The organism is Pseudarthrobacter sp. CC4 (assembly GCF_048957775.1).
In the GTDB taxonomy this organism is placed as follows: domain Bacteria; phylum Actinomycetota; class Actinomycetes; order Actinomycetales; family Micrococcaceae; genus Arthrobacter.
Genome location: NZ_JARCCZ010000016.1, coordinates 1 through 57,671 on the forward strand (window position 1 = coordinate 1; position 57,671 = coordinate 57,671).

Below are 57,671 nucleotides of genomic sequence, written 5' to 3' on the forward strand. Positions count from 1 at the left end.
ACGGCTCCGAACCGCACCCGTCCGCCTCGGCAATGAGCACGGCAAGAGCGGCATTCATGTCCGCAAACGCCTTCGCCACCGCCGCTTTCCCCATACCAAAATCATCGCGGGAGGGTACGACATTTAACCGCGGGCCTCGACCTGAGGACGGGAGCCCAGGGGCAAATGTCGTACCCTCCCGCGAACGGTTAGCCGCGGAGGCGCTCCATGCCCGGGTCGAAGAGCGGTTCGGGGGTGACGGTGGCTGCGATGCGCTTGCCGAAGTACTCAATCTCCACCGAGTCGCCCTCGGATACCGACGCCGGCAGCCAAGCGTAGGCGATCGGCCTGCGGACGGTGTAGCCGTAGGCGGCGCTCGTGACGTAACCAACCGCAGCTCCGTCCGCGTACACCGGTTCCTTGCCCAGCACGATGGACGTGCCGTCGTCGACCGTCAGGCAGCGCAGCGCCCGCGTGGCGGGCTGCTCCTTGCGGGCGGCGAGAGCCTCACAACCCACGAAACCGGTCTTGTCCTTGGCCACCGAGAAGCCCAGGCCGGACTCGTAGGGGTGGTGTTCGGACGTCATGTCCGTGCCCCACAGCCGGTACCCCTTCTCCAGCCGCATGCTGTTGAAGGCGCCGCGGCCGGCGGCGATGATGCCGTGCTCCCGGCCCGCCTCGAACAGCAGGTCCCAGAGCTTCAGCCCGTACTCGGCGGTGGTGTAGAGTTCCCAGCCGAGTTCGCCCACGTAGGAGAGCCGCATGGCTGTCACCGGGATGCCGCCCACGGAGATTTCCTTGGTGCGGAAGTACTTCAGGCCGTCGTTGGTGAGGTCGTCCGAGCTGACCTTGCCGATCACTTCGCGCGCCAGCGGGCCCCACAGCCCGATGCAGCAGGTGCTGCCGGTGATGTCGGAGACATGCACCCACTGGCTTGGATCGGCAGCGGACTGCTTCCGGGCCTCCACCCGGAGGTAGTCGAAGTCCACGTTGCTGTTCACGCCCAGCTGGAAGTCCTCCTCCGCCAGCCGCGCGACGGTCACGTCACTGCGGATGCCGCCGTCGTGCTCCAGCAGCAGGCAGTACGTGACTGCGCCCGGTTTTTTGGCAATGTTGCCGGTGCTGAGCCGGTGCAGCAGCGCCTGCGCGCCCGGGCCCACCACGGACAGCCGCTTCAGCGGCGTCATGTCGAAAAGCGCGACGGCGGTACGCGTCTTCCACGCCTCGGCCGCCGAGATGGGGGATGAGAACATGGCGGACCAGGAGTCCCGCTCCGGCGCCTGCCACTCGGCCGGCAGCTCCTCGAGCAGGCCGCGGTTGGCCTCGAACCAGTGCGGCCGCTCCCAGCCAGCGGACTCCAGGAAGAACGCTCCCAGTTCCTTCTGGCGGACGTTGAACGGGCTCACGCGCAGGTCCCGCGGAGATTCCCTGGGCTGCAGCGGGTGCATCACGTCGTAGATCTCCACGAAGTTCTGCTGGGATGTCTCGCTGACGTACGCATCGGAGGTCTGGACCTTCTCGAAGCGGGTGAGTTCGCAGCCGTGCAGGTCCGTGCGGGACCGGCCTTCCACCAGCAGCTCCGCCATTGCCTTGGCCACGCCGGCCGAGTGCGTGACCCAGACGGCTTCGGCCACGAAGAAGCCGGAGAGCTCGGGCGCCTCGCCCATGAGCGGGCCGCCGTCCGGGGTGAAGGAGAAGATGCCGTTGAAGCCGTCCTGGATCGCTGAGCTGCGCAGCGCCGGCAGCAGGTCCTGGCTGTCCTCCCAGGCGGGCAGGAAGTCTTCCAGGGTGAACTCCAGGCGGGAGGGCATGCGGTGGTCCGACATTTCCTCTGCGGCGACCTTCGGCAGGGCGGACATGTCCACCGGCATGGGACGGTGGGCGTAGCTGCCGATGCCGATGCGATCGCCCCATTCCCGGTAGTACAGGTCCTTGTCCTGGTAGCGCAGGATGGGCTTGCCGGCGCCCTTGGGAAGCTCGTTGACGCCCTCGAGTTCGGGCAGCGGGGTGCTGATGGCGTACTGGTGGGCCAGCGGCAGCAGCGGGACTTCCAGGCCCACCATCTTGCCGAGTTCACGGCCCCAGAAACCTGCGCAGGACACCACGATGTCCGCCGGGATCAGTCCGTTGCCGGTTTCGACGCCGGTCACCTTGCCGCCCTCCCGGGCGATGCCGGTCACCGTAGTGGAGCCGAGGAAGGTCACGCCACGCTCGCTGGAGCGTTCGATCAGCAACTGCACCGCACGGGCGGCCAGTGCCAGGCCGTCGGTGGGGATGAGCAGGCCGCCCAGGACTTCGCGGCCGCCGGTGAGCTTGCCCGTGTTCAGGAGGGGGTAGATCTTTTCGCATTCGTCGGCGTCGACGATCCTGCTTTCGACGCCCCAGGAGGTCATCACGCCCATCTTGCGCTTGAGGTCGGCCAGGCGCTCGGGGGTGGTTGCCAGTTCCAGGCCGCCCACCTGGTTGAAGCAGGACTGGCCGTCCTTGCTCAGGGCCAGCAGCTTGTTCACCGTGTAGGTGGCGAATTCGGTCATGGTCCGTGACGGGTTGTTCTGGAACACCAGGCCCGGCGCGTGCGACGTGGAGCCGCCGGCAAGTTCCAGCGGGCCCTGTTCCACCACCGTGATGTTGGTCCAGCCGCGGGTGGCGAGTTCGTCGGCAAGGTTGGTTCCGACAATGCCGGCGCCGATGATGACAACGCGTGGTGATGCGCTCATGGGTCTTGTTTCTCCTGTTAGCTTGGCGGGCGTTGGCGTTAGCGGAAGACGACGGTGCGGGTGTTGTTGAGCAGGACCCGGTGCTGGCAGTGCCATTTGACGGCCCGGGCCAGCGCCTGTGTTTCGGCGTCGCGGCCCACGGTCACCAGGGCGTCCGCGTCGAGGCTGTGGTCCACCCGGAACACCTCCTGCTCGATGATGGGTCCCTCATCAAGGTCTGCCGTCACGTAGTGGGCGGTGGCTCCGACGAGCTTCACGCCGCGGTCATAGGCCTGGTGGTACGGCTTGGCGCCCTTGAAGCCGGGCAGGAAGGAGTGGTGGATGTTGATGGCGCGGCCACGGAGGCTTTCGCACAGATCGTTGGAAAGGACCTGCATGTAGCGGGCCAGGACCACCAGGTCCGCGTTGTACTCGGCCACCAGTTCCAGGAGCCGGGCCTCGGCCTCGGGTTTGGTGGCCGACGTCACCGGGACGTGGATGAAGGGCAGTCCGGCGGCTTCCGCCATGGGACGCAGGTCCTCATGGTTGGAAACCACGACGGCGATCTCCGCGCCAAGGCTCCCGGCCTGCCACCGGAAGATGAGGTCGTTAAGGCAGTGGCCGAACTTCGAGACCATCACCAGGAGCCGCTGCGGCCTTCCGTCGTTGATGGTGAAGTCCATGGCGAACTCAGCGGCGATGGGCGCAAAGGCCGAGCTGAGGCCTTCCACGTCCTGGTGGTTGAGCCCGTTCTCCTGGTGGATGTCGGAGCCAAGGGTGAAGGCCGTGCGGAGGTAGAGCTTGCCGCTGACATGGTCGTCGAACTGCTGGTGCTCCACGATGTCGAAGCCGCGGTCCGCCAGGAAGGCCGTGACTGCCCGGACGATGCCGGGCTGCTCCGGGCAGGACAGGGTAAGGACGAACTGGGCCTGGCGCGTGGTGGGGCCCGCCGTGGCTGCGGCGGCTGCGGCGGTGCTGCTGGCAGGGGCGCCGACAGCGGCGGTGCCTGACGGGATGTTCTCGATAACGATGGTCATGGTGTGCTCCTAAAGTGTGGGTGCCGGTTTGATGGCGTCAGCGGGTACACCGTTGGTGGTGCCCGCTTTCGGGGAATCGCTGCTGGCTGCATCACTGCCTGGACTGTCTCCCCGGCAGGTGCCGTCCGGGCAGCGTTCGCCGCATTCATGCTTGGTGACGAGGTCGAACTGGACGCCGCCATGCTGGTCAACGCCCGTACGGATGGCGCGCTCAACTACGGAGTCAGCCAGCCGCCGCCGCAGGGACAGCGGGTCCCGCCGCAGGTCCTTGACCAGGGCGACACAGAGCAGCAGCATGACCAGCACGAACGGCAGGGCGGCCACGATGGTGATGCGTTGCAGGCCGGACAGCGCCTCGGAGGGCTCATCACCGCCGGCCAGCATCATCACGGCGGCGACTGCGCCGGTGAGCAGGCCCCAGAAGATGACGAGCCCGCGCTTCGGGTCGGAGGATCCGTTGGAGCTCAGGGACGCCATGATGATCGACGCCGAGTCGGCACCGGTGATGAAGAAGATGGCCACCAGGACCATGGCGAGGACAATAACGGCTGCGGTCAGCCAGGCAGGCATGGACATGTTCCGGACCAGGTCGAAGAGGGCTCCGTCGAAGTCGATGGACGGTGAACCGCTGGCCATGGACACCAGGCCCGGGGTGCCGGCCTTGTCCGCGTCTTCCTGGACCTTGAAGGCCGTGCCGCCAAAGATCCCGAACCAGATGACGCTCACGATGCTGGGAACCAGCAGGACACCGGTGACGAACTGCCGGATGGTGCGTCCGCGGCTGATCCTGGCGATGAACATGCCCACGAACGGCGTCCAGGAAACCCACCAGGCCCAGTAGAAGATGGTCCAGCCGGACATCCAGGTGCGCAGCGCCTCGTCCCCCACTGCTTCGGTCCGCGAGGACATTTCGGCCAGGTCCCTGGCGTAGTCGCCTACTGCGGCCGGAATGAGGTTGAGGATGAACAGGGTGGGTCCGGCCACGAAGACGATCAGCGCCAGGATCACGGCGAGGACCATGTTGATGTTGGACAGCCACTGGATGCCGCGGCTGATGCCGGACACTGCCGAGGCGACGAAGCAGGCGGTCAGGATGGCAACGATGGCCACCAGTACAGGTGTGCCGATCTCGCCGATCCACCCGTTGGATGTCAGTCCGCTGCCGATCTGGAGTGCGCCGAGGCCCAGGGACGCGGCCGTGCCAAACAGCGTGGCAAAGATCGCCAGGATGTTGATGAACTTGCCCACCGGGCCTTCTACCGTCCTGATGCCGAACAGCGACGTGAACGCTGCCGAGATCAGCTGCCGGCGGCCCAGGCGGTATGTGCCGTAGGCCATGGCGATGCCGACGACGGCATACATCGCCCACGGGTGCAGCGTCCAGTGGAAGATGGAGGTGGCCATGGCCGTCTGGATGGCTGCGGGGGTCCGTCCGTCCACGGTGCCGGGTGGCGGCGCAATGTAGTGGTAGAGCGGTTCGGCAACGCCGTAGAACATCAGGCCGATACCCATGCCGGCAGCGAACATCATGGCGATCCATGAAACGGTGCGGAACTCGGGCTTTTCGCCGTCCTTGCCGAGGGGAATGTTGCCCCACTTGCCCAGGGCCAGCCAGAGGACGAACACAACGAACAACGAGGCCAGGACCATAAAGAGCCAGCCGGTGTACTCCATGACCCAGCCCAGGGCGAGTGTTGAGGTGGCGGCCAGGCTGTCCCGGCCCAGGAAGCCCCAGGCCACAAAGGCCAGGGCGAGGACACCGGTGATGCCGAAGGTGGCCTTGTCGAGGGTGAGCTTACGGTTCCGCCGTTCTGCCACAGCCTGTTCGGCCCTGGTCTGGCGGAGTTCCTGCATGATTTGTTCGGTGTCCTCCGCGTCGTGTGAGTCGTGGGCGGAAGGAGCGTGCTCCGGTGCGGGCACGGGTTTGGGCTCTTCCATCTCGAGAGGGGGTTGGGCATCCGGGCGGATGTCGCTGCTCAAAGCCATGTCAAGTCCTTTGGTTTGAATTCTCGGTTTTGACGCTGTACTCCGGCGTCCCCAAGCCGGGCGGAAGATCGGGGTCTTCCTGGCATTCGGTCATCAAGGTCAGCTTTGCTTCCATCGCGGCAGTTGTTCCGTAAAGATCAACACGTCTCGCGATAAGCAACAGAGTGGCCTGCGTAGCGGCCGCGTGTCAAGGTTTTTCTGAAGTCTTAAGCCCTATTTCAGGGGTTCCGGCCACGCCTTGACAGCGGGCCGGAACAGGGGGTCAGGCATCGATCACCAGGTCCGTCTGCGCGGTGGAGCAGCAGGGCAGGAACTTACCCGCAGAGATTTCCCGCGCCCGGATCCCGCCCTGGTGGTTCATCTCGATCTCCCCTGAAAGCTTGACGACCTTGCAGGAGCCGCACATGCCTTCCTTGCAGTTCGCGCCGATCCTGACGCCCGCACGCTGGGCCACCTCGAGGATGCGCTCGGTGGGGTCGATCCGCACATTGATGCCGGTACGCATGAAGGACATGGTGAGGCTGCCTGTTCCCACCGTGTCGAAGCTCGAGGCATCAGGGGAACCGGCTTCCGGCTCACCGCCCGGGCTGTCGGCGGAGGGGTCGGAGCCGGGCGTGTCCGGGTCCGCGATTTCCAGCGGCAGGCCCGAGGCCTGCAGAGTCCCGTCAGCGTCGTAGCCAGGCTCGTAAAGCCCGAACGCCGCGGGCTGGCTTTCAAAGTAGTCCTCGGCGGAATCGGCGATCTCCTCGGCGATTTCCTCCGCGACGTCGGCTGCAAGTGCTACCTCCGCCTGGTATTCAAGGAGCGTCTGGCGGTCTCCCGAGAAGAACTCCATGTAAATGGAAGTGTCGTCGACGCCGACCTTCTTGAGCAGCTCGGTGGCCGTGTTCAGGTAACCCTCGGGACCACATGCGTACACCTGGCGGCCGTTGGCGTCGGGGGCCACCTCCTCGAGCGTGGCCGCCGTCAGCCTTCCACTGAGCCCTTCCCACCCCTCCGGCACGCTGCGGTCACCCAGGGAGTAGTAGACCTTGACGCGCGAGTCCACGGAGGCGATATAGGCCAATTCCCGGTGGAAGGCAAAGCCTCCAGGATCCGAGCCGTGGTAGAGCACCACAACATCGGCGTGTCCGGGCAGGGAATGGATGGTCCGCACCATGGACATGATGGGCGTGATGCCTGCGCCGGCGGCAAGCAGGAGATACCGTGCACGTCGGTCGGCATCTGGGAGGTGGAATGCTCCCACCGGTCCCAGCATCTCAAGAACGGTGCCGGGTTTGACGTTCTCGTGCACCCAGGGCGAGACCAGTCCCGTGGGGTCGCACTTGACGGTGATGCTGAAGGTCCACGGCTCGGTGGGCGAGCTGGACAGCGAGTAGCTGCGGTCCACCGGCTCCTGGTCCTCGCCATTCACGGGAAATGCGACGTTCACGTACTGGCCGGCACGGAACGCCAAAGGCGCGCCGTCGCATCGGCGGAACACGAAGGTCATCATGGCGCCGGCCTCGGGAACGGTCTCGACGCATTCGGCCATGAACTCCTGCGGATGCCATGGACCCAGTGCACGGGCTGCCCGGGCGGGTGTCTCGGTGTTTCCCATCACCCTGTTCCACGGCATCTCAAGACCGCGAATACGCTGTGGTTCCTGGATTGCCGTTTCAGTGAGGAGTTCAATCACGCCAAGTGCTCCTGCACGCGCTGCACGTACCAGTTGATGAATGCCTCGACCTGGTATTCGCTCTTCATGTAGGGCCCGGGCTCGTAGGCGGGACTGCCGGCGCCCTGCTGGCACAGCTCCACGAACGCCTTGTCCTGCAGGTTCGTCTGCTTCCAGGTGTGGGTGAGCTTCTCCAGGTCGTAGTCGACGCCTTCCACTGCGTCGTCGGCCACCAGCCAGGTGGTGCGTACGAGGCTCTGGTGTTCGTTGATGGGGAAGACAGCGAACGTGATGACGTGGTCGCCGAGGAAATGGAACCAGCTGTTGGGCTGCAGGTGCATCGAGCAGCGGCCAAGGCGGAAGTCGGGCAAGTCACCCAGCAGCTTCTTGGAAAGCCTCCGACCGTCCGCGGAGAACGATTCGCCCTCTCCATCGAGCGATTCCCGTGAGATGCGGATTCCCGCGATGCGCGTGTCAAGCTGCTCGACCACCTCGTAGGGAAGGCCGTAGCGGCGGCAACGCTCCTCAAGGGAGGACTGGGCCTCCTTGTTCCGGTCCCACACTTCCTCAAGATGGGGCGGGATCAGGCCTTCCGTCAGGCCCCAGGTGGGGAAGAGGGAGCAGGCGAGCTCAGGGTGGCCGTCGCAGTGGTAGCACTCACGGTTGTTCTCCATGACGAGCTTCCAGTTGCCCTCTTCAATGATGTTCTGCTGGTAGGCGATTTTTGTCTTCGAGAGATCGTGGGGCGCCAGGTAGGGCTCAAAGATCTTTGAGGTCTCGTCAAAGTCCGCCGGCGGTTCATCCGCAATGCAGACGAAAATGAGTCCGGCGACCTCGCGTCCGTGGGCGCGCTTGAGGCCGAAGCAGCTCTTGTCGAACTTCGTTTCCCCCGGGGCGGAGGCATGGATCAAATTGCCCTCCGGCGAGTAGGTCCAGGAGTGGTAGCCGCAGACCAGGTTTCCGGTTGAACCGGCAGCCTCGGTGAGAACGCGGGCGCCGCGGTGCCGGCATACGTTGTGCAGGACGTTCACGGCACCATCGTCGTTGCGCAGCACAATCAGGGAGTAGGGCCCATAGTCGACCGTGACGTAGTCGCCCGGCTCCGGCAGTTCGGCGGTGCTGGCGGCAAAGATCCAGTGCTGGCCGAAGATGGCCTCCATGTCGATTTTGAAGATCGAGGGATCGGTGTAGAAGGGGGCATCGAGGGAGTATCCAGTGCGCCGGAACTCAAACAACGCGGTAATTTCCGCCAGCTGCTCGGCAGGCAAGGATGCAGCGAGTCTTCCGCGTGAATTGAGGGGCACGTTCACTGAAGCAGTCATGGGTTTCCTCCCGGGAGGCATGGGTAGTGGGTGTTGCGGGGTGACCACGGGTGCGCGGGTGCTAACGGCCTGGTCGAAGAACTTGTAATGATGAGATTAGGGACACATCAGCTGCAACAAAAGCGCAAGATTTTGAAGATAACCATGCAGAATAGATGCATGATCGATCCGAGGCTCATCACACTTCGCGTGTTCGCCCGGTGCGGCACAATAGGCGGGACCGCTGAGCTCACGGGCTATTCTCCATCTGCCGTCTCCGCGCAATTGCGGGAGCTGCAGCGCGTGCTGGGAATGCAGCTGCTGGCGAAGGACGGCCGGGGCGTGCGGCTTACCGCCACGGGACGCTTTCTCGTGGCGGGCTCGGATCCCCTCATTGCCCAATGGGAGAGCCTGCGCGCCGCAGCCATGGAGGCCGGCGACCAGGTGCAGAGCCACTTTGGCCTCGGCGGATTCTCCTCTGCAGCCGCCCAGTTGCTCGCACCGCTGGCCGCCACCCTGCGCTCAACACACCCCCTGCTGGAGGTGCAGGTCCTTGAGGCTGATCCGGCCCGCTGCTTCGACTTGTTGATTGCGGAACGAATCGACCTTGCAGTTATCGTCGCCATGCAGTCCGACAGTTACGGTGAGGACGATCCGCGCTTCGAGCAGAGAGTCCTGCTCGACGATCCGCTGGACGTGATCATTCCCGGTGACCATCCGCTGGCATCACGCCAAACAGCGACGCTTGAAGAGCTGGCATCGGAACCCTGGATCACGGAGTCCGCCGGTTCCACCTATCATTCCCTCTTCACCGCGGCGTTCACGGCAGTCGGGGTGACACCGCGGATTGCCCATGAAGCCGTTGAATGGGAAACCCACATCGCATTCGTGGGTGCGGGGCTGGGCGTCGGCCTGCTGCCCCGGCTGGCGCCTTTGCATGGTGCCGAAAACGTGGTCCGGCTACGCATCACCGGTCAAACGAAGCCCACGCGCCGCATTGTCGCAGCGGTGCGCAGGGGCAGCATCGCCTCACCCCTGATCCAGGAGTCGCTCGGCATCCTGCAGGTCAACGCCAATCGGATCCTCACCGCCCGGCCCGAAGAGAATCTCTGAGCGCTGCGAAAGCACAGCCGCCGGTTGGCCCCACGGTTCCGCGTTCGTTTCCCGGTTAACCCGCGATCGTCGCCAGGACTGCCCCGGCACTCACTACGCCGCCTGCTTTCGCCCGGATCTCCGTGACGGTGCCGCCGCGGTGGGCGGCAACCTGGGTTTCCATCTTCATGGCCTCAAGGACGACGACGGGGTCCCCCGCCGCCACTTCGGCACCCGGTTCCACGAGCCACTTCACCACGGTCCCCGCCATGTCGGCCCGCAGCTCACTGGGGTCCACAATGGGAGCCGCGGCGCCGCCGTCGCGCTCCCCCTCCGAAGAATGCCCGGCCGGCGAAACGCCTGCAGGCAGGCCGGCGCCGGAACGTGCCCAGCCGTCCAGCAGGGCCGCGGGAAGGCCGACGGCGAGGCGCCGGCCGTCGACATCGACGGTGATGGTGCGCCGGGCACCGTCCGGAGCGGTTGTGCTGAACCCGGGATCCGCCGGGATGGATCCCGCGAAGTCCGTTTCGATCCACCGGGTGTGGATGCGAAGCGCGGTTTCCGAGGTGAAGTCCGGCGCCTGGACGACGGCCCGGTGGAACGGCAGCACGGTTGCCACGCCGGTGATTTCCATTTCCGCCAGCGCACGGCGGGCCCGGCGGAGCGCCTGCTGCCTGTCGGCGCCGGTGACGATCAGCTTGGCCAGCAGCGAATCGAACTGCGGCGCAACGATGGACCCGGCCCGGACTCCCGAATCCAGCCGGATGCCTGGACCCGTTGGGCCGCTGAACGTGGCGATGGTTCCGGGCGAGGGCAGGAACCCCCGCCCCACATCCTCGGCGTTGAGCCGGAATTCGAACGAATGCCCGCGGGGTTCGGGATCGGCCGCGAGGCGCAGGGGCTCACCGGCAGCGATCCGCAACTGCTCCTGGACCAGGTCGACCCCGGTGGTCTCCTCGGTGATGGGGTGTTCCACCTGCAGGCGCGTGTTCACCTCGAGGAACGCCACCGTGCCGTCGGCGGCCACCAGGAATTCCACCGTCCCCGCCCCCGTATAGGCGGCTTCGCGGCAGACTGCCTTGGCGGCGGCGTAAATCTGGCGGGTCTGCTGTTCGGTGAGGAAGGGCGCGGGCGCCTCCTCCACCAGCTTCTGGTGCCGGCGCTGGAGGGAGCAGTCGCGCGTTCCCACCACCACCACGTTGCCGTGCCGGTCCGCCAGGACCTGCGCTTCCACGTGCCGGGGCCGGTCCAGGTACCGCTCCACGAAGCACTCGCCGCGGCCGAAGGCCACCACCGCTTCCCGGACCGCCGAGTCGAAGGCTTCCTCGATCTGGTCCATTTCACGGACCACTTTGAGCCCGCGTCCGCCGCCGCCGAAGGCTGCCTTGATGGCGATGGGCAGGCCGTGTTCTTCCGCGAAGGCACGTGCCTCGCCGGCCGAGGCCACCGGCCCGTCGCTGCCGGCCACCAGGGGCGCGCCTGCCCGGACGGCGATTTCGCGGGCCGTGATCTTGTTGCCCAGCAGCCTTATGGCCTCCGGTGCCGGCCCGATCCAGGTCAGGCCGGAGTCCAGCACGGCCTGGGCGAAGTCGGCGTTCTCTGACAGGAACCCGTATCCCGGGTGCACCGCGTCCGCTCCGGACTCCTTGGCGACAGCAAGCAGCTTGGGGATATCCAGGTAGGTTTCCGACGGCGCGTTGCCGCCCAGGCTGTAGGCCTCCGTGGCGGCGCCGACATGCATGGCGTCCGCGTCGACGTCCGCGTACACGGCGACGGACTCCAGGCCGGCGTCCTCGCAGGCGCGGGCGATGCGGACGGCGATTTCTCCGCGGTTGGCAATCAGGACCTTGCGCATGTGCTGCTCACTTTTTCTGGGAAACGTTGAGGGAAGTGCTGGACGGTTCAAGGGGCAGGCCGTAGCCGGGGGCCCAACGGAACCTGATGCGGCCGCCAATGGGCACCTGGGCGGCGAGGTCCAGCTGGTGGTCCACCACCACGCCAATCACGGGGTAGCCTCCCGTGATGGGGTGGTCCGCCAGGAACAACACGGGCTGCCCTTCCGGCGGGACCTGGATGGCGCCGGCAACGGTCCCCTCGCTGGCCAGTTCCCCGTCCCGGCTCCGTTGGAGCGGCTCACCGTCCAGGCGCATGCCCACCCGGTTGGAGCGCGGCGTGACGCTCCAGTCCTGGGTGCAGAGCGATTCCAGTGCGGCGGCGCCGAACCAGTCATCCCGAGGACCGGGCACGACGTCCAGGACAGTCACCCCGGTGTCCGGGAAGTCCGGCTGCACCTCAGGATTTCCCACCACGTTGGAGGACGTGGCGGCTCCGGCGGCAAGCAGTTGCCCCGGGGCCAGCGGCGCAGGCCCGATCCCGGACATGGTGTCCGTGGACCGGCTGCCGAGCACGGCTTCGGCGTCCACGCCGCCCCGGATGGCAAGGTAGGTGCGGAAGCCCCGTTCCGGGGCGCCAAGGGTCAGGGTTTCGCCGTCCAGCAGGGCGAATGCCGTGGCCATGGGCACCTCGCGCACCCGCTCCGGCAGGCCGGCGTCGTCCGCATCCGCAGCTTCGGGGCCGGCGGGAACGTCCGACGGCGTGGCAACAGTCAGTGCCGCCGGCGCGCCGGTGACAGCCAGCACCTGGTCTCCCACGGCCTGCACGCGCAGGCCGCCGGCAACGGTTTCGACGACGGCGGCAGCTGGCTCGTTGCCCACGATGCGGTTGGCACGGCGCAGGGAGGAACGGTCCAGCGCACCGGCTGCGGAAACACCGAGGCCGCCGTAGCCGGGCCGGCCAAGGTCCTGGACCAGGCTTTGGAGCCCGGGCGACAGGATCCGCAGTCCGGAACGGCCGGCCTGTTCCCGGGCTGCCGGTGCTTCGGAATTCTGGGCATCAGCCTCCGGGGCGGAAAGTTCCACGAGTTCCCGCACCGCCCGGAACTGCACCCGGTCCCCGGGGGCAGCCAAGGCGGGCTGCTCGCGGGCCAGGTCCCACATCCGGGCGGCGGTGCGGCCGATCAGCTGCCAGCCGCCCGGGGACTGCCGGGGGTAGACGGCGGAATAGTTGCCTGCAAGGGCCACGGATCCGGCCGGGACGGCAGTCCGCGGGGAGCTCCGGCGCGGGACTTCCAGCAGCTGGTTCTCCCCCACCATGTATCCAAAGCCCGGGGCAAAGCCGCCGAAGGCCACGGTCCAGACCTGCCCCGTGTGGGCCGCCACCACTCCCTCGGCACCGAGGCCGGTGAGCCTGCCCACGTCAGCGAGGTCCTCGCCGTCGTACACGGCCTCGATGACCACGAGCCTGCCTTCCGGCTGCGCGTGCACCGCCAGGTCCAGCTCCAGCAGCCGGGCCGCCATCCGCCGTGCGGCCCGGGGCGAATCCGCCTTGACCATCACGGTTTCGGCGGCCGCGAGGACCTCCACCTGGCCGGGCAGCGGATGCTCCAGCAGGAGGGCCTGCAGCGCCAGCACGTCGTGGAGCCCGGAGAGTTCGGCGAGCACCGCCGTCGTGCCTACCGGCCGTACGGCCAAAACACGGGCGGCGTGGACGCGCGCAGTGGCGGGGTTGGTGACTGTTTCCATGGCAATCCGCGCCGGTCAGGCGTGGCTCTCCTGGGCGTGGCCGTCGTGGAGCAGGCGGAGGTCGGCCTCGGGCTGCGGGTCGCGGCCCAGGCGCATGCCCACAATGGTGATGATGGCCGTCAGGAGGATGTACCCGGCGATCAGGTGCCAGCCGCCGGATGCTGCGCCGTACAGGGCGGTGAAGATCAGCGGGGCCACGGCGCCGCCGATGACGCCGGCCAGGGTGTAGGCCAGCGAGCTGCCGGCGTAGCGGAGGCGGGCCGGAAACTGTTCAGTGATGAAGGCGGCCTGCGGGCCGTACATGAAGGCGTGCAGGGCCAGGCCGATCACCACGCCGATGGTCAGCATTACCACCGATTTGCCCTGGATCATCAGGAAGAACAGCGGAATGTAGGCGGCGGTTGCGGCGGCGGCAACGCCGTACACCCAGCGGCGGTTGAGGCGGTCGGTGAGGGCGCCGGCGGCCGGGATCAGGAAGAGCTGGAAAGCGGATCCGACGAGGATTGCCGCCAGCACGTTGCCCGTGGTCATGCCCAGTTCCTTGGTGGCGTAGACGGCCACGAACACGGTAAACAGCGCGTAGAGGACGTCGGGGCAGAGGCGCGAGAGGGCGGCCGAGACCAGGGCCCGGGGTTCGGTGGTGAAGACTTCCTTGATGGGCGCCTTGGGGCGGTCGCCTTTGGCCTGGATGGCCTTGAAGACCGGGGTTTCCTCCAGCTTGAGGCGGATCACGAGGCCGAAGACCACCAGGATGGCCGAGGCGAGGAAGGCTACGCGCCAGCCCCAGGAGAGGAAGGCCTCGGTGCTGAGCGTGGCCGCCAGGATCGCCAGGGCGCCGTTGGCCATCAGGTTGCCGGCCGGCGGGCCGATCTGCGCAGCCGAGGACCAGAAACCGCGCTTGTTGGGATCGCCGAATTCGCTGGACAGCAGGACCGCACCGCCCCATTCACCGCCGACGCCGATGCCCTGGGCCAGGCGCAGGAGCACCAGGATGGTGGGGGCTGCGACGCCGATGACCGAGTAGTCAGGCAGGGCGCCGATGAGGACGGTGGCGACGCCGATCAGCACCAGGGTGAACACGAGGACGTACTTGCGGCCGATCTTGTCGCCGAGGCGGCCGAAGATCACGCCGCCGATGGGACGGGCCAGGTACCCCACCGCGAAGGCCGAGAAGGAGAGCAGCAGCCCGACGAACTCGTCATTTGAGGGAAAGAAGATCTTGGGGAACACCAGCGCAGAGGCGACGGAGTAGATGGCAAAGTCGTAGTACTCAAGCGAGGTGCCGGTGAGGCTGGCAATGTAGGCCTTGAGCGCGCCGGGCGGCGGCTTCCTTGCCGCGGTCCTTGCTGCCTTGTTGGTGCTGGTCATGTTTTTCCTCCGGGGTGAGGGGATGGTGCGGGGCCGGTGAGCGGCCGGGAACAGGTTTAGAGGAACGAGCCGATGCTGACACCGGCGTCCCCGAGAGCGGACTTCACTGCAGCGGCCATGGCTACGGCCCCCGGCGAGTCACCGTGCACGCAGATGCTTTCCGCGCGGATCTTCAGGATGGAACCGTCGATGGTCCTGACGGACCCTTCGGTGGCCATCCGTAATACATGCTCCGCCACTTCGGCGGGGTCGGAAAGGACCGCTTCCGGTTCAGACCGGGAGACGAGCGTTCCGTCCGGGTTGTACGCGCGGTCCGCGAACGCTTCGGGAACCGCACGCAGGCCCGCTTCCCCTGCAAGCCGCAGGACTTCGGAACCGGGAAGGCCCATGATCGGCAGGCCCGGGTCAACCGATTTCACGGCGTCGACGACGGCCTGCGCCTGGGCGGTGTGGTGGATGATCGCGTTGTAAAGGCCGCCGTGCGGCTTCACGTAACGGACCTTTGCTCCCTCGGTGGCGGCCAGCGCCTGCAGGGCACCGATCTGGTATACCACGTCATCGGCCAGTTCATTGGGCTGGATGTCGAGGAAGCGGCGGCCGAAACCGGCGAGGTCCCGGTAGCCGACGTGTGCACCGATGGCAACGCCGGCGGCCGTGGCCTCGCGGCAGGTGCGGCGGATCACGCTGGGATCGCCGGCGTGGAATCCGCAGGCCACGTTGGCGCTCGTGACGGAACGGAACATGGCGGCATCGTCGCCAAGCGTCCAGTGTCCGAACGATTCGCCAACGTCGCTGTTCAGGTCGATGCTTGCCACTTGTGATCTCCATCTCATTGAGCGGTCTTTACTAGGATGCCCTAAATCTACGGATTGTTCAACAATCCTTCGATTCCACGATGTGACGATCGTGTAAATTCTGAAGTATGCCCGCTCAAGAGACCACACTCCGCTCCGCAGGCCGCCTCCGGGTGGCCGTCCCCTCCGTGGCGGAACGGGTGGCTGACGAACTCCGCCTGCAGTTGGCGGAGGGGGCCCTGCTCCCCGGGGCACGCCTTACCGAATCCACCATCGCGGAGGACCTGGGCGTCTCACGCAACACGGTGCGGGAGGCCTTCGCGGAACTGGCCAGCGAGCGGCTGGTGGTCCGGCACCCCAACCGGGGCGTTTTTGTGGCCAGTCTTGAGGCCGCGGATGTCCATGACGTCTACACGGTCCGCCGCGCCATCGAAGTCAGCGCCCTGCGCGCGGGCGGGAGTCCGGAAGACGTCGCCGCCGTCCGGGCCGCCGTCGAGGAAGGAAAACGCGCCGCCGCGGCTGGAGACAATGAAGCCCTGGGTACCGCAAACCAGCATTTCCACGGCGCTATTGTTGCCATGGCCAGGAGCCCCCGGCTGAACAGCATCATGAGCCAGGTCCTGGCGGAAATGCGGCTGTTCTTCCACAAAGCCACAGTGGACGCGCAGTTCTACCAGCACTATTTGGCGGACAACGAGGCCATCTGCGCGGCGCTGGAGTCCGGCGAACTGGACCGCGCCGCGGATCTCCTGCTGGCGTACCTGGACCGCTCCGAGGACAACCTCAGCAACGTGCACGGGGACAACCCGGAGTGAATCAAGCCGCCGCAGCGGCGCCCAGTCACCGGCGCCCGGTGTAACCCATCCTGGCGCTGACCTGGAGCCCGCCCTGCTTCAATGCTTCGATAAGCCCAGGGGCCGTTTCCGGATCAAAGCGGAACGCCGGCCCTGAAATGCTGATGGCCCCGATCACGGCGCCCAGGTGGTTGTAGACCGGAACGGCAACGGCAGTCAGCCCGATCTCGAACTCCTCCCGCACCACGCCGTAGCCCTCGCGGGCGACGTCGATCAGCTGGGTTTCGAGTTCCTTCCGGTTGGTGATGGTCCGGGGCGTCCGCGCCGGGAGTCCCGTCTCCTTCAGGATGCGGTCCCGGTCTTCCGCCGGCAGCGCGGCCAGCAGCACCTTGCCGCTCGAGGTGGCGTGCAGCGGTGTCAGGTTTCCCACCCAGTCGTAGGTGGCCAGGGTTGACGGGCCCATCGCCTGGTCCACGTTGACGGCATAGTTGGAGCGGAGGACGGCCAGGTTCACCGTCTCCTTGAATTCCTCCGCCAGGGCCTCGAGGACGGGCCGGGCCTCGCGGACCAGGCTGAGCCGCCCCGGAATGGAGCTGGCCAGCCGCAGGATGCCGAAGCCCAGCTGGTACTTTCCCCGCTCGCTGTTCTGGTGGACCATTTCCCGGCTCACCAGCGAACCCAGGAGCCGCGAGACGGTTGACTTGTGGATGCCCATTTCCTCGGCGATGTCGCTCACCCCGGCGTGGCCGTCCCGCGCCAGGATCTCCAGGACGGCGAGGGCACGGTCCACGGACTGGACGCCGCCGTGCTGGCCCGCCTCGGTATCGGCGTCGGGTTCGCGATCGTTGTTGGAAGCCATGACTAATACTCTCAAGTAGCCTCCGCAGCGTGAAATCACCGCACCGGGACTCCCGCATCAGGACACGGTGCACGGGCAGCCAGCGAACTGGAGGTCAGCGCAGGCCGTTGCTGTGCGCGAGCGCCATGGCTTCGGTGCGGGAGGAGGCGCCGATCTTCCGGTAGAGGTTGCGGAGGTGGAACTTCACGGTGTTCTCGCTGATGTGGAGCTTCGCGGCGATGCCCCGGTTCCGCTGGCCCGCCGCCAGGAGCTGCAGGACCTCCAGCTCACGGTCCCCCAGGTTCCAGCCGGCAATGTCGGCCGGCGGTCGGCTGGGCGGGTCGAGCGGAAGGGTGACGGCCACGTCGGCGCCCCAGCCCGGCATGACGTCCACACCCATGCTGCCGTTGAGCGCCTCCACGCGCTGGACGAGGCGTGCCACGGCGGGTTCGGTGGCGGAAAGTTCGCCGGGACCGTCGTCGCGCACGTTGACCAGCAGGTTCACGCCGTCGCAATCCCACTGGGTGCGGATCCGGCGCACTCCCTGCTGGTCCACCATGGCCAGCACCAGGCCGCGGACGATCGCCCTGGCGGCGTGCGCCACCTCGCCGGGAAGTGCCCGGCCGTTAACGGGCGGCTCGACGAACTGGACGTCGATGCCGCTGAAGTTCATCAGCGGGCGCAGGTCCTCGCGCAGGCGCTGGAATGCGGAGGCAACGGGCTCCTCCACGAGGTCCGTGGTGCGGTCGCTGAGCGTACGGAGCCCCACCAGGGCCTTGGCCGCGACGTCGGTTGCCGCCGCCCTGGCGGCGGCGTCGGCCAGCGCCGGCGACCTCAGCGCGGCGAGCAGCGTTTCCAAGGTGGTGGAATGCCGGTCCACCAGCTCGGCGGTCACACGCAGGCGCTCGGCCGAGGCCGCGCGGGACTCGATGAGGTACGACGGCGGCGCATCAGCCACCTTCTCGCGGATCCGCTCGGCTGCCATCGTCCAGAGGTAGTGCAGGACCCACTGCGGGTCCGGCCCGGTCCCGGAGGCCTGGCCGGGCTGCGGGTCGGAGAGGACCAGCAGTGCATTGCTGGGCGAGGAAACCGCGAGGACCGGGCGCAGTTCGCCGCCGAACACGGCTTCACCGCGCCAGGCGGCGCCATCCGCCCCGGACCTGTCACCGGTGAGCGGGGTGCGGAGGGCGTCCAGTTCCGCGATGGACACGCGGCTGATGATGGCCTCGGCACCGGCCTTCTTCTGCGGCCGGCCGGTGCAGTCTTCCGTGAAAATCACCAGGGCGCTTGATTCCCAGTAGGGGCTGAGGGCCGCCCGCAGCCGGTGGGCGATGTCCATAAGGGGAGCCGCGGCCAGGGCGGCGGCGGCTTCAAGCAAGGCAGTGTTGTTGGCGCGTTCCACCTGCCCAGTGTACGGGCCGGGCGCAGGAGACCCACCCCTTTGGGTAGCCGGGACCGTCCAATCATGGCGTTGGACCCACCCAACGGACGGGCGAGCATTGAAGGATCGCAACGTTCAAGGAGGTACGAGCATGGGCACCATCGCCGCAACAGACCCGGCAGCCCCGGCAGCCCCGGCTGATCCAGCCCTGACCGGCACAGCCCGGGCCTTTGACCGCAACCGGACCCTGGTCCTGGACGAGCTCAGCAGGGTCTTCCAGCACGTGGACGCCGCAGAGATCGCAGCCCTGGTGACCGAGCTTCGGCTGGCCGACAGGATCTTCGTCACCGGCGCCGGACGCAGCGGCCTGGTCCTGAAGATGGCGGCGATGCGGCTGATGCACCTCGGGCTGACGGTGCATGTGGTGGGCGAAACCACGGCACCGGCCATCCGTGCCGGGGACCTGCTGGTCGCAGCCTCAGGTTCCGGCACCACCGCCGGCGTGGTGACAGCGGCGGAAACCGCTGTCGCCCAAGGCGCCCGCGTGGCCGCCTACACCACCAGCACTGGTTCCCCGCTCGCGGCCGCTGCCGCCGCCGTCGTCCTCATTCCGGCTGCACAGAAGACGGACCACGGCTCGGCGGTGACCCGGCAGTACTCCGGGAGCCTCTTTGAGCAGGTGCTTTTTGCCACCACGGAGGCGGTGTTCCAAAGCCTGTGGGACGAGGACGCCGCCGCCCCGGAGGACCTCTGGCAGCGGCACGCGAACCTCGAATAAGCCCCCTCTCCCCCCGCAAGTCCGTTTCACAACCGAAAGAGATAGAACATGAAACTGCAGGTAGCCATGGATGTCCTCACCGTCGAAGCCGCCCTGGACCTGGCCGGCAAAGTCGCCGAGTCCGTGGACATCATCGAGCTCGGCACCCCGCTGATCAAGAACGCCGGGCTCTCGGCCGTGACCGCCGTCAAGACCGCCCACCCGGACAAGATTGTCTTCGCGGACATGAAGACCATGGACGCCGGCGAGCTCGAGGCCGAAATCGCCTTCACCGCGGGCGCGGACCTGGTGTCCGTCCTGGGCAGCGCCGACGACTCCACCATTGCCGGCGCCGTGAAGGCCGCCACGGCCCACAACAAGGGCGTGGTGGTGGACTTGATCGGCGTTGCGGACAAGGTGGCCCGCGCCCAGGAAGCCCGCGCCCTGGGCGCCAAGTTCATCGAGTTCCATGCCGGCCTGGATGAGCAGGCCAAGCCGGGCTACAACCTGGACGTGCTGCTGAGCGCAGGAGAAGAGGCCCGCGTGCCGTTCTCGGTGGCTGGCGGCGTGAACCTGTCCACCATCGGAGCCGTGCAGCGCGCCGGGGCCGACGTGGCCGTCGTCGGCGGTTCCATCTACAGCGCCGACGATCCCGCCGTCGCCGCCAAGGAACTGCGGGCCGCGATCAGCTAGCTTCCTGCCGATCATCCACCTCCCGCAACCTGACGGCGGCCCCCACGGACTCGTGGGGGCCGCCGCTTCGCGTGGCCGGCTACTGGAACGAACGGATGGCGATGCCGGAGAAGGTCGCAGGGCCGCCGTCCGTGTAGAAGGAGATCCCGGTGTCACCGTCGGCGAAATGCACCTGCTGCGAGAGCACCGTGTGGCCGGCGTTCACAAACACCTCAACGCTTTGGGTATCCACGAAGATGCGCAGGTGCACTGACCGCGCGGCCGCGTCGATGGGCGCTGCTGCGCGCGTGTACGGCACCAGCGAGAAGCCGCCCAGGTCCGACGGCGCGCGGTCCACATAGAGCTCGTTGCCGTACTTTCCGATGTTCGTATGGCGGGCGCCGTCAGCGGAGCGGCCCACGGAGATCCCAACGTTCGTTGCGGCCTCCCAGGAAATATCGAGTTCCAGCTCGTAGGCGCGGCCGTTCCAGGGCACCACGTAGCTGCCGTTCACGGTGCGGCCGGGGAACGTGGTGGCGGAGCTGGCGTAATTCGCGAGCGCCCCGATCGGGCTGCTGAGCAGGGAGTACCAACCGCCCGGCTGGCGTTCGAGGCGCAGTTCGCGCACGATCGAGTTCTGGCCGTTGTAGCCGTCGGTTGCATCCGTGGGAACGTCGCGGGCGGCGTACTTCCAGTTGTTCATCCAGCCGATCGCGTACCGCCGGCGCTCCGGTGCCTCAACGGCCGGCCACGTCACCGCGCCGTACCAGTCCCAGCCCCAGTCCAGCCACTGCGGATTGCTGACGTCGTCAGCCAGGAACTGCGTGCCGTCCCACGTGCCGGTCCAGTAGGCGTAGGTCATGGGCAGTCCGATGCTGTAGGCGTCCATGCTGGCGCCCAGCACCCAATGCCGGGTGCCGTCGTCGGCCGTCATCTCGAACAGATCGGGGCACTCGATGCCACCCAGCGCGGGGTTTGGGAAGTCGAAGTTGCGCTTCAGCTGCCAGTCACGCAGGTTCGGGGACGTATAGAAGGCCGCGTACCGGGCCCGGCCGATCACGCAGACCCACTCGTTGCGCACCGCATCCCAGTGGATCTTCGGGTCCCGGAACCATTCGGCGTTGTCGATTTCCGCCTGCGTGGTGGCGGCCCTTCCGTCCGTGTTCACGATGACCGGGTCCGGCAGCGCGGTGAACGTGTAGCCGCCGTCGGTTGACCAGTAGAGGTACTGCTCCTGGTACTTGCGGATGCCGTCCGTGGGCTGGGTGGCAAGGGCCACGATGGCGCCGGCACCGAAGCCTGCGGTGTTGGCAGTGTCCACCACCGCGGATCCGGACCACACGGGGAAGTCCGGCTGCAGCGGCAGCGCATCGCCGTGATGGGTGAACGCCACGCCATCTGCCGTGGTGGCGTGGTCCCAGCCGCCCTGGCCGTTGTTCTGCGTGGAGTGCAGGTAGTAGAGGTGGTACTCACCGCCCAGGAACACCGGGCGCTGCGGATCGCACAGCCAGCCCGAGGGCGGCGTCATGTGATAAACCGCCCGCAGTGAGCGCTTGGCCCAGGCCGGCGTGGCAGGGATCGTGCCGCCCATGAGCAGGGCGAGTGCTCCTGCTCCGGTGCCTTGCAGGACACGGCGACGGGAAAAGGCAGATGTCATCGTTGACTTCCTCTCACGGGGCGGCTGCTCCGCCGGGCGCTTAGGGATGGAACCATCGGTGGTTCGCCGATCAGCCCATCGGCTGATTAAGCGCTTTAGCAGAACAAGATACCCAGCCGCACCGTTATGGTCAAGCGTTTCAGCAAAATTGCCGCCCTCACAAACAGGGCGAAAAATCGCACCGGAACTATTTTTGCTAAAACGCTTGATCAACGTTCCATTCCACGCTAGCTTCATGGTGATCAAACGCTTTAGCAGAAATGGACATCAACGCCGATGAGCTACCCAGTCTTCTTCCAGCCCGCAGATGCATGGGTTGGAGACCTTATCCCTTTCCAGAAGGACGGGGAGTTCTGGCTCTTCTACCTTTCCGAGGTCCGCGCCGACCCGAAGCCCGGAACGGCCTGGAACCTGGTGACCACCAAGGACCTGACCCAATTCCAGGACCACGGGGTGGCCCTCCCCCACGGAACCACAGACGACCTGGACTTCAACTGCTACACAGGCAGCATCATTGCTGACGACTCAGGCGTCCACCACCTGTTCTACACCGGCCAGAACCCGGGCAATCTCGGGACGGACGGACTGCCCCTGCAGCTGGTCATGCACGCCACCAGCACGGACGGCATGAACACGTGGGTCAAGCACCCGGAGCTTACGTTCGGCGCACCGGACGGCTACGAGTCAGCGGACTGGCGGGACCCCTTCGTCTTCCGTGACGAGGCGGCCGGCCTGTGGCGGATGCTCCTGGCGGCCCGGCACTCCGACGGTCCCGAACGCCGCCGCGGGGTCATCGCCCAGTGCGTTTCCACGGACCTGATGACGTGGGAGCACACGGAACCGTTCTGGGATCCCCGCAGGTACATCACGCATGAATGCCCGGACGTCTTCGAATGGAACGGGTGGTGGTACATGGCCTACTCCGAGTTCTCCGAAACGTTCACCACCCGGTACCGGATGGCCAAGAGCCCCACGGGGCCGTGGACAGTTCCGGACCTGGACAGCATCGACGGGCGTGCGTTCTACGCCTCCAAGACGGCGGAGCGGGACGGCCGGCGGTTCTTCTTCGGCTGGATTGCCAGCAAGGAAGGCAATTGCGACGACGGCGCGTGGCAGTGGGCGGGCACCATGTCCGTCCTGGAGGCACGGCAGAACCCCGACGGGACCCTGGCTTTCGGCCTCGCGGACGAGCTTGTGGACAGCTTTTGGGACGGGGTCCCGCTCGAGCTGGACCAGGAGCTGCCTCTGCAGTTGAACGTCCCGGATGGTTACGCCGCCATCGTGAGCAGCAACGATCCGCCCACGCAGTTCTATGCCAAAGCGGTGCTGGACATCCAGCCGGGCACCACGGAATGCGGGATCCTGCTGCGCTCCAGCCCGGACGGCGACCACTCCTACGTCCTCCGCCTCGAACCGAAGCGTGGACGCCTGGTGTTCGACCGATGGCCCCGGACCATCACCGGAGAAGCCCAATGGCACGTTTCCGGCGACGTTCCCTACGCCATCGAACTGGAACGCCCCTGCCACCTCCCGCCCGGCCGCCACACGCTGGAAGTGGTGGTCGACGGTGACCTGTGCGTCGCCGTCGTGGACCGCCAGGTGGCCCTCAGCACCCGCATCTACGACCTCCCCGCCGGCGGAATAGGCGTGTTCGCCGGCGAAGGATCCGTCACCATCACAGATTTCGAAGTACGCAAGCGCACCGACAACTGAATACCCCCGCAACCCCATCCTCCGTTCCAATCAAGGGAGATTGACCAATGAAGAACCTGTTCCGCGCTGCCGCCTGCGCAGCCGTTACCGCCCTGGCGCTGACCGCCTGTGGCGGCGCAAGCTCCACCGATCCGTCCAACGTCAGCCCCACCGGCGAGATCAAGCCGCGCGAGATCTCGTGGCTGCTCTCCCGGCCCGCCGACGGCGCGGTCATCAACATCATGAAAAAGCTGGCCGACGACTACGCCAAGGACCACCCGGGCTTTGAGCTCAACCTGATCACCACCCCGGACCGTCCCTCCTACATCCAGAAACTCGAGACCCTGGCGGCAGCCAACAAGCTGCCCGAACTGTTCGACACCGACGCCACACCCTTCGCCCAGGAGTTGGCCAAGCAGGGCAAGATGGTGGACGCCGAAAAGCTGCTGAAGTCGCTCAACGTCTACGACGACTACCGTCCGGGCGCGCTGGACTACCAGCGCTTCGACGACGGCTCCCTGTACATGATCCCGTTCCAGTTCGAGCTGGAATTCATCTGGTACAACAAGGCACTGCTCCAGAAGGCCGGCGTCGCAGTACCCACGTCGCTCGACGACATCCCGGCCATGTGCACTGCCCTGCGCAGCGCCGGCGTCACCCCCATCGCCATCGACGGGCAGGACCAGTGGCCGCTGGAACGCTACGTCGCCTACCAGCCCTTCCGGGAAGCCGGCCCGGACTTCGTCCAGAAGCTGAAGAAGGGCGAGGCGAAGTTCAGCGATCCCGCCGGCCAGAAGACCGTGAACTGGATGGCGGAACTGGGCAAGGCCAAGTGCTTCCAGGACGGCTTCTCCGCCCAGGGCTACTCCGACGCGCAAAACCAGTTCACCTCCGGACAGGCCGCCATGTACAACATCGGCACGTGGGAACTGCCCAGCCTGGCCACGGAGAAGCTGGATCCTGCCGTCCGCAACGACATCGACTTCTTTACCCTGCCCACCACGGCCAACTCCGTGACGGCGGCCAACGAATTCGTGTCCCCGTCCGGCATCGGCATGGCGGTGAACGCCAAAACCTACGATCCCCTGGTGAGCGACTTCCTGAAGTTCGCCCTGGAAAAGTACCCGGCCGAATATGCCGCCACCGGCGCGCTGTCCCCCACCACCGACGTCGAAACCGTTGTCCCGGCCAACGCCACCCCGCTGTACCGGAAGGCGCTGGACCAGGCCGACAGCCTCGGTTCCAAGCAGGCCATGCCGTGGGATACGCAGCTGGATCCGACCACCAACGGCCGGCTGCAGCAGGAGCTGGTGCTGCTGGTGCAGGGCAACATCACGCCTGAGCAGTTCACCGAAACCATGGACAAGACCATCGCGCAGAACGCCCCCAAGTTCTTCAAGTAGGCACTGCTTCCTCACGAAACCAACGCGGCGGGGGATCCCAGCGCTCCCCCGCCCGCAAGGCCCCGAAAGGCCCCGCCATGCAACCCAACAGGATGCTGCCCAACAGGTCACGGACCTCGGTCCTGGTCTTCCTGCTCCCGCCGCTGCTCCTCTACAGCGCAGCAGTCCTCTTCCCCATCCTCCAGTCCCTGTTCCTCAGTTTCTTCTCCTGGAACGGCATCAGCGACATGGAGTTCGTGGGCCTGGACAACTACGTCCGGATGTTCGCAGCCGACGATATCTTCTGGCGGGCGTTCCTGAACGCCCTCGTCTACCTGGCCATCTGCCTGGTGCTGCAGCTCGGCGGCGCCCTGGCGGTGGCCAGCCTCCTCACGTCGCTCCGCCGCGGACGTGAGCTGGTCAAGACCCTCTACCTGCTGCCGGCCGTGATCTCCACGGTGGCCATCGCCTTCCTCTTCGTGCGGATCTACTCCCTGGAGCCCGTGGGCCTGCTCAACCAGCTGTTCCACTGGGTGGGCCTCGACAGCCTCGAGCGGCCCTGGCTCTCGGACGTCAACACGGTCCTTGCGGCGGTGTCCGCACCGGAGGGGTGGCGTTTCACCGGGCTGTACATGCTCATCATCTATGCGGCCCTGCTCGCGGTGCCCAAGGAGCTTGAGGAGGCCGCCGTCCTGGATGGCGCGTCCCGGTGGACGCTGTTCACCAAGATCCGCTTCCCGTACATCCGCCCGGTGTGGATCACCACCACCATCATGGCCACCACCTCCGGGCTGCGCGGCTTCGACATCCCCTACCTGATGACCAACGGCGGCCCGGGGCAGTCCTCGGAACTGCTCACCACCTACATGTACAAGACGGCGTTCACCAGCACGGACTTCGGCTACGCCAGCACCATCTCCGTGTTCATCGTGGTTGAGTGCCTCGTGGCCGTCGGCCTCATCCTGTTCCTGCTGAAGCGGAAGGCAGACTCATGATCACCCAGGCAGCCCCTCCCACCCCGCCCGCCGCCGTCGTGCCCCAACGGCCGCCCGTGAAGCGCCGCCGGCGCAGGCCCGACCTGTTCCGGACGTTGTCCCGCGTGCTGGTCATGCTGATCGTGATCGTGCAGGTCTACCCGCTGGCGTGGCTCTTCCTGACGAGCCTCCGCACGGAACAGGACTTCGCCGCCGGTGACCCCTTTGCCCTGCCCGGCTCCCTGACGTGGGAGAACTATGCCCGGGCCTTCGAAACCGGTGACCTGGGCCGGAACATCCTGAACAGCTTCATCGTCACCATGGGCGCGAACATCCTGATTGTCCTGCTGGGCATGATGGCCGCCTACGCCATCCAGGTCCTCGGTTTCCGGCTCAGCAAACTGGTCCGCGGGCTGTTCCTGATCGGCATCATCGTCCCGGTCCAGATCGCCCTGGTCCCCCTGTTCATCGACTATTCGGCCGTGAACCTGCTGGACACCTACCAGTCGATGATCATCCCGCTGGCCGGTTTCTCGCTGCCCATGTCCATCTACCTTTTCTGCTCGTTCTACGAGTACATCCCCAAGGAAACGTACGAGGCAGCGTCCATGGACGGCGCCGGCCCCTACCGGATCTTCGGGCTGATCACCCTGCCGCTGTCCCTGAACACCGTGGTGACCGTGGTCCTGGTGAACAGCATCTTCATCTGGAACGACTTCATCTTCGCCAACACGTTCGTCCTGTCCGAGGACCTGAAGACCATTCCGCTGGGCCTGCAGAACTACATCGGCGCCATGGGCAAGGTGGACTGGACGGCAACCTTCGCCGCCGTGTGCGTGACCATCACCCCGCTGCTGCTGGTGTTCCTGGTGCTCAACAAGGCCATGATCCAGGGACTCGAAAGCGGGGCGACGAAAGGATGACGGCAACGGCGGATGGATATACTCCTCAAGGAGGGCAGATGAGTTCAATGGAGAATGGTGCGGAGGTGCCGGCACCTGCGGCCCGGGCGCCAAAAACCCCGGAGCGCGCGCACCCTGTCACCCTCCGCGACGTGGCAGAAGCAGCCGGTGTTTCCACGGCCACGGTGTCCCTGGTGGTCAACAAGAAAAAAGCCGCCCGGATCGCCGAGGAAACCCGCCGGCGGGTGCAGGACGCCATCCGGACCCTGGGCTACCGCCCCAACGCGATGGCCAAAACCCTGGTCAGCGGCACCTCCCGGTTCATCGGGCTGGTGGCGGACGGCGTTGCCACCACGCCCTTCGCCGGCCAGATCATCCACGGCGCACAGGACGAGGCGTGGAAGCACGGGTACGCCCTTCTCATCGCCAACACCGAAGGCAACGGCGAGCTTGAGCAGGACGCCATCCAGATGATGCTCGAATACAAAGTCCGCGGCATCCTCTACTCCACCTGGTTCCACCGCCAGACGGAAATTCCGGCGCCGCTCCGGGAAGCCGACTTCGTCCTGGTCAACTGCTTCTCCCAGGAGCCGGGAACCCGGGCCGTGGTGCCCGACGAGGTGCAGGGCGGCCGCTCAGCCACCGACATCCTGCTGGGACACGGGCACCGGAAGATCGCCTTCATCAACGCCACCATCCCCGCCCCCGCCAAGGACGGACGGCTCCAGGGGTACCGGGAAGCACTGGAGAAGGCCGGTGTTCCGTTCGACCCCGAGCTGGTGCTGGAAGCCTATCCGGACCAGGAAGGCGGCTACGGGGCCACCCCCGAACTCCTCAAGCGCGGCGTGACCGCGGTGTACTGCTACAACGACCGGATGGCAATGGGCCTCTACGACGGCCTCCGCGAGCACGGCCTCTCCATCCCCGAGGACATGGCTGTGGTGGGGTTCGACAACCAGGAAGTCATTGCCGCGCACCTGCGTCCCCCGCTTTCCACCGTCTCGCTCCCCCACTATGAACTGGGCGCGGCGGGCGTGCGGATGCTGCTCGGGCTGGACGACGCACCCGGGACCGCGGCGGACGGGGTTGCGAAAATACTCTGTCCCGCCGTGGAACGGACCTCCGTCCGGGCCCAGGCGCACGCCTGAACCTGAGCTGTTACAGCCCCGGAGGCATCCGCCTTTCCTTAGGTTGAGGCCGGGAAAAGGACATGGAGGGCGGCAATCACCGCAGCGGCGTCCTGGGGATTGGCGGGATCGAAGCTGGTGAGTTGCCCGAACCGGGCAAGGCGGTTCAGCACAGTGTTTCGGTGGCAGTACAGCTCCCCGGCAGTTTCCGACACCGATCCGGTGCGGAGGTACGCCTGGACCGTCTCGATCAGCCGGTCACGTTCATGCGTGGAGACCGTAGTGAGAGGGCCCAGCACGGTGTCCGCCAGGACGGTTCCGTATTCTCCCAGCCGAGTCATGGCAACATGCCCCCATGCCTCACGCACGGTCCGCTGGCCCGGGCGTTGCGGCGTCACCACCGGCAACGACTCCAGGGCGATCCGAAGCATCCGGGGCACGTCGGCCAAGGAGCGGGCGGGGGGCGCCACAAAGCAGTCCACCCTGGACAGCCACGGGCGGGCGCCCTCCGGCTCCCTACCCGTCCGGGCAGGAACGTCCTCAAGAATGAGGATCAGTGCACCGTCGCGCTCGTGGAGGAATTGCTCAGCACCGGCACGAAGCACCTCCGCACGGAATGCCTTCTGGGCGTATTCGGCGGCAACGGCAACGATGAAGTTGCTGTCCGGCGCCACGCCGAGCGCGCGGGCAGCCTGTCCCAGCACCTGCGGATCCTTACCGTCCGAATTGAGCAGCCGCGACAGGAGGAACGCGCGCTGCGTCTCTTTTTCCTGCGCCATGCTGGCGAGCTCATCGAGGTAGCCTGCGTGCACCCGGATAGTGTGGAACTCCACCGCTTCCCACACGCGCACTGCATCCTTGGTCAACTCCGGCAAGGACGAGGGCGGAACCTTCTCCAGCATTGCCGTCCAGAGCACCCGGAAGTCCATGCGCACTGCGCGCAGCAGGGATTCCAGGGGCAGGCCCTGCTGCGCGCGGCGGTGTCCCAGCGCGTCGGACATACCCGCGAGCCGGTCGGGTATCGGAAGGCTTCCCACCAGCCGCAGCAGTAGTTCTATCGAGGCGACAGCTGTCTCCTCCAGATCCTGGACAGCCACCGCAGAGGCCGCATAATCGTCGATCTTCTGCACCTCGAGAAGGTACTGGTGCGCGATCCGGTCGATGTCGGCGAGGCAGTCGGACACCAGGTCAGACACCACCGACCGGGGGGCGGCTCCAGCGGACGCCGGAGTCCTGTCCGCGGACGCTGTATTGGGCATATGCCCATTCTAGAACCGGACTGCACTGTGTTCGTCCATTGTTTCCCCACGTGATCCATCCCACCATTGAAGGAGGTGTTCCGTAAGCTCGCGCTCGTATCCGGAAAGGACAGCCGCCGAGGCCCATGCTCGATTTGAAACTTGTCAAAGCCCGCATCTTCACGATGGCTGATGCCCCTTCAACAGCCCACGCCATGGGAGTGCTCCACGGGCGGATCATCGGGTTTGACGACGACGTCCTGGACCTCCCGGCTCGGCGGACGCTCGACTGCGGCGGAGCCGTCGTCGTCCCCGGCTTTGGTGATTCGCACAACCATATGGCGTGGTTTGGGCAATCCCTCGCCGAACTCGATCTGTCCGGCTGCCGGACCCTGGAGGAACTGTACGATGCAGTCTCCCGGTTTGCGCGCGGTCTCCCTGAAGGCGCGTGGGTGGTGGGATCGGGTTATGACGACACGGTCCTGGGGGGTCATCCGCACCGGAGCGGCCTGGACCGGTCCGCTCCCGGCCGTGCGGTCTGGCTCAAGCATCGGTCAGGGCACATGTGCGCCGTAAACTCTGAGGTGCTTGGTCGCACGGGCGTTCTGGACGGCTCGGCGATTGTTCCCGAGGGCGGCACGGTGGTGGAGGATTCCGGCGGGCCTACCGGATTGCTTGAGGAACAGGCTCAGAAACTGGTCACTGCACTGGTTGTGCCGTACCCGGTCACGGACCTCGCGGACGCGATTGGCGCAGCAAGCGGGGTTTACGCTTCCGAGGGCCTGACGCACGTTGTGGAGGCCGGCATCGGGTCGGGCTGGATCGGCCGAAGCCCGGTCGAACTCGCTGCCTACGTTGAAGCACGACGCCGGGGCCTGCTGAAAACCCGGGTCCAGATGATGGCCGTCAGCGATGCCCTGCACCCGCTCCAGTCCAATGCCGCGGACGGGATCAGCTTCGGCTTGGACCTCGGCATCACGTCGGGCTTTGGCGACGACCACCTCCGGCTGGGCGCCATGAAAATATTCATCGACGGTTCCCTGATCGGCCGCACTGCAGCAGTAACCGAGCCCTTTTGCGATCATGATCACGGCAACGGCAGCTTCCAGCTATCGCCCGGGGAACTGGCCAGGCGCATTATCGACGCACACTGCTCCGGCTGGAACGTCGCAGCGCACGCGATCGGGGATTTGGCAGTCGACGTCGCGCTGGACGCTTTTGAGGCAGCGCACCGGAAGCTGGCGCGGCCCGACGCGCGGCACCGCATCGAGCACGCCGGCATGGTCCGTCCGGACCAGCTTCCCCGGTTCGCGGCGCTGGGCGTCACACCCGTTCCGCAGCCGCACTTCCTGTATGAGGTGGGCGACACCATGGTGGACGCAGTCGGCGAGGAGCGGACGCCGTGGCTTTACCGCCACAAGTCCTTCCTGGACTCCGGGGTACGCGTTCCCGGCAGCTCGGACCGGCCGGTAGCGGCCGGGGCGCCGCTGCTGGGCATGCAATCCATGGTGACGCGCGCCAGTTCCGGCGGCGCCACGCTGAGCCCACAGGAACGGGTCGACGCCGAGACCGCCCTGCGCGCCTACACGGTCGACACCGCGTGGATGGCAGGCGAGGAAGACCGCCGGGGAACGCTGGAACCGGGAAAGTTCGCCGATCTCGTGTTCCTCTCCGCACACCCCGCAGATGTGCCGCCCCACGAGATCGGCCAGATCGGCGTGCTGGCGACCCTGCTCGACGGCGCCTGCGTTTTCGGGCACGGCTACATCGAGAAACTCCAGAGCACCGCATCGTCCCACCCCATTCCCACATTGAGAGGCACCGAGCATGCAACCCCATGACGCCACCCAGGAAGAAGCAGCCGTACCAGTTGTCAGCGGAGCCGACGCCGGCAAAATCGCCCGCGCGGCCTTCGTCGGCACCGCCCTCGAATGGTACGACTACTTCCTCTTCGGAACCGCTGCAGCCATCGTTTTCAACCGGCTGTTTTTCACATCGCTGGATCCGACGGCTGCAACGTTGGCGGCCTTCGCCACATTCGGTGTCGGTTTCGCTGCCCGTCCGCTCGGCGCCGTTCTCTTCGGCTACATCGGTGACCGTGTAGGGAGGCGTCCGGCCCTGCTGATCACCATCGTCGCGATTGGCGTGGCCACGGGGCTTATCGGCGTGCTGCCTGATTTCGGCACCATCGGCCTGGCAGCCCCCGTCATGCTGGCCATCCTGCGCCTGGTGCAGGGCCTCGCAGTGGGCGGTGAGTGGGGCGGTGCCATGACCATCGCCGTCGAACACGCCCCCATTGAGAAGCGTGGACGGTATGCCGCCCTGGTGCAGGTCGGTTCACCCGTGGGGACGCTGATGTCCTCCGGCGCCTTCGCCCTGGTACTGCTCATGCCCTCTGCGGTCTTCGATTCCTGGGGCTGGCGCCTGCCGTTCCTGGCGGCCTTCCCGCTGCTGCTGATCGCGCTGTACATCCGGCTGAAGGTTGAGGAATCACCGATCTTCCGTGAACTGGTCAAGCTGGAGGAACGCGCCAAGATTCCGGCAGTCGACGTCTTCCGTCAGGCGTGGGGCCGGCTGATCGTTGCTATCGCCGCCGCTTTCCTCGGCGTCGGCGGTTTCTACATCATGACTACCTTCGTCATCAGCTACGGCACCGCCACCCTCGGCCTGGACCGTGGACTCATGGTCAACGCCACCCTCGTCGCCGCCGTCGTGCAGATCGGCGTCATCCTGGTCATCGGCCGTATCAGTGAGAAGGTCGGGCCGGGACGGATGACCTTCATCGGCGGCCTCGTGACCGCCGCCGCAGCGTTCCCGCTCTTCTGGATGATCGACTCCCGCAATCCGTTTGCCGTGGTCCTCGCCGTCACCCTCGGCATCGGGCTGCTTTCCGTGGCCTACTCGGTCACCGGCGCCCTGCTGACCGAACTGTTCCCGCCGCAGCTCCGCTACAGCGGCGTCGCGCTGGGCTACAACTTGGCCGGCGCCCTGAGCGGGTTCCTGCCGCTGATCGCCGTCGCCCTGCTCGGTGTATCCGGTGGAGCCTCATGGACCGCCTCCCTGCTGCTGATCGTCGTGTCGCTCATTACCGCAGCCGGCGGATTCTTCGGCGAGCGCCTCCGCGTCAAGGACAAAGCGATCGTACGGTAAGGAGCCCCATGCTGAACCCGGAAACAGCCCGCCGTATTACCGAGGCCGTGGATGCAGCCTTTGACCGCCAGCTCGATTTCACCGCGGAGCTGATCCGGCATCCCTCCCTGAGGACAGCCGAGGCCGGGGCGCAGGACCTGATGTTCGCTGAGTTTGAGGCCCGCGGACTTGCCGTGGACCGCTGGACGCTCGACGGCGAAGCCCTCGCTTCGCACGTGGGTTATGGTCCCAGCACGGTTGCCTTCGAGGACCTCACCAACGTGGTGGGCACCTACACTCCCCCGGAGGAAAAGGGCCGTTCGCTCATCCTGAACGGGCATGTCGATGTGGTTCCCACCGGGCCTGAGGAAGTGTGGGAACGCAACCCCTGGAATGCCGTGGTGAAGGACGGCTGGATGTATGGCCGCGGGGCCGGTGACATGAAGGCCGGGCTCGCTGCCAACCTGTTCGCCTTCGACGCCATCCGGGCCGCCGGCTTCGCGCCGGCCTCGACCATCCACTTCCAGTCAGTGGTGGAGGAGGAGTGCACGGGCAACGGGTCGCTGGCTGCGCTGCAGCGCGGCTACACCGCGGATGCTGTCATCATCCCCGAGCCGGAAGAGAACATGCTGGTCCGGGCAAATGTGGGGGTGATCTGGTTCCGGGTCCGTGTTTCCGGCAGGCCCACCCATGTACGGGAGATGGCGTCGGGCTTCAACGCAATCGACGCCGCCTACACCGTCATGGGTGCGTTGCGGGAGCTCGAAGCCAAGTGGAACGCAGATAAGGGCAGCCACCCGCACTTCGAGGACACAGACCATCCGATCAACGTCAACATCGGCATGATTTCCGGCGGCGACTGGCCTTCAAGCGTGCCGGCCTGGTGTGAGTTCGATGTCCGGGCGGCCCTGTATCCGGGGGTCCCGGCCGTGGATGCGTGGAATGAGATCCTGGAGTGCCTGCAGACGGCCGGGGCGGGTGCGTCGGTGTCGGCCGAACGGACGGGCTTCTTCTCTGAGGGCTACGTCCTGGAGGAGGGATCGGAAGCGGAAGGGGCGCTGGCCACGGCGCACGAGGCTGTCTTCGGTTCGGCGTTGCAGAGCTTCACGACGCCCGGTTACCTCGACGGCCGGGTCTTCGCCCTTTACGCGGGGATCCCGGCGCTGGTCTACGGTCCCGTGTCAGAGGCGATTCACGGGTTCGACGAGCGTGTGAACATCGAGTCGGTCCGCCAGGTGACCAAGACCATCGCCTTGTTCATCGCCGGCTGGTGCGGTGTCACCGAGGCAGCATGATCCTTACGGCACGCAGAAGGCGCCCGGCCATTGGCCGGGCGCCTTCTGCACGTTGCGGTGCCTACCGGGGGTCGAGTTCCCCGAGGCAGAGGCTGCGGACAACGTCGGTGAGCACGTGCAGGCCGCTGATCATGTCCTGGTCCCTGGTGTACTCATGCTCGTTGTGGGAGATGCCCTCAGCTGACGGCACGAACAGCATCACGGTGGGAACGACGTCCTTCAGGTTGGTGGAGTCGTGTCCGGCCAGCGTCTTGACCCGCGCATAGGCCAACCCGCGGTTTGCCGCAGTCTTTTCGGCCAGCGCCACTCCTTCCGGCTGGTAAGGAGTAACCGGCCAGCAGTGGGATCCGGTCTTGCTGATCTCCACCCGGGCAGCCCGCTCGATCCGGCCGATGCGGTCGTGGAGCATCCGGTCGGCTTCGGCGAGGAGTTCCTCGTCGGCTGACCTCAGGTCAAGGAGCAAGGAAACCAGCGAGGGCACGACGACGGGCGAGTTGGGATAGACGTCAAGCTGGCCCACCGAGGTATGCACTGCCCCGCCTGGAAAGTGGTCTGCAATTTCCCTCGCGGCGACCACGAGCATCGATGCACCCAGGAGGGCGTCGCGCCGGTCAGCGATGACCGTTGAACCGGTGTGCGCCTGCTCGCCGCGGACCTCAAACTGGTACTTGTTGGCCGCCCAGTTGGAGTCGACGACGCCGATAGTGACGCCGTCGCGTTCCATGCTGCGGCCCTGCTGGATATGGATTTCGGCGGCGTAGGCTGCCGTCGGCCCTGTGCCCTCGCCCAGCGATGCGGTTGCTTCCAAGGCCTGGCGAACGGTTGTGCCGCCATGGTCCGGCGTCGCCAGGGCTTCCTCGGGTGTCATCTTTCCCGTGTAGACGGAACTGCCCATCATGGACGGTTTGAAGCGGGCACCTTCCTCATTGAACCAGTTCACGACGGCCAGGTTGTACCGGGGAGTTGTCCCTGCGGCACGCCATTCGGCAGCGAGGCTGAATGCTGCATGGGCGGCGGCGAGCACGCCGTAGGCACCGTCATACCGTCCCGCCGTCGGCTGCGAATCAAGGTGGGAGCCGACCAGCACGTATGGCGCACCGGGGTTCACCTCCAGCAGGCCGAACTGGTTTCCGATCCGGTCGAAGGATACGTTGAACCCCTTGTCCCGAAGGATGGCGGACAGCCAGGCACGCTGTTCCCCGTCTGCCGGTGAACCCGCCTGCCGCTCCACACCCCCGCCGGGAGTGGCACCAAAAGCGCTGAGTGTGGCGAAGTCCTGGAGGAACACGGCGTCAGCTCCTGTGAACTTCGTGGGATCGGGTTCGGGCACGGCACCGTTGCTCATGACTGCTTGTCCTTAACGCTTGGATTGATGATGTACACAATCGTCTCAGGACGGCATGCTGCAGGCACTGGGACCGGACAACCAATTCGGCCCGCGGCATTGTGAATCTGCACATCAGCCAAGGCAATAGTGGCGACGGCGCGGTTTGTGCTACAGCACCTTGCGGATGGTTTCCTCGAAGCTGGTGACGTGGTGCAGGGCCAGCTCGCCTGCCTTGTCGGCGTCGCCGGCGGCCACCGCCTTGAGCAGGTCCACATGCTCGGTGATGTGGCCGGTCACGGAGGGCACCTTGTCCAGCACCACGCACCAGATGCGCGTGGCCAGGTTGTCGTAGCGGATCAGGGTGCTTTCCAGGTGCGGGTTGGCGGCCGCCTTGTAGATCAGCCGGTGGACCATCAGGTCGTAGCGCATGAGTTCGCGCGACTCGCCCTGCCCCGGCGCCAGCCCGGCGATGGCGTCGGCCACCTGCAGCAGTTCACGGCGCATGCTGTCGCTGGCCCTATTGGCCGCGCGGCGCGCGGCCAGCGGCTCCAGGAGTTCCCGGATTTCCGAGACATCCGCCAGTTCCGTGAAGTCCACGTTCGTGGCAAAGGTTCCGCGGCGCGCGTAGGAAATGACCAAGTGGTCCACTTCCAGCCGCTTGATGGCCTCCCGGACGGGAGTGCGGCCGAACCCGAGCTCAGCCGCCAACTGGCCCTCGTTGATGGGCTCGCCCGGCCGGATTTCCAGCATGATCAGCTTGTCCCGCAGCTGCCGGTACGCGGCCTCCGCCTGGGACGGTGCTTCCTCCTCCGTCTGAGGCAGGGCAAGAAGTGCATTCAAGGCGCCACTCCGTTCTTTGCTGCAGTTACGAGGCTACCGACCGGGAGCTTCGTGCCACTTTCGTCCAGCTATTGACTCAGCTGTGATCCCAATCATACCATTGAGATCACACTGATATATCAGTTAGTTAGCAAGTGGTATTTCAAAGGAGCATCCGTGGTTGAGCAGTTGAACGAGCGACTTTCCGTCGTCGATCCCGAGGTCCAGGAGGCCATTGCCAGTGAGCTGGCCCGCCAGCAGTCAACGCTGGAAATGATCGCCTCCGAAAACTTTGCCCCGTCCGCCGTCATGGAGGCCCAGGGCTCAGTCCTGACCAACAAGTACGCGGAGGGCTACCCCGGCAAGCGTTACTACGGCGGCTGCGAGCACGTTGATGTGGTGGAGCAGCTGGCCATCGACCGGGTCAAGGCCCTTTTCGGCGCCGAGTTCGCCAACGTCCAGCCCCACTCCGGCGCGCAGGCCAACGCCGCCGCCATGTTCGCACTGCTGAACCCGGGCGACACCATCATGGGCCTGAGCCTGGCCCACGGCGGCCACCTGACGCACGGCATGAAGATCAACTTCTCCGGCAAGCTCTACAACGTGGTCCCGTACCACGTGAGTGAGTCAGACCTCCGCATCGATATGGCCGAAGTCGAAGCGCTGGCCCTCGAGCACCGGCCCAGGCTGATCGTGGCCGGCTGGTCCGCCTACTCCCGCCAGCTGGACTTCGCCGAGTTCCGCCGCATTGCGGACCTGGTGGACGCCTACCTCATGGTGGACATGGCACACTTCGCCGGGCTGGTGGCCGCCGGCCTGCACCCGAACCCGGTGCCGTACGCCGACGTCGTCACCACCACCACCCACAAGACCCTGGGCGGACCGCGCGGCGGCGTCATCCTCGCCAAGGAGCAGCACGCCAAGAAGATCAACAGCGCCGTCTTCCCCGGCCAGCAGGGCGGCCCGCTGGAGCACGTCATCGCCGCCAAGGCCGTGGCCTTCAAGCTCGCCGGGAGCCCCGAATTCAAGGAACGCCAGGAACGCGTCCTGGAGGGCTCCAAGCTCCTGGCCGAACGGCTCCTCCGCGACGACGTTGCCGCGGCCGGAATCTCCGTGGTCAACGGCGGAACCGACGTGCACCTGGTCCTGGTGGACCTCCGCAACTCCGAGCTGGACGGACAGCAGGCCGAGGACGCCCTGCACCGCATCGGCATCACCGTCAACCGCAACGCCGTCCCCTTCGACCCCCGCCCGCCGATGGTCTCCTCGGGACTGCGCATCGGCACGCCGGCCCTCGCCACCCGCGGCTTCGGCGCCGAGGAATTCGCCGAGGTAGCCGACATCATCGCGACGGCGCTCATCGCATCCGCGGCCAGCGGAACCCTGGGCGACAGCACCGCCGTCGAACTCCGCGCCCGCGTCACCGCCCTGGCGGAGAAGTTCCCCCTCTACCCCCACCTCAGCAACGGCACTGAAGTTGCCGCCCTTGAAGCAGACCTGATTGGAGCAGCCCAGTGAGCGCAGACCTCCTCCCCGAGCACCCGGATTTCCTCTGGCGCAACCCGGAGCCCAAGTCCTCCTACGACGCCGTGATTGTGGGCGGCGGCGGGCACGGCCTGGCCACCGCGTACTTCCTGGCCAAGAACCACGGATTGACCAACATCGCCGTCCTGGAAAAGGGCTGGCTGGCCGGCGGCAACATGGCCCGGAACACCACCATCATCCGGTCCAACTACCTCTGGGACGAGAGCGCCGCCATCTACGAGCACGCGCTCAAGCTCTGGGAAGTCCTGCCCGAGGAGCTGGAATACGACTTCCTCTTCAGCCAGCGCGGCGTCATGAACCTGGCCCACACGCTGGGCGACGTCCGTGAAAGCATGCGGCGCGTGGGCGCCAACAAGCTCAACGGCGTGGACGCCGAGTGGCTGGACCCCAAGCAGGTCAAGGAACTCTGCCCCATCCTGAACATCAGCGACAACATCCGCTACCCCGTCATGGGCGCCACCTACCAGCCCCGCGCCGGCATCGCCAAGCACGACCACGTGGCCTGGGCGTTCGCCCGCAAGTGCGACGAACTGGGCGTGGACATCATCCAGAACTGCGAAGTCACCGGCTTCGTCAAGGACGGCAACCGCGTGGTGGGCGTCAAGACCAACCGCGGCACCATCAACACCGAAAAGGTGGGCCTCGCCGCCGCCGGACACAGCTCGGTCCTGGCCGAGATGGCCGGCTTCCGGCTCCCCATCCAGTCCCACCCGCTGCAGGCGCTGGTCTCCGAACTGCACGAACCCGTCCACCCCACCGTGGTCATGTCCAACCACGTGCACGTCTACGTGTCCCAGGCCCACAAGGGCGAACTGGTGATGGGCGCCGGCGTGGACTCCTACAACGGCTACGGCCAGCGCGGCTCCTTCCACGTGATCGAGCACCAGATGGCCGCCGCCGTCGAGCTCTTCCCCATCTTCGCCCGGGCCCACGTGCTCAGGACCTGGGGCGGAATCGTGGACACCACGCTGGACGCCTCCCCCATCGTGGGCAACACGCCGGTGGAAAACATGTTCGTGAACTGCGGCTGGGGCACCGGCGGCTTCAAGGCCACCCCCGCGGCCGGGCTCACCTTCGCGCACAACATCGCCACGGGCTCCCCGCACAAGCTGAACAAGCCGTTTGCGCTGGAACGCTTCGAAACCGGCGCGCTGATCGACGAACACGGCGCCGCCGCCGTGGCCCACTAGCCGCCAGCGAACACTGCACTTTAGAAAGAAGACGCACATGCTGCTCATCTCCTGCCCCAACTGCGGCTCCCGTGACGAGACCGAGTTCCACTACGGCGGCCAGGCCCACGTGCCGTACCCGGAAAACCCGAACGAACTCAACGACCGCGAATGGGCCGAGTACCTGTTCTACCGGGACAACACCAAGGGCGCCTTCGCCGAGCGCTGGCTGCACAGCACCGGCTGCCGCCAGTGGTTCAACATGCTCCGCGACACCGTCACCTACGAGATCCAGGCGATCTACCCCATGGGCACGCCCCGGCCGGATGCAGCGGGCCAGGTGACCCGTGAGACCGGCACCGCCAGCCTCGCCCCGGACAGCACCACCACCGGAACCGCGGCACCCAGCACCGCTGCAACCAGCATCGCCCCAAGCACAACCTCCGCCAGCACCACCGCCCCGGAAGGAGCAACCAAGTGACTTCCCAGAACGCCCGCCTCGCTGCCGGCGGACGCATCGACCGCACCATCTCATGGCGTTTCACCGTGGACGGCGAGGAATTCACCGGCCACCCCGGCGATACCCTCGCGTCGGCCCTGATCGCCAACGGCCGGATCAGCGCCGGCAACTCCCTCTACGAGGACCGGCCCCGCGGCATCATGTCCGCCGGTGTGGAGGAATCCAACGCGATGGTGAAGATCGCTGCGCGTTTCCCCGGTGACGTGGCCGAATCCATGCTTCCGGCCACTACCGTCACCCTGGTGGACGGCCTGAAGGCGGAACTGCTCAGCGGCCTTGGCAAGCTCGACCCGGCCGAGGACCGCGCCGAGTACGACAAGAAGTACGTCCACACCGACGTCCTGGTGGTGGGCGGCGGTCCCGCCGGCCTGGCCGCGGCCCGTGAAGCGGTCCGCTCCGGCGCCCGCGTGATGCTCCTGGACGACCAGCCCGAGCTGGGCGGGTCCCTCCTCTCCGGGTCCACGGCACCCGGGCTGGCCGAGACCATCGAAGGCAAGCCGGCGCTGGAATGGGTGGCGGACGTCGAAGCCGAGCTCGTCTCCGGCGCCGAGTCCACCGTCCTGAACCGCACCACGGCCTTCGGCGCGTATGACGCCAACTACGTCATCGCCGTGCAGAACCGCACCGACCACCTGTCCTCCCCCGCCGCCCCGGGCGTCTCCCGGCAGCGGATTTGGCACATCCGTGCCAACCAGGTTGTGCTGGCCCCCGGCGCCCACGAGCGTCCCCTGGTGTTCGAGAACAACGACCGCCCGGGCATCATCCTCGCCTCGGCCGTCCGCACCTACCTGAACCGCTACGGGGTGGCCGCCGGCCGCCGCGTGGTCATCAGCACCACCAACGACAGCGCCTACGCCGTGGCCGCTGACCTGCGCGCCGCCGGCGTCAAGGTTGCCGCCGTCGTGGACGCCCGTCCGCAGCTCACCGCCGTGGCTGCTGCCGCCGTCGAGTCCGGCACGCGGGTGCTGATCGGCAGCGCCGTGGCCAACACGTCTTCGCAGTCAGCAGACGGCCGCGTGGACGGCGTCACCGTCCGCAGCATTAACGACGACGGCGAGCTCACCTCGGGCGTCGAACAGATCGCCTGCGACCTCCTGGCCGTCTCCGGCGGCTGGAGCCCGCTGGTCCACCTGCACTCCCAGCGGCAGGGCAAGCTGCGCTGGGACGACGAGCTGGCCGCGTTCGTGCCCAGCACCGTGGTCCCCAACCAGCAGACCATCGGCTCGGGCCGCGGCAGCTTCGAGTTGGGCGACTGCCTCGCCGAGGGCGTCGCCGCCGGCGCTTCCGCAGCCATCGCTGCCGGGTTCAGCTCCTCAGTCGAACCCGCCCCACTCGCCGAGCCCAAGGCCTCCGCCCCCACCCGCCAGCTGTGGCTCGTCCCCGGCGAGACCGGAACCCCGGACGACTGGCACCAGCACTACGTCGACTTCCAGCGCGACCAGTCCGTGGCTGACGTGCTGCGGTCCACCGGTGCCGGCATGCGGTCCGTGGAACACATCAAGCGCTACACCTCCATCAGCACCGCCAACGACCAGGGCAAGACCTCAGGCGTCAACGCGATCGGCGTCATCGCCGCCGCGCTCCGCACCGCAGGAGAAGCATCCCGCGGCATCGGCGACATCGGCACCACCACCTACCGCGCTCCGTTCACCCCGGTGGCATTCGCGGCACTGGCCGGACGCCAGCGCGGCGAGCTGTTCGATCCCGCCCGCAAGACCTCCATCCACCCCTGGCACGTGGCCAAGGGTGCCCTGTTCGAAGATGTAGGGCAGTGGAAGCGGCCCTGGTACTACCCGCAGGACGGGGAGGACATGGACACGGCCGTGCTGCGCGAGTGCGCCGCCGTCCGCGAATCCGTGGGCTTCATGGACGCCACCACCCTGGGCAAGATCGAAATCCGGGGCAAGGACGCCGGCGAGTTCCTCAACCGGATCTACACAAACGCCTTCAAGAAGCTCGCCCCGGGCTCGGCCCGCTACGGCGTGATGTGCATGGCGGACGGCATGATCTTCGACGACGGCGTGACCCTGCGCCTGGACGAGGAGACCTACTTCATGACCACCACCACCGGCGGCGCCGCCAAGGTGCTGGACTGGCTGGAGGAATGGCTGCAGACCGAGTGGCCGGAACTGGACGTGCACTGCACCTCGGTGACCGAACAGTGGAGCACCATTGCCGTCGTCGGACCCAAATCCCGCGCCGTCCTCGCGAAGGTGGCCCCGGAACTGGCCGCCAACGGCGGACTGGAAGCCGAAGCCTTCCCGTTCATGACCTTCCGCGAAACCACCCTGGCCTCCGGCGTCCGCGCCCGGATCTGCCGGATCTCCTTCTCCGGTGAACTTGCCTACGAGATCAACGTGCCGTCCTGGTACGGGCTGAACACCTGGGAAGCCGTGGCCGCCGCCGGGGCCGAGTTCAACATCACCCCCTACGGCACCGAAACCATGCACGTGCTCCGCGCCGAGAAGGGCTACCCGATCGTCGGCCAGGACACGGACGGCACCGTCACCCCGCAGGACGCGGGCATGGAGTGGATCGTCTCCAAGGCCAAGGACTTCATCGGCAAGCGCTCCTACGCCCGGGCCGACGGCCAGCGCGAGGACCGCAAGCACCTGGTCAGCGTGCTGCCCGTGGACGGGACGCTGCGGCTGCCCGAAGGGACCCAGCTCGTTGAAAAGGGCCGTTCCACCAACCCGGCCTACGGACCGGTCCCGATGGAAGGCTTCGTCACCTCCAGCTACCACAGCGCGGCGCTGGGCAGGTCGTTCGGCCTGGCCCTGATCAAGAACGGCCGCAACCGCATCGGCGAAACCCTCGTGGCTGCCGCCGGCGACCAGCTGGTGGACGTCGTCGTCGCCGAAACCGTACTTTTTGACCCCGAAGGGACCCGCAAAGATGGCTGAAACAGCAGCACCCGCAACCTCCTACGAGAACAACCTCTCACTCCGCGTCAGCCCCGCCGCCCAGCTCCGCGCAGACTTTGAAACCGGCTCCGTCCCGGGCGTGGCGGAGATCAGCGAAGTGTCCTTCCTGACCATGGTGGGCCTCCGGGTCAGCCGTGACAGCGACGCCGGACAGCGCATCGCCTCCGTCACCGGCGGCCTGCCCGCAGCGTGCGGCGGCGTGGCTGGCACCGGTGATACGTCCGTGCTGTGGCTCGGGCCCCAGGAGTTCCTGGTGGTGGCACCAAGGGAAGCCCACGAATCCCTCGGCGGCAGCCTGATCCAGGCGCTCCGCGAAGCGCTCGGGGACGGCGAAGGCCAGGTGGTGGACCTCTCCGCCAACCGCACCACGTTCGAACTCACCGGCCCCCGGGCCCGCGCCGTCCTGGAGAAGGGCTGCTCGCTGGACCTGCACCCGCGCGTGCTGAAGGCCGGAACGGCGCTCTCCACGGAGGTTGGCAACATCCCGGTGGTCCTGTGGAAGACCGGCGAGCAGAGCTACCGGATCTTCCCCCGCGCCTCGTTCGCCGATTTCCTGGGCCGCTGGCTCCTGGACGCCATGCGCGAGTACGCATCCCCTGAGGTCCCCTAAATGGCACTCAGCGTCCTGGACCTGTTCACCGTTGGCATCGGGCCGTCGTCGTCACACACGGTCGGCCCGATGCGGGCGGCGAAGCTGTTCGCCGACGGGCTTAAAGGCGACGGGCTCCTGAGCTCCACCCGGCGCGTGCAGGCCGAACTGTTCGGCTCGCTGGGCGCCACGGGGCGGGGCCACGGCTCGGACAAGGCCGTGGTCCTGGGCTTCAAGGGCCTGGACCCCGAAACCGTGGATACGTCGACGGCCGATGACCAGGTGGCTGCGGCCGCCCTCGACGCCGAACTGTGGCTGGGCGGCGACCACCGGGTGGACTTCAACTGGGACGAGGACGTGGTCCTCCACCGGCGGAGGTCCCTCCCGGCCCACCCCAACGGCATGACCTTCCGGGCCCTGGACCACGCGGGTGCTGTCCTCAGCGAACGGAGCTTCTACTCGATTGGCGGCGGCTTCGTGGTGGACGGGGATGCCGACGCCGGCGACCGCGTGGTCGCTGACGCCACGGTCCTCCCCTACCCCTTCACCACGGCGGACGAGCTACTGGCGATCTGCAGCCGCGAAGGCATGTCCATCTCGGACGTCATGCTCGCCAACGAACTGGTGTGGCGGACCGAAGCCGAGCTGCGGGAGGAACTGCTGAAGCTGTGGGCCGTCATGCGCGAATGCATGGACAACGGCTGCGCCGCGGAAGGAATCCTTCCGGGCGGCCTCAACGTCCGCCGCCGCGCGCCGTCGTTGTTCCAGACCCTGACGGCGGACACCGGCGTGACCGATCCGCTGCGGGCCATGGAGTGGGTGAACCTGTTCGCCCTGGCCGTGAACGAGGAGAACGCAGCCGGCGGCCGGATCGTCACCGCGCCCACCAACGGCGCGGCGGGCATCCTCCCGGCGGTGCTGCACTACTACGTGAAGTTCGTCCCCGGCGCCAACGACGACGGCGTGGTCCGCTTCCTGCTGGCCGCGGCCGCCGTCGGAATCCTGTTCAAGATCAACGCCTCCATCTCCGGCGCCGAGGTGGGCTGCCAGGGTGAAGTGGGTTCCGCCTGCTCCATGGCAGCCGCCGGGCTCTGCGAGGTGCTGGGCGGAACGCCGGCGCAGGTGGAGAACGCCGCCGAGGTGGGCATTGAACACAATCTGGGCCTGACGTGCGATCCGGTGGGCGGGCTGGTGCAGATCCCCTGCATCGAGCGCAACGCCATCGCCAGCGTCAAGGCCATCAACGCCGCCCGCCTTGCCCTGCACGGCGACGGCAGCCACAAGGTATCCCTGGACAAAGCCATCAAGACGATGCGCGAGACGGGCGCCGACATGAAAACCAAGTACAAGGAAACCTCCCGAGGAGGACTCGCCGTGAATGTGATCGAGTGCTGAGCCATGACTGCCATTGAGACTGAAACTTCCCGTTCCGCGCCGGTGACCACGGTGGAGCATGTCCTGACGCTGGACTGCCAGGAGTCGCCGGGCATCGTCCACGCTGTGTCCGGCTTCCTGCTGGAGCACGGCTGCGACATCATCGACAACCAGCAGTTCGGCGAGCGTTCCGAGAAGCACTTCTTTATGCGGGTGCATTTCGTGTCCGACGGCGATGCCTCCACCGTGGACACCCTGCGGACCGCGTTCGGTCCCGTTGCGGAGAAGTTTGGGATGCGCTGGCGGCTGGAGCCGCACGGCTCCAAGCGGCGCGTGCTGATCATGGTGTCCAAGTTCGGGCACTGCCTCAACGACCTCCTGTTCCGGGCGCGGATCGGCGAACTGCCGGTGGACGTGGTGGCCGTGGTGTCCAACCATACGGACCACCAGGCTTTGGTGGAGTGGCACGGGATCCCGTTCTTCCACGTGCCCGTCACCGCCGACACCAAGCCTGCGGCAGAGGCGCGACTGCTGGAGCTGGTGGACGAGTTCGATGTGGAACTTGTGGTGCTTGCCCGGTACATGCAGGTGCTCAGTGACAACCTGACCCGCAAACTCGACGGGAAGGCCATCAACATCCACCACTCGTTCCTGCCCAGCTTCAAGGGCGCCAAGCCCTACCACCAGGCCTACGCCCGGGGCGTCAAAACCGTCGGCGCCACGGCGCACTACGTCAACAGTGAACTCGACGAGGGTCCGATCATCTCCCAGCAGACCGTGGAGGTGGACCACACCTACGGGCCCGAGGACCTGGTTGCGGCCGGCCGCGACACGGAGTGCAAGGCCCTGTCCAACGCGGTCCGCTGGCACTGCGAGGGCCGGGTCATCCTGCAGGGCAACCGCACGGTGGTCCTCCGCTGACCCGCCCTCCCCACCCGATCCTCTCTCACTTAATGCGGGTTTCCGGGCGATCCTCTCTCACTTAACGCGGGTTTTGACGGGACGCTCTTTCACTTAACGCGGGTTTTGACGGGACGCTCTCTCACATTCGGGGATCATTGCCGTAGCTATTCCTGGAGCCCCCATCCCGGCCGGGGATCGAGGACTACAGTGGATGCATGGCTGCCAGCCGCAATCCGCTCGACGACCTGCGCGAAACCATCGGCCGCCTGGCCGATCAGATCAAGCTGCCCGGTTCTGAGCGCGTCGACGACCTGGTCGGCGATCTCATCGCTGTGAGGCCCGGGCCGGCCCGGCCGCTGTCGGAGGTGCAGGCCGAGCTCGACGCGCTGGTCGGACTGGAGACAGTGAAGGAACAGGTGCGGGCGCTCGTCGCACTGCTCCAGGTCCAGGCCCGCCGTAAGGCGCACGGCCTGCCGGAGGTGGCCACGTCACAGCATCTTGTGTTCCTCGGAAACCCGGGCACGGGCAAGACCACCGTGGCGCGGCTCCTGGCCGAGATGTACCGCGCCGTCGGTCTGCTGCAGAAAGGCCATCTGGTCGAGGTGGACCGTTCGGGGCTGGTGGGGCAGTACGTCGGCACGACCGCCATCAAGACGGACCGGGTGATCCGGCGTGCGCTGGACGGCGTCCTGTTCATCGACGAGGCCTACGCCCTGGCCCCGGAGGACGGCCGGATGGACTTCGGCCCCGAGGCGATCGAGGTCCTGCTGAAGCGGATGGAGGACCACCGCCACCGCCTGGTCGTGATCGTGGCCGGGTACCCGCGGCTGATGGAGTCCTTCCTGCTTTCGAACCCCGGACTGCGCTCCCGGTTCGCCCGCGAAATCACGTTCCCCGATTACTCCGTCGACGCCCTCCAGACGATCTTCCACCGGATGCTGGCCCAGCACGAGTACAGACTGGAGCCGGGTGCGGACCAGATGCTGCGCCGCATCTTCACCGGGCTCCACGCGGGCGAGGACTCTGGCAACGCACGGTTCGCCCGCACGCTGTTCGAGCAGGCGCTCAACCGTCAGGCGCTGCGGCTGTCGCGCGACGAGGAACAAAGTCTCGACGCGCTCGATCGTGAGGCCGTCATGACGCTCACCGCGGACGACATCGTCGAGGCCGCACTGGCCTTGGGCGAGGAGCCGGAACCGGAACCGGAACCGACGCCGGTACCGGAGCAGCCACGCTGGTGGCGCTGGCTGGTCTGATCCCATCTGCGGCGGCAGTGCGGCTGTCAGGCGAACCCGGATGCCTGGGGGTGGTCAAGCCAACTGTTCCGAAGGGCCCGTTTGATCCGCTGTACTGCGCGCTGAAATTCGTCCGCAAGATCATCCTTGTCGAAGACCAGGACGGTCCAGCCAGCGGATTCGAAGGCCTTATCCCGTCTCCTGTCACTGAGGATCTGCGCCTCCCCGAGGTGATGTCCGCCGTCGTACTGGATCGCAAGGCGGCGATGACGGTAGCCGAGATCGGCCGACGGCGACCACGTGTCTCCGGCGCGCAACGGCACTTGGAGTCCGGGCTCCGGCAGCCCGGCGTCAGCGATGGCCAAGCGAAGCAGCGATTCGGGCGCGGAGTCGGCACCCACCCGCATCAGATCCAGCGCTTCACGGGCGCGGACGATGCCCTGCAGATTAGGGTGGCGGCCCACCAGCATCCGAAGGCCCGCAATGGTGTCATAGGGCTCCGTCCTCCCCTCGAAATCCACCCGCGGGATGCGGACCAGCTGGTCACCCATGCTGACCAGGTCATGGAGCGGCAGCACGCGTGCCAAGTCGAGCCAGGTGCGGGACCGCGTGCTCAGGCGGATGCCGTCGACAAGTTCGATCTCATCTTCACGTGCCAGCACGGTATGGCCGAACACGCCCTTCCGGCGGACTGATGGCAGCGAACGCGGCTTGCTGAGGTGCAACTCCGTGGAATCGGCAAGCCACGGAGGCAATACCTGGCATCGAAGCCGGGCCGCGGTCACATGGGAGATCCAGGCTCCCGGCGACGCGGCAGACAACACCCTGGCCGCGCCCTCCAAATCAAAGTCCCAGGCCGCAGGACGGTACAGGCCGCGGCCCACGTTGACCACATCCTTGCGCCGGAGCCTGCTTAGCGGGACGCCGGAAGCCATGGCTGAGCTGAAGGTGAAGGGAGCCGCTGCCAACGGCAGGGGCAGAACTTGCTTTCGCATGCTGGCATTGTGCCCCGAGACGGCAGGACGCTGCAGAAGTTATCCACAGGCCTGCCGTCGGGGTGCTGGAGGTGAAAGAGGGATGCCCGAAAACCCACATCAAGTGAGAGAGGATTGCCGGAAAACCCGCATTAAGTGGGAGAGCGTCCTATTTGGGCTGGAGGGCGGCGAGGCGGGTGGCCAGGTGCAGGGCAGCGAGGCGGCCGGTGCCGCGGGGATCCCCGCGGCACAGGGAGAAGATGCGCTGCATTCGCTGGTGCATGGACTGCCGTTCAAGATGAAGGTCCCGCGCGGCCTGTGCAGTGTTGCAGCCGGAATCCAGCCAGACCCGCAGCGTCTCCACCAGCTGTGAGTGCCGCTGGGCGTCGTGCTCAAGAACGGCGCCCAGTTGCTGGCGGATGAAATCCCGCCGAACGGGCTCATCCATTGACTGGACCGCCAGGCGCTCCACGGCGAACGCCTGGGCGTCAAACACCCGCCGGGAAGAGATCGCTCCTGACCTCCCGCGCCCGACGTCGGCAGCAAGTTCCAGCGTGAGCCTCGCCTCGGACAGGGACCACGGGGCGGCCGCTATCCCCGACGCGGCAGGGCCGACGGCACTGACAGTCCCCTCGGGCACGTCCAGCGACTGCAGGCCGTCCACGATCTTCTGGCGTTCCACATGAGGATTGGCGGAACGGAGGACAGCCAAGGCGAGAAGCTCCGCGTTGTCCGCGTAGCTGGCGCTGTACTGCCCGCCCGGGTCCAAAAGGTGCTCCACGCTTCTCCGAAGCTCCTTGGAGGCTGGAGAACGGACAACCACTGCCACCACCCGCGCAGACACTGGAATTCCCGCGGCCGGACCCAGCTCCTGGAGCCGCCAGTTCTGCTTGCCGGAATCTATCGCCCGGATCAGGGCCGCGCCCGCCAGCTCCTTCAGCCCTGGAGGCATCCGCTGCAAAAGGGCCAGGGAAAGAATATCCACGGACCGGTTCCCGGCGATCCTCGCCAGGTTCACATCCGCGTCCTCGCGGACATGCAGGGTCAGCCGGGCAGATGGGATCCCACGCACCGGAACCTCGACGTGGACGGTTCTTTGGTGGTCCCGGGCTTCATCCGCCGAAGCGACGTGCGCAGGTGCATCTGTGCCCCCTGCAGGTTCGGCGCTGGCCAAGGTGATCCCGGCTGTGGAAATCAACTCCACTTCCGAGCCTGTTGCAGCAGCAAGGACGCCCAGAATCCTGTCCAGGCTACTCCCGTGGGCGAGCTCCACCGCCATGGCGTGGCTGGCCTGGTCGGCCTGCTGCAACTGGGCGGCCGACTGGCTGACGAGCTGCGAGTTGATCGCCTCCATCACCGCAACGAAAGGGACCACGCGGCGCAGCTCGATCAACGGAAGCCCGGCTTCCTCGGCTGCGGAAACCATCGAGGAGGGGATGGAAGGCAGGACGCTTCCCGTCTCGACGGCGAGCGCCGCCACCCCGCGCCTGGCAAGGTCCCGAATGTAGCCCGTCCGGCGCTCATCGGAGGCCGCGGCTAGGGCTTGGCCGCCCGTAAGCAGCAGTTCACCGCCTCCGAGCAGCGAAGCGATGTCCAGGACCTCGCTTGAGTGGACCCAGCGGAGCTGCGTGCGGGGAACAGCGCCGGCCGCAGCCCGGACCACCGGTTCGGCAGCAGTGAGGGTGGGATGTTTCAACACATCCTCCAAGCGGACTGGCATGACACTCCGTCGCGTTTATTCGGAAACCTAGAGACACATTGTAGATGGTGCGTGTGGCGCCCGACACATAATCTTGGAGAACTCCCATCCCCTCAACGAAGAGGCTTCGATGCAACAACAACCCACGACGCCAGGAATCGAGCAGTCCGTCCACGCGGAAGACGTCGAAGCCTGGCTCCAGCCAATCCCCGAGTCCCAGCGCACACGCAAAGTTTCAGGCCAGTTCTGGATCTGGGCGGGTGCCAACCTCGCACCGATCAACTGGGTATTGGGTGCCCTCGGAATCCACCTGGGGCTGGGTTTCGCGGACACCGTGACCGTCCTGGTGCTGGGCAACCTGATCGGCATGCTGCTCTTCGGTTGCTTCGTCCTCCTCGGCCAGAAGACCGGAGCCACCGGCATGGTCCTGGCCCGCGCGGCGTTCGGCCGGCGGGGCAACTACCTCCCGGCAGCCATCCAGGCACTCCTGGTCATCGGCTGGTGCGCGGTGAACACCTGGATCATCCTGGACCTGGTCATGGCGCTCTTCGGAACGCTCGGCTGGGTGGATCCCACAGCCCATAACTACGGCTGGAAGATCGGCGTGGCCACAGCCATCATGGCCGCCCAGGTAGCCATTGCCTGGTTCGGCTACAAGGCAATTGCCGCCTTCGAAAAGTGGACAGTACCGCCCACCATCATCATCCTGGCGGTCATGTCCGCCGTGGCCTGGTTCGGCATGAAGATCGACTGGGGCTACGCCGGCCCCGCAGGCAACATCCTGGAAGGCTCCGAGCGGATCGCCGCCATGAGCGCCGTCATGACCGCCATCGGCATCGGCTGGGGGATCACCTGGTTCACCTACGCCGCGGATTACTCCCGCTTCGTGAGCACCGAAGTGCCCAAAAAGAAGGTCTACCTCGCATCAGTCCTGGGCCAGTTCATTCCCGTCGTCTGGCTGGGCATCCTGGGTGCGAGCCTGGCCACCAACAGCGGCGAAATCGATCCCGGAAAGCTGATCGTCCAGAACTTCGGGGTCCTCGCCCTGCCGGTGCTGCTGATGGTGCTGCACGGCCCCATCGCCACGAACATCCTGAACATCTACACCTTCTCGGTGGCCACCCAGGCGCTGGACATCACTATCAGCCGCCGCAAGCTCAACCTGTTCGTCGGCGTCTTCTCACTCGCCGCCGTCGTCTTCTTCATCTTCCAGGAGGACTTCGCCGCAGTCCTCGACGCGTGGCTCATCGGCCTGGTGGCCTGGGTGGCTGCCTGGGGCGGCGTGATGCTGGTGCACTACTTCTGGATCGACAAGCGCTGGCCCGGCAACCCCGAAAGACTGTTCGACGGCGTCGGCACCAGGCGGCTCCCCGGCGTCAACTGGGCGGGAGTGACGTCCCTCCTGGTGGGCATCTTCGCCACCTGGCTGTTCATGTACGGGCTCGTTCCCGCGATGCAGGGCCCCATGGCCGTGGCCCTGGGCGGCTGGGACCTGTCCTGGCTGGCCGGCGGCCTTGCAAGCGCCGCCAGCTACGCCATCCTGGGCCCGAAGGTGCACCGCAGGTTCATTGAGCAGGCTCCGTCCACAACTGCCGCCCACCATCTGCCCACCGAACTGACAGGCGCCGCGGCCCAGCCCGGCACGCCCGCAGCCCTCTGAAACGCAGGATCCCACCATGACTGAAGCATTCCCCGACTCCGCCCACCCGATCACCTGGCCCGAGGGCAAGCGTGCCGCAGCATCCTTCACGTTCGATGTCGACGCAGAATCCTGCACCATCTCCCACGATCCCAAGAGCACAAGCCGCATGTCCCTGATGACCCACCAGTCGTACGGACCCAAGGTTGCCGTCCCGCGGCTGCTGCAGATCCTCCAGCGGCAGGACATCCGCGCCACGTTCTTCGTCCCCGGCTTCACGGCCGAGTGCTACCCGGATACCGTCCGGCGGATCGTGGACGCGGGACATGAGGTGGCCCACCATGGCTACCTGCACGAGCCCATGAAGGGCATCAGCGCCGAGGCGGAGGCGCGGTACATCGACCGCGGGCTCGAGGCGCTGGCCAAGGCCGCCGGAGTGGAGCCGGCAGGCTACCGGGCGCCGTGGTGGGAACTGAACTGGCACTCCGCCGGCCTCCTGGCGGACCGCGGGTTCCTCTACGATTCAAGCCTGCTCGACGGCGACGCCCCCTACCGCTTCAGCGTCGCCCCGGGTGACAGCAGGGATATCGTGGAGATTCCGGTGGACTGGGCGCTGGACGACTGGGAGCAGTACGCCTTCTACCCGGGCGTGACAGGCAGCGGCGTCATTGAGAGCCCCGCGAAGGTCCTGGAGATGTGGACGCTGGAGGCCGAGGCCCACCACGCGCAGGGCAGCTGCTTTGTCCTCACCAACCATCCCTTCATCTCCGGCCGGCCCTCCAAGGCGGCAGCCCTTGAACGGCTGATCGAACGGGTCAAGGGCCTGGACGGCATGTGGGTGGCCACCATGGAGGAGATCGCCGAGCACACCCGCCGGACAGTCCGGGAGGTCCACACCCACGCCCGGATCGAGGTGCCGGGCTTCCCCGACACCGGCGCCAGGTTCACGCCGTCGGCCGTCCGCGAGTCGTGGCCGGTGGCTGCCGCCGGCTGAAGCCGCACAGAGCCGGACCGCTACGAGGAGTGGCCGCCGCCCGCCAGGGGCAGCGGCCATTCCTCCTGTGCAGGACGGCACTTAAAGGGCGCTGACGTGGGACGACTAAGTGATGGTTGACTCTCCTCCCCGCCAGGCCGAAGCTTTGGGAATGACAAACGAACCCGAAGTGCGGGCCCTCATGGCTGTTGTCGACCGGCTGGCGGAGCGCTTCCCCGAGGAACCGCGCTCCGTCATCGAAAACGTGGTCGCCGAAGAACACCGCGTCCTCGATGACGGCCCTATCCGGGATTACGTGCCGGTCCTCGTGGAACGGGCTGCGAGGCTCCGGCTGACCCAGCATTAGCGGACCTCGCCCCATCGGCACTCCACTCGTGTCGGGAGCAGGTTGAACCGCCCCAGCGGCCGGGAGTCCGTTTCTAGGCCGTCTGCCGGTGATGATCCGTTGACCGCATGCGGACCGCCACCACGACGCCGGACGCCCCTGTGACAGCGCCGACGACCGCGACCGCCGCGGGGATCCCGTAGGCGTCGGCGAGGACGCCGGCAAGGAGGGCTCCGACGGCGAAGCCGCCGTCGCGCCACAGACGGTAGATTCCCACTGAGCGAGCACGCCATTCCGGGTGTGCGACGTCGCTGACGGCGGCGAGCAGTGTCGGGTACACCATGGCCGTTCCGGCCCCGAGGAGAACGACGGCGGCAAGCCAGATCCCGAAGTCCTGGCCGACGGCGATCATCGCCAAGGCGACGGCCTGCAGGAGCATACCGCCGACAATCAGCCATTTGCGGCCGTATTTGTCCGACAGTGCCCCGGTGACGAGCTGGCCTGCGCCCCAGACCGCAGGGTAGACGGCGGCAAGGATGCCGATCTTCTCGATCGTGAGTCCCGCGGCGGCGAACAGGACGGGGAAGAGTCCCCAGGCGAGGCCGTCGTTGAGGTTGTTGACCAAGCCGGCCTGGCTGACCGAAGACAGGGATCTGTCCCGGAAGCTGGTCAGGGTGAAGATTTCCCCGTTGCTCAGCCTCCCGTGGGCGCCGGCGTGGGCGGAAACGTGGTTCGCGGCCTCCAGCCGGGCGTGGTCCCGGGTTTCCTTCACAGCAAAGACCGAGAGGCCCAGGCCCAGGGCAATGTAGGCGGCGCCGAGCAGGAACGGACCCGGCCTCAGCCCGTAAGCGGCGGCGATGTACCCGGTGGCCAGGGCGGTGGCGGCCACGCCGAGATAGCCCGCCGCTTCGTTCAAGCCCATGGCAAAGCCGCGCCGGGACGGTCCGACGAGGTCCATTTTCATCACGACGGCGGTGGACCAGGTCAGGCCCTGGCTGACGCCCAGAATCACGTTGGCCGCGACGATCCACGCCCAGGAGGTTCCGAATATGAGCATCAGCGGCACCGGCAGCGCGACAAGCCAGCCGGCGACCAGGACCGGTTTGCGGCCGTAGCGGTCCGAGAGGGTGCCGGCGAAGTAGTTGGTGCCGGCCTTGGCCACGCCGAACGCCAGGATGTAGGTGAGCGCGGAGGTATAGAGGTCCAGATGGAAGACCTGCCCTGCCAGCAGCGGAAGCACCGTGCGCTCCTGGCCGAGGGTGCCGCCAACAAGGGCGTTGACGGCGACCAGGAGCATGAACTGGGCCAGGTTCTGCCGCAGGCCCAGCGTGGTCACGTCCCGGATGCCCATGGCGCACGGTCCTTCCGTGCCGGTGGTGGACCGGCAATAGGCTGGCATTCCAAGAAAACGTGGAATAGTATTTGTTCCAGTATTACATGGATCTCTGGAGGACTAAAGTGGGCGACAAGGCAAGGAAATCTGAACTCTTTGAGGAGTTCGCCCGGGTAGGCAAGGCTCTGGCCAACGGCAAGCGGCTGGAACTGCTGGACCTGCTCAGCCAGGGGGAACGGAGCGTGGAAACCCTGGCCGCCGCCGCCGGGCTGGGGTTAAGCACGGCCTCGGCGCACCTCCAAACCCTTCGACAAGCCGGGTTGGTAACCACCCGGCGGGACGGCAACCGAATCCACTACGACCTCGCCGGCCCCGACATCCTGCGGCTCTACAGCCTGCTTCGATCCGTTGCGCAGGAGCACGTGGCCGGCGTCGAACCCAAACGCGTCGCTTATCTGGAACTTGGAGATCGCCGGGGAGATGAGGAGGAAATGAGCCGCGAAGAGCTCCTCGCCCGCGCCCGGGCTGGAACCGCAACGGTCCTCGACGTGCGCCCGAACGAGGAATACAACGCCGCCCATATCCCCGGGGCCATCTCCATCCCGCTGGAGGAGCTCAGCGACCGGCTGTCCGAACTGCCCGGGGACCAAGAGGTCGTGGCCTATTGTCGGGGCGCCTACTGCGTCCTTGCCTACGAAGCCGTGGCCCTGCTGCACGCAGCCGGCCGCCGTGCCCGGCGCCTGCACGAAGGAATGCTTGAATGGCGCATCGGCGGCCTGCCGGTCGAGGCAGGATCGGCCGCCTAGAAAACCGCGCGCGCAGGCGCCTCCCTCGTGACCAAGGACCCTGTTCGCCAGACGCTCCACAGGCAATGGTGAAAGCAAGCAGCAGTCACAACTACAGAAAGGGAGGTCCGGGCATGATGTACGGATGGTACGGCGACGGGGGAATCGGCGGCTGGGTGGCCATGGCGCTAATGATGCTGCTGTTCTGGGGAGGCGTGGTGACGGTGGTCATCCTCCTGATCCGCGGCGGGCAGCCCGGCGCCTGGCGATCCTACGGGCCCCCGCACGACGATCCTGAGCGGATCCTCAACGAACGCTTCGCACGGGGGGAGATTGACGCCACCGAGTTCAATGAACGCCGCGCCGTGCTGAGACGGAAACCGTGAAAACCCGGTCCCTCAGGGGGCAGGTCCTGCTCGGTATCCTCGCGGCCCTTGTCCTGACGGCCGCATCCATGACGGCCATAGTGTTCATGAACGGCGGGGTGGCACCGGGCGGTTACGGATTCCCTGGAACCTCCCGGTGCACTCCGCCCAGCCTCCCGGGCGCGGTCATCCATGTCACGGCATCCGATATGGGAGGCCCCATGATGGGCGGCCGCGGGATGATGCGGCGCAGCATGCAGCTGACCGCCGACCGGTCCACCGTGACGCGCGGCGAGGTGTCCTTCCTGGTCACCAACGCCGGCAATATCCCTCATGAAATGATGATCATCCCGCTGGCGGACACCCAGATCGCCGGAACCCGCCCGGTCGGCCGGGACGGGAAAATCGACGAGGCCGGCAGCCTGGCCGAGGCCGCCGCCACCTGCGCCGAAGGCGACGGCAACGGAATCCTCCCGTCCGCTGCCGGATGGATCACCCTTGACCTGAAGCCCGGAAGATATGAACTGGTCTGCAATCTGCCGGGCCACTACTGGGCCGGGATGTACACCCAGCTGACCGTCACCTAAACCGGCAAACGGTCCCGCAGATGGCCGCACGTAACGGCGGCTGCGTGCGGTGTCCGGAGCCGGCAGCACCCGGATCGGCGACTATCGCGTGACCTGTAACCGCGTTAAGGAGGTCCTGTGAGCAGCACCGAAGTCGATCACCTCGTCGTCGCCGCGACCAGCCTGGAACAGGGCGTGGCCTGGTGCGAGGCCACGCTCGGCATCACGCCTGGGCCCGGCGGCAAGCACCTGCTGATGGGCACTCACAACCGGGTGTTCAGCATCGCGTCGGCCGCGTTCCCGGGCGCGTACTTCGAGATCATCGCGATCGATCCGGAAGCTCCGCCGCCAGCGCGCCGGCGCTGGTTCGGCCTCGACGATCCGGCACTGCAGCAGCGCATCGGCGATGCACCGCGTCTGGTGCACCTGGTGGCGCGCACCCGCATGCTCGGCCTGCACCGAGAAGGTCTCGTCAACGTCGGGATCGACCCGGGGCAGCCGATGGCCATGTCTCGCGAGACACTGCAGGGGAGGCTGGCCTGGCAGATCCTGGTGCGCGACGACGGCGCATTGCAGCTCGGCGGCGCGTTGCCGACTCTGATCCAGTGGGACGGCACGCATCCCACCGCGCGCATGGCGACCAGCGGCGTCGCGCTGCGCGAGCTGCAGCTGGGCGGCCTGCCGCCGCCGGTGCGCCAGCTGCTGGCGCTGCCTGGCGTGGCATATGCCGCGGCCCCGGCGCTGCGCGCCGTGCTGTCCACGCCGCTGGGCGACGTGACCCTGGACACGGGCTGACCACACCCCGTTACCACCGCAGCCGGGCTGCGGCGGGTCCTCAGCGAGCTCCACTCATCAGGGCTGCGTAGGCAATCCTGCCGGGCCCCGGAAGACGTCCCGCGTCGTTTCTTGACGCCGCGCTACGTCCTGTTGAGCGTTCGCGACCTTCCGTGAACGCCCGCTACGGGAATGATTGTGGCGCTGCCGGGTGCTCCGTAATCTCGTCTCAGCATCCGCCCCAGCAAAGGAATTCCCAGTGTCAGACCCATCGAACAAGAGCCCCCGGAGCCAGCCAGGCTCCACCCGCATCGTGGCCGGACAGTCCGCCGCTCCCAAGCGTTCCCTCGGCCAGAAGATCGGGATCGGCGCTGCGCTCCTCGCCCTGGTGGGCGGAGGTGCGGCCGTCGCCGCGGCGGTGAACAGCGGCGGCACTCCCGCTGCCGCGCAGGAAACCGCCCCCTCCGGCAACCCCGCTGCCGAACTGAAGCTTGGCTACTTCGGCAACGTCACCCACGCCCCCGCCCTGGTGGGCGTCAGCCAGGGCTACATTGCCGGCGAACTGGGCGACACCAAGCTCAGCACCCAGGTGTTCAACGCCGGGCCGGCAGCCATCGAGGCCCTGAACGCCGGCGCCATCGACGCCACCTACATCGGCCCCAACCCCGCCATCAACTCGTACGTCAAGAGCGGCGGCGAGTCGATCAACATCATCGCCGGCGCTGCCGCCGGCGGCGCCCAGCTGGTGGTCAAGCCGGAGATCAACTCCGCGGCGGACCTCAAAGGCAAGACCCTCGCCTCCCCGCAGCTCGGCGGCACCCAGGACGTTGCCCTCCGCGCGTGGCTGGCCTCCCAGGGCTACAAGACGAACGTGGACGGCAGCGGCGACGTCGCCATCAACCCCACCGAGAACGCCCAGACCCTGAAACTGTTCCAGGACGGAAAGCTCGACGGCGCGTGGCTGCCTGAGCCCTGGGCCTCCCGCCTGGTGCTGACCGCCGGCGCGAAGGTCCTGGTGGACGAGAAGGACCTCTGGGACGGCTCGCTGTCCGGCAAGCCGGGCGAGTTCCCCACCACCATCCTGATCGTGAACCAGAAGTTTGCCGCAGACCACCCGGACACCGTGAAGGCTCTCCTGAAGGGCCATGTGAAGTCGGTCGAGTGGCTGAACGGGGCAGCCGACGGCGAGAAGGCCAGTGTCATCAACGCCGCACTCAGGGAAGCCGCCGGCGCCGAGCTGAAGGCCGACGTGATCGACCGGTCGCTGAAGAACATCGTGTTCACCGTGGATCCGCTGGCCGGAACCTACCAGAAGCTCCTGGCCGACGGCGTGACCGCCGGAACCACCAAGCAGGCGGACATCAACGGTATCTTCGACCTGCGGGCGCTCAACAGCGTGTCCGGCGAGAAGACCTCGGCCGCGGGGCTCGGCAAGGACTAGGACCCCAACCAACACGCTCTCTCACTTAATGCGCCATCATGGCCAGCGCTCTCTCACTTTCCTTTAGAAAGTGAGAGAGCGCTGGCCGTTTAAGCGCATTAAGTGAGAGAGCGTCGCAGTCTGCAGGTATCAGTCAGGGATACTTGATCGGAGCAACTGATGATCCGGCCTAATCCTCCGCAGGCACCCCGTTCAGCTCAGCCCGGGTCGGCGGGTTTGCGCCCGGCCGGGACACCGTGACAGCGGCGGCCTTCGCTGCATGGGCCAGGAGTTCCTCCAGCCCCTCCGCCGGGAGTTCGCGCAGGTCCTTCCGGTTCTGGGCTCCGTCCAGGCCGCGGTCCACCAGGCCGGACAGGAGCGCGGCCATGAAGGAATCGCCCGCGCCCACGGTATCCGCCACCACAACCTTGGGAGCCGGCACCTGCGCCTCGCCCGCCCGGCACACCCCCCAGGGCCCTTCGGCGCCGCGCGTAACCACCACCATCGCCGGCCCCTCCTCCCCGCCAAGGGCCAGCCACTTGCGCGCCGATTCCAGCACATCCTGCCCTGGGTAGAGCCAGGCCAGGTCCTCATCCGAGGCCTTCACCACGTCGGCGAGGGACACGAACTTTTCCGCGTGGCGGCGGGCATAGTCAACATCGCTGATGATGCTGGGCCGGCAGTTGGGGTCGTAGCTGATGGTGGCGTGCGGGTGGGCGAATTCGACGGCGGCGAGCACCTCGGTGGCGCCCGGCGCCAGCATTGTTGCTATGGATCCCGTGTGCAGCAGGGTGGTTCCCTGCAGCATGAACGCGAGCCGGTCGGCGATGCCGGGGAGCTGCCAGGTGAGGTCGAACGTGTAGGTGGCGGCGCCGTCGTCGTCAATCAGTGCGGTGGCCACGCTGGTGGGCAGGTCATCCGGGCCCATGGGAAGCATCACGGAGCTGGCGCGCAGGTGCGCCGCGACGGAGTCACCGTAGGCGTCCCGGCCGTACCGCCCGATGAACTGCACCGGGTGGTCGAGGCGGGCCAGGCCCACTGCGACATTCAGGGGGCTGCCGCC

General features: G+C 66.8%; 47 protein-coding genes (1 of these 47 running past the window's edge). 28 read left to right on the forward strand and 19 right to left on the reverse strand.

Annotated features, from left to right (window positions below; translation table 11 throughout):
• Window positions 1-188: 188 nt before the first annotated feature.
• The 5 genes from PV768_RS11975 to PV768_RS11995 form a co-directional block, all read right to left on the reverse strand.
• Window positions 189-2,696, reverse strand: a complete 2,508-nt coding sequence (locus PV768_RS11975; RefSeq protein WP_321215012.1) for a GcvT family protein — start codon at window positions 2,694-2,696, stop codon at window positions 189-191.
• Window positions 2,697-2,734: 38 nt separating this feature from the next.
• Window positions 2,735-3,712 (reverse strand): formyltetrahydrofolate deformylase, encoded by a 978-nt coding sequence (gene purU, locus PV768_RS11980; protein ID WP_157239856.1) that lies wholly within the window; start codon window positions 3,710-3,712, stop codon window positions 2,735-2,737.
• A 9-nt stretch (window positions 3,713-3,721) separates the two neighbouring features.
• Window positions 3,722-5,698 (reverse strand): BCCT family transporter, encoded by a 1,977-nt coding sequence (locus tag PV768_RS11985; RefSeq protein ID WP_157239858.1) that lies wholly within the window; start codon window positions 5,696-5,698, stop codon window positions 3,722-3,724.
• Between the two features lie 262 nt (window positions 5,699-5,960).
• On the reverse strand, window positions 5,961-7,376 hold the full coding sequence (locus PV768_RS11990) for a ferredoxin reductase (RefSeq protein WP_421093110.1): 1,416 nt from the start codon (window positions 7,374-7,376) through the stop codon (window positions 5,961-5,963).
• Window positions 7,373-8,677: an aromatic ring-hydroxylating oxygenase subunit alpha gene (locus PV768_RS11995; protein WP_157239860.1), complete on the reverse strand. Its 1,305-nt coding sequence runs from the start codon at window positions 8,675-8,677 to the stop codon at window positions 7,373-7,375. Before PV768_RS11995 ends, PV768_RS11990 begins: the two co-directional genes overlap by 4 nt.
• A 159-nt stretch (window positions 8,678-8,836) precedes the next feature.
• Between PV768_RS11995 and PV768_RS12000 the strand changes: the two genes are divergently transcribed.
• Entirely contained in the window at window positions 8,837-9,769 is a 933-nt protein-coding gene (locus PV768_RS12000; RefSeq protein WP_157239862.1) for a LysR family transcriptional regulator, read from the forward strand.
• Between the two features lie 55 nt (window positions 9,770-9,824).
• Here PV768_RS12000 and PV768_RS12005 read toward each other — a convergent pair whose 3' ends face one another.
• From PV768_RS12005 to PV768_RS12020, 4 genes are read right to left on the reverse strand one after another with little or no spacing between them, the layout of a single operon-like run.
• Window positions 9,825-11,603, reverse strand: a complete 1,779-nt coding sequence (locus PV768_RS12005) for a biotin carboxylase N-terminal domain-containing protein (protein WP_321215009.1) — start codon at window positions 11,601-11,603, stop codon at window positions 9,825-9,827.
• 7 nt (window positions 11,604-11,610) lie between these two features.
• The gene (locus tag PV768_RS12010; RefSeq protein WP_421093111.1) at window positions 11,611-13,329 is read right to left on the reverse strand and encodes a 5-oxoprolinase/urea amidolyase family protein; all 1,719 of its coding nucleotides are present in this window, start codon (window positions 13,327-13,329) and stop codon (window positions 11,611-11,613) included.
• A gap of 15 nt (window positions 13,330-13,344) precedes the next feature.
• The gene (locus PV768_RS12015) at window positions 13,345-14,697 is read right to left on the reverse strand and encodes an MFS transporter (RefSeq protein WP_157239868.1); all 1,353 of its coding nucleotides are present in this window, start codon (window positions 14,695-14,697) and stop codon (window positions 13,345-13,347) included.
• Between the two features lie 56 nt (window positions 14,698-14,753).
• Complete coding sequence (locus tag PV768_RS12020; RefSeq protein ID WP_321215007.1) at window positions 14,754-15,512, reverse strand: LamB/YcsF family protein; 759 nt, start codon at window positions 15,510-15,512, stop codon at window positions 14,754-14,756.
• 107 nt (window positions 15,513-15,619) lie between these two features.
• Between PV768_RS12020 and PV768_RS12025 the strand changes: the two genes are divergently transcribed.
• Window positions 15,620-16,306 carry a GntR family transcriptional regulator gene (locus tag PV768_RS12025; protein WP_104996383.1) on the forward strand — a complete coding sequence of 229 codons (687 nt, stop codon included), beginning with the start codon at window positions 15,620-15,622 and terminating at the stop codon, window positions 16,304-16,306.
• Window positions 16,307-16,331: 25 nt separating this feature from the next.
• Here the strand turns inward: PV768_RS12025 and PV768_RS12030 are convergent, their stop codons facing one another.
• Both PV768_RS12030 and PV768_RS12035 read right to left on the reverse strand, forming a co-directional pair.
• Window positions 16,332-17,144 (reverse strand): IclR family transcriptional regulator, encoded by an 813-nt coding sequence (locus PV768_RS12030; protein ID WP_157239871.1) that lies wholly within the window; start codon window positions 17,142-17,144, stop codon window positions 16,332-16,334.
• Between the two features lie 94 nt (window positions 17,145-17,238).
• Window positions 17,239-18,462, reverse strand: a complete 1,224-nt coding sequence (locus tag PV768_RS12035) for a LuxR C-terminal-related transcriptional regulator (protein ID WP_421093183.1) — start codon at window positions 18,460-18,462, stop codon at window positions 17,239-17,241.
• A 193-nt stretch (window positions 18,463-18,655) separates the two neighbouring features.
• On the opposite strand from PV768_RS12035, the gene hxlB reads away from it, so the two are divergent.
• Both hxlB and hxlA read left to right on the forward strand, forming a co-directional pair.
• Entirely contained in the window at window positions 18,656-19,282 is a 627-nt protein-coding gene (gene hxlB, locus PV768_RS12040) for a 6-phospho-3-hexuloisomerase (RefSeq protein WP_421093112.1), read from the forward strand.
• A 48-nt stretch (window positions 19,283-19,330) separates the two neighbouring features.
• Window positions 19,331-19,954, forward strand: a complete 624-nt coding sequence (gene hxlA / locus PV768_RS12045) for a 3-hexulose-6-phosphate synthase (protein WP_421093113.1) — start codon at window positions 19,331-19,333, stop codon at window positions 19,952-19,954.
• Between the two features lie 79 nt (window positions 19,955-20,033).
• On the opposite strand, the gene PV768_RS12050 is transcribed toward hxlA, so the two are convergent.
• Entirely contained in the window at window positions 20,034-21,590 is a 1,557-nt protein-coding gene (locus PV768_RS12050; RefSeq protein WP_421093114.1) for a glycoside hydrolase family 32 protein, read from the reverse strand.
• A gap of 276 nt (window positions 21,591-21,866) precedes the next feature.
• Here PV768_RS12050 and PV768_RS12055 point away from each other — a divergent pair, with 276 nt between their 5' ends.
• The 5 genes from PV768_RS12055 to PV768_RS12075 all read left to right on the forward strand — a co-directional run bounded on the left by PV768_RS12055 (window position 21,867) and on the right by PV768_RS12075 (window position 27,688).
• A complete protein-coding gene (locus PV768_RS12055) occupies window positions 21,867-23,303 on the forward strand; it encodes a GH32 C-terminal domain-containing protein (RefSeq protein WP_421093115.1) in 1,437 nt (478 codons plus the stop codon).
• A gap of 47 nt (window positions 23,304-23,350) precedes the next feature.
• Window positions 23,351-24,685: an ABC transporter substrate-binding protein gene (locus PV768_RS12060; protein ID WP_157239881.1), complete on the forward strand. Its 1,335-nt coding sequence runs from the start codon at window positions 23,351-23,353 to the stop codon at window positions 24,683-24,685.
• 92 nt (window positions 24,686-24,777) lie between these two features.
• The gene (locus PV768_RS12065) at window positions 24,778-25,659 is read left to right on the forward strand and encodes a carbohydrate ABC transporter permease (protein WP_421093184.1); all 882 of its coding nucleotides are present in this window, start codon (window positions 24,778-24,780) and stop codon (window positions 25,657-25,659) included.
• Window positions 25,656-26,561, forward strand: a complete 906-nt coding sequence (locus tag PV768_RS12070; protein ID WP_421093116.1) for a carbohydrate ABC transporter permease — start codon at window positions 25,656-25,658, stop codon at window positions 26,559-26,561. Before PV768_RS12065 ends, PV768_RS12070 begins: the two co-directional genes overlap by 4 nt.
• A 38-nt stretch (window positions 26,562-26,599) precedes the next feature.
• Entirely contained in the window at window positions 26,600-27,688 is a 1,089-nt protein-coding gene (locus PV768_RS12075; RefSeq protein WP_157239884.1) for a LacI family DNA-binding transcriptional regulator, read from the forward strand.
• A gap of 38 nt (window positions 27,689-27,726) precedes the next feature.
• Here the strand turns inward: PV768_RS12075 and PV768_RS12080 are convergent, their stop codons facing one another.
• Window positions 27,727-28,926: a PucR family transcriptional regulator gene (locus PV768_RS12080; protein ID WP_421093117.1), complete on the reverse strand. Its 1,200-nt coding sequence runs from the start codon at window positions 28,924-28,926 to the stop codon at window positions 27,727-27,729.
• 125 nt (window positions 28,927-29,051) lie between these two features.
• Between PV768_RS12080 and PV768_RS12085 the strand changes: the two genes are divergently transcribed.
• The 3 genes from PV768_RS12085 to PV768_RS12095 are packed head-to-tail and all read left to right on the forward strand — an operon-like array spanning window position 29,052 to window position 33,329.
• Window positions 29,052-30,746, forward strand: a complete 1,695-nt coding sequence (locus PV768_RS12085; RefSeq protein WP_421093118.1) for an amidohydrolase — start codon at window positions 29,052-29,054, stop codon at window positions 30,744-30,746.
• Window positions 30,733-32,055, forward strand: a complete 1,323-nt coding sequence (locus tag PV768_RS12090; RefSeq protein ID WP_157239890.1) for an MFS transporter — start codon at window positions 30,733-30,735, stop codon at window positions 32,053-32,055. The genes PV768_RS12085 and PV768_RS12090 overlap by 14 nt, the downstream gene beginning before the upstream one ends.
• An 8-nt stretch (window positions 32,056-32,063) precedes the next feature.
• Window positions 32,064-33,329, forward strand: a complete 1,266-nt coding sequence (locus PV768_RS12095) for an ArgE/DapE family deacylase (RefSeq protein ID WP_421093119.1) — start codon at window positions 32,064-32,066, stop codon at window positions 33,327-33,329.
• Between the two features lie 61 nt (window positions 33,330-33,390).
• On the opposite strand, the gene PV768_RS12100 is transcribed toward PV768_RS12095, so the two are convergent.
• Both PV768_RS12100 and PV768_RS12105 read right to left on the reverse strand, forming a co-directional pair.
• Window positions 33,391-34,674 (reverse strand): M20 family metallo-hydrolase, encoded by a 1,284-nt coding sequence (locus PV768_RS12100; protein ID WP_421093120.1) that lies wholly within the window; start codon window positions 34,672-34,674, stop codon window positions 33,391-33,393.
• Window positions 34,675-34,824: 150 nt separating this feature from the next.
• Window positions 34,825-35,496 carry a GntR family transcriptional regulator gene (locus tag PV768_RS12105; protein ID WP_157239895.1) on the reverse strand — a complete coding sequence of 224 codons (672 nt, stop codon included), beginning with the start codon at window positions 35,494-35,496 and terminating at the stop codon, window positions 34,825-34,827.
• Between the two features lie 156 nt (window positions 35,497-35,652).
• On the opposite strand from PV768_RS12105, the gene glyA reads away from it, so the two are divergent.
• The 8 genes from glyA to PV768_RS12145 all read left to right on the forward strand — a co-directional run bounded on the left by glyA (window position 35,653) and on the right by PV768_RS12145 (window position 45,755).
• The gene (gene glyA, locus PV768_RS12110) at window positions 35,653-36,993 is read left to right on the forward strand and encodes a serine hydroxymethyltransferase (RefSeq protein WP_421093121.1); all 1,341 of its coding nucleotides are present in this window, start codon (window positions 35,653-35,655) and stop codon (window positions 36,991-36,993) included.
• Window positions 36,990-38,210, forward strand: a complete 1,221-nt coding sequence (locus PV768_RS12115) for a sarcosine oxidase subunit beta family protein (RefSeq protein WP_421093122.1) — start codon at window positions 36,990-36,992, stop codon at window positions 38,208-38,210. Before glyA ends, PV768_RS12115 begins: the two co-directional genes overlap by 4 nt.
• A gap of 37 nt (window positions 38,211-38,247) precedes the next feature.
• The gene (locus PV768_RS12120) at window positions 38,248-38,670 is read left to right on the forward strand and encodes a sarcosine oxidase subunit delta (RefSeq protein ID WP_157239897.1); all 423 of its coding nucleotides are present in this window, start codon (window positions 38,248-38,250) and stop codon (window positions 38,668-38,670) included.
• Window positions 38,667-41,612, forward strand: coding sequence for a sarcosine oxidase subunit alpha family protein (locus PV768_RS12125; protein ID WP_321214994.1), 2,946 nt, complete (start codon window positions 38,667-38,669; stop codon window positions 41,610-41,612). The genes PV768_RS12120 and PV768_RS12125 overlap by 4 nt, the downstream gene beginning before the upstream one ends.
• Window positions 41,605-42,243 carry a sarcosine oxidase subunit gamma gene (locus tag PV768_RS12130; RefSeq protein ID WP_421093123.1) on the forward strand — a complete coding sequence of 213 codons (639 nt, stop codon included), beginning with the start codon at window positions 41,605-41,607 and terminating at the stop codon, window positions 42,241-42,243. The genes PV768_RS12125 and PV768_RS12130 overlap by 8 nt, the downstream gene beginning before the upstream one ends.
• Complete coding sequence (locus PV768_RS12135) at window positions 42,244-43,617, forward strand: L-serine ammonia-lyase (protein WP_421093124.1); 1,374 nt, start codon at window positions 42,244-42,246, stop codon at window positions 43,615-43,617.
• A gap of 3 nt (window positions 43,618-43,620) precedes the next feature.
• Window positions 43,621-44,517, forward strand: coding sequence for a formyltetrahydrofolate deformylase (gene purU, locus PV768_RS12140; protein ID WP_157239903.1), 897 nt, complete (start codon window positions 43,621-43,623; stop codon window positions 44,515-44,517).
• Window positions 44,518-44,714: 197 nt separating this feature from the next.
• Window positions 44,715-45,755 (forward strand): AAA family ATPase, encoded by a 1,041-nt coding sequence (locus tag PV768_RS12145; RefSeq protein WP_421093125.1) that lies wholly within the window; start codon window positions 44,715-44,717, stop codon window positions 45,753-45,755.
• 26 nt (window positions 45,756-45,781) lie between these two features.
• Here the strand turns inward: PV768_RS12145 and PV768_RS12150 are convergent, their stop codons facing one another.
• Window positions 45,782-46,729, reverse strand: coding sequence for a DUF559 domain-containing protein (locus PV768_RS12150; RefSeq protein ID WP_421093126.1), 948 nt, complete (start codon window positions 46,727-46,729; stop codon window positions 45,782-45,784).
• Window positions 46,730-46,877: 148 nt separating this feature from the next.
• Window positions 46,878-48,428, reverse strand: coding sequence for a PucR family transcriptional regulator (locus PV768_RS12155; RefSeq protein WP_421093127.1), 1,551 nt, complete (start codon window positions 48,426-48,428; stop codon window positions 46,878-46,880).
• A 109-nt stretch (window positions 48,429-48,537) separates the two neighbouring features.
• Here PV768_RS12155 and PV768_RS12160 point away from each other — a divergent pair, with 109 nt between their 5' ends.
• The 3 genes from PV768_RS12160 to PV768_RS12170 all read left to right on the forward strand — a co-directional run bounded on the left by PV768_RS12160 (window position 48,538) and on the right by PV768_RS12170 (window position 51,386).
• Window positions 48,538-50,067, forward strand: coding sequence for a purine-cytosine permease family protein (locus PV768_RS12160; protein ID WP_157239910.1), 1,530 nt, complete (start codon window positions 48,538-48,540; stop codon window positions 50,065-50,067).
• Window positions 50,068-50,083: 16 nt separating this feature from the next.
• Window positions 50,084-51,040: a polysaccharide deacetylase family protein gene (locus PV768_RS12165; protein WP_157239912.1), complete on the forward strand. Its 957-nt coding sequence runs from the start codon at window positions 50,084-50,086 to the stop codon at window positions 51,038-51,040.
• A gap of 151 nt (window positions 51,041-51,191) precedes the next feature.
• On the forward strand, window positions 51,192-51,386 hold the full coding sequence (locus PV768_RS12170) for a three-helix bundle dimerization domain-containing protein (RefSeq protein ID WP_157239914.1): 195 nt from the start codon (window positions 51,192-51,194) through the stop codon (window positions 51,384-51,386).
• Between the two features lie 73 nt (window positions 51,387-51,459).
• On the opposite strand, the gene PV768_RS12175 is transcribed toward PV768_RS12170, so the two are convergent.
• Window positions 51,460-52,716, reverse strand: a complete 1,257-nt coding sequence (locus PV768_RS12175) for an MFS transporter (protein ID WP_421093128.1) — start codon at window positions 52,714-52,716, stop codon at window positions 51,460-51,462.
• Between the two features lie 107 nt (window positions 52,717-52,823).
• Here PV768_RS12175 and PV768_RS12180 point away from each other — a divergent pair, with 107 nt between their 5' ends.
• The 5 genes from PV768_RS12180 to PV768_RS12200 all read left to right on the forward strand — a co-directional run bounded on the left by PV768_RS12180 (window position 52,824) and on the right by PV768_RS12200 (window position 56,629).
• The gene (locus PV768_RS12180) at window positions 52,824-53,504 is read left to right on the forward strand and encodes an ArsR/SmtB family transcription factor (protein WP_323057913.1); all 681 of its coding nucleotides are present in this window, start codon (window positions 52,824-52,826) and stop codon (window positions 53,502-53,504) included.
• Window positions 53,505-53,617: 113 nt separating this feature from the next.
• Window positions 53,618-53,869 carry an SHOCT domain-containing protein gene (locus PV768_RS12185; protein ID WP_157239918.1) on the forward strand — a complete coding sequence of 84 codons (252 nt, stop codon included), beginning with the start codon at window positions 53,618-53,620 and terminating at the stop codon, window positions 53,867-53,869.
• Window positions 53,866-54,435 (forward strand): sulfocyanin-like copper-binding protein, encoded by a 570-nt coding sequence (locus PV768_RS12190; RefSeq protein ID WP_421093129.1) that lies wholly within the window; start codon window positions 53,866-53,868, stop codon window positions 54,433-54,435. Before PV768_RS12185 ends, PV768_RS12190 begins: the two co-directional genes overlap by 4 nt.
• A gap of 117 nt (window positions 54,436-54,552) precedes the next feature.
• Complete coding sequence (locus PV768_RS12195; protein WP_421093130.1) at window positions 54,553-55,209, forward strand: VOC family protein; 657 nt, start codon at window positions 54,553-54,555, stop codon at window positions 55,207-55,209.
• Between the two features lie 238 nt (window positions 55,210-55,447).
• On the forward strand, window positions 55,448-56,629 hold the full coding sequence (locus PV768_RS12200; protein WP_421093131.1) for an ABC transporter substrate-binding protein: 1,182 nt from the start codon (window positions 55,448-55,450) through the stop codon (window positions 56,627-56,629).
• 169 nt (window positions 56,630-56,798) lie between these two features.
• Here the strand turns inward: PV768_RS12200 and PV768_RS12205 are convergent, their stop codons facing one another.
• Window positions 56,799-57,671, reverse strand: partial view of a carbohydrate kinase family protein gene (locus tag PV768_RS12205; RefSeq protein WP_157239921.1) — the 3' portion only. 69 nt of this gene lie beyond the right edge of the window; 873 of the gene's 942 nt are visible here — the last part of the coding sequence; its start codon lies off the right edge, out of view; it ends in the stop codon at window positions 56,799-56,801.

Bases quoted from the DNA above. Each gene is read 5' to 3' on its own strand.
- PV768_RS11975 (WP_321215012.1), bottom strand. From the start codon at position 2,696: ATGAGCGCATCACCACGCGTTGTCATCATCGGCGCCGGCATTGTCGGA.
- purU (WP_157239856.1), bottom strand. From the start codon at position 3,712: ATGACCATCGTTATCGAGAACATCCCGTCAGGCACCGCCGCTGTCGGC.
- PV768_RS11985 (WP_157239858.1), bottom strand. From the start codon at position 5,698: ATGGCTTTGAGCAGCGACATCCGCCCGGATGCCCAACCCCCTCTCGAG.
- PV768_RS11995 (WP_157239860.1), bottom strand. From the start codon at position 8,677: ATGACTGCTTCAGTGAACGTGCCCCTCAATTCACGCGGAAGACTCGCT.
- PV768_RS12000 (WP_157239862.1), top strand. From the start codon at position 8,837: ATGATCGATCCGAGGCTCATCACACTTCGCGTGTTCGCCCGGTGCGGC.
- PV768_RS12005 (WP_321215009.1), bottom strand. From the start codon at position 11,603: ATGCGCAAGGTCCTGATTGCCAACCGCGGAGAAATCGCCGTCCGCATC.
- PV768_RS12010 (WP_421093111.1), bottom strand. From the start codon at position 13,329: ATGGAAACAGTCACCAACCCCGCCACTGCGCGCGTCCACGCCGCCCGT.
- PV768_RS12015 (WP_157239868.1), bottom strand. From the start codon at position 14,697: ATGACCAGCACCAACAAGGCAGCAAGGACCGCGGCAAGGAAGCCGCCG.
- PV768_RS12025 (WP_104996383.1), top strand. From the start codon at position 15,620: ATGCCCGCTCAAGAGACCACACTCCGCTCCGCAGGCCGCCTCCGGGTG.
- PV768_RS12030 (WP_157239871.1), bottom strand. From the start codon at position 17,144: ATGGCTTCCAACAACGATCGCGAACCCGACGCCGATACCGAGGCGGGC.
- PV768_RS12035 (WP_421093183.1), bottom strand. From the start codon at position 18,462: ATGGACATCGCCCACCGGCTGCGGGCGGCCCTCAGCCCCTACTGGGAA.
- hxlB (WP_421093112.1), top strand. From the start codon at position 18,656: ATGGGCACCATCGCCGCAACAGACCCGGCAGCCCCGGCAGCCCCGGCT.
- hxlA (WP_421093113.1), top strand. From the start codon at position 19,331: ATGAAACTGCAGGTAGCCATGGATGTCCTCACCGTCGAAGCCGCCCTG.
- PV768_RS12050 (WP_421093114.1), bottom strand. From the start codon at position 21,590: ATGACATCTGCCTTTTCCCGTCGCCGTGTCCTGCAAGGCACCGGAGCA.
- PV768_RS12055 (WP_421093115.1), top strand. From the start codon at position 21,867: ATGAGCTACCCAGTCTTCTTCCAGCCCGCAGATGCATGGGTTGGAGAC.
- PV768_RS12060 (WP_157239881.1), top strand. From the start codon at position 23,351: ATGAAGAACCTGTTCCGCGCTGCCGCCTGCGCAGCCGTTACCGCCCTG.
- PV768_RS12065 (WP_421093184.1), top strand. From the start codon at position 24,778: ATGCTGCCCAACAGGTCACGGACCTCGGTCCTGGTCTTCCTGCTCCCG.
- PV768_RS12070 (WP_421093116.1), top strand. From the start codon at position 25,656: ATGATCACCCAGGCAGCCCCTCCCACCCCGCCCGCCGCCGTCGTGCCC.
- PV768_RS12075 (WP_157239884.1), top strand. From the start codon at position 26,600: ATGAGTTCAATGGAGAATGGTGCGGAGGTGCCGGCACCTGCGGCCCGG.
- PV768_RS12080 (WP_421093117.1), bottom strand. From the start codon at position 28,926: ATGCCCAATACAGCGTCCGCGGACAGGACTCCGGCGTCCGCTGGAGCC.
- PV768_RS12085 (WP_421093118.1), top strand. From the start codon at position 29,052: ATGCTCGATTTGAAACTTGTCAAAGCCCGCATCTTCACGATGGCTGAT.
- PV768_RS12090 (WP_157239890.1), top strand. From the start codon at position 30,733: ATGCAACCCCATGACGCCACCCAGGAAGAAGCAGCCGTACCAGTTGTC.
- PV768_RS12095 (WP_421093119.1), top strand. From the start codon at position 32,064: ATGCTGAACCCGGAAACAGCCCGCCGTATTACCGAGGCCGTGGATGCA.
- PV768_RS12100 (WP_421093120.1), bottom strand. From the start codon at position 34,674: ATGAGCAACGGTGCCGTGCCCGAACCCGATCCCACGAAGTTCACAGGA.
- PV768_RS12120 (WP_157239897.1), top strand. From the start codon at position 38,248: ATGCTGCTCATCTCCTGCCCCAACTGCGGCTCCCGTGACGAGACCGAG.
- PV768_RS12130 (WP_421093123.1), top strand. From the start codon at position 41,605: ATGGCTGAAACAGCAGCACCCGCAACCTCCTACGAGAACAACCTCTCA.
- PV768_RS12135 (WP_421093124.1), top strand. From the start codon at position 42,244: ATGGCACTCAGCGTCCTGGACCTGTTCACCGTTGGCATCGGGCCGTCG.
- purU (WP_157239903.1), top strand. From the start codon at position 43,621: ATGACTGCCATTGAGACTGAAACTTCCCGTTCCGCGCCGGTGACCACG.
- PV768_RS12145 (WP_421093125.1), top strand. From the start codon at position 44,715: ATGGCTGCCAGCCGCAATCCGCTCGACGACCTGCGCGAAACCATCGGC.
- PV768_RS12150 (WP_421093126.1), bottom strand. From the start codon at position 46,729: ATGCGAAAGCAAGTTCTGCCCCTGCCGTTGGCAGCGGCTCCCTTCACC.
- PV768_RS12155 (WP_421093127.1), bottom strand. From the start codon at position 48,428: ATGCCAGTCCGCTTGGAGGATGTGTTGAAACATCCCACCCTCACTGCT.
- PV768_RS12160 (WP_157239910.1), top strand. From the start codon at position 48,538: ATGCAACAACAACCCACGACGCCAGGAATCGAGCAGTCCGTCCACGCG.
- PV768_RS12165 (WP_157239912.1), top strand. From the start codon at position 50,084: ATGACTGAAGCATTCCCCGACTCCGCCCACCCGATCACCTGGCCCGAG.
- PV768_RS12170 (WP_157239914.1), top strand. From the start codon at position 51,192: ATGACAAACGAACCCGAAGTGCGGGCCCTCATGGCTGTTGTCGACCGG.
- PV768_RS12175 (WP_421093128.1), bottom strand. From the start codon at position 52,716: ATGGGCATCCGGGACGTGACCACGCTGGGCCTGCGGCAGAACCTGGCC.
- PV768_RS12185 (WP_157239918.1), top strand. From the start codon at position 53,618: ATGATGTACGGATGGTACGGCGACGGGGGAATCGGCGGCTGGGTGGCC.